At 67.8% G+C, this 56,996-nt stretch carries 46 protein-coding genes and 2 pseudogenes (1 of these 48 running past the window's edge); 20 read left to right on the forward strand and 28 right to left on the reverse strand.

Annotation, left to right across the window (positions count from 1 at the left end; all coding sequences use genetic code 11):
• Positions 1-59 precede the first annotated feature (59 nt).
• The 5 genes from FSV73_RS03950 to FSV73_RS03970 form a co-directional block, all read right to left on the reverse strand.
• Positions 60-896 carry an HlyC/CorC family transporter gene (locus FSV73_RS03950; RefSeq protein ID WP_145004238.1) on the reverse strand — a complete coding sequence of 279 codons (837 nt, stop codon included), beginning with the start codon at positions 894-896 and terminating at the stop codon, positions 60-62.
• Positions 897-903: 7 nt separating this feature from the next.
• On the reverse strand, positions 904-1,359 hold the full coding sequence (gene ybeY, locus FSV73_RS03955) for an rRNA maturation RNase YbeY (protein ID WP_145004241.1): 456 nt from the start codon (positions 1,357-1,359) through the stop codon (positions 904-906).
• The gene (locus FSV73_RS03960) at positions 1,349-2,362 is read right to left on the reverse strand and encodes a PhoH family protein (protein WP_145004244.1); all 1,014 of its coding nucleotides are present in this window, start codon (positions 2,360-2,362) and stop codon (positions 1,349-1,351) included. Before FSV73_RS03960 ends, ybeY begins: the two co-directional genes overlap by 11 nt.
• A 100-nt stretch (positions 2,363-2,462) precedes the next feature.
• Positions 2,463-3,836 (reverse strand): tRNA (N6-isopentenyl adenosine(37)-C2)-methylthiotransferase MiaB, encoded by a 1,374-nt coding sequence (gene miaB, locus FSV73_RS03965; RefSeq protein WP_145006162.1) that lies wholly within the window; start codon positions 3,834-3,836, stop codon positions 2,463-2,465.
• An 86-nt stretch (positions 3,837-3,922) separates the two neighbouring features.
• The gene (locus FSV73_RS03970) at positions 3,923-4,327 is read right to left on the reverse strand and encodes a RidA family protein (RefSeq protein WP_145004247.1); all 405 of its coding nucleotides are present in this window, start codon (positions 4,325-4,327) and stop codon (positions 3,923-3,925) included.
• 122 nt (positions 4,328-4,449) lie between these two features.
• Between FSV73_RS03970 and FSV73_RS03975 the strand changes: the two genes are divergently transcribed.
• Together FSV73_RS03975 and FSV73_RS03980 are read left to right on the forward strand one after the other, a co-directional pair.
• On the forward strand, positions 4,450-5,373 hold the full coding sequence (locus tag FSV73_RS03975) for a LysR family transcriptional regulator (protein ID WP_145004250.1): 924 nt from the start codon (positions 4,450-4,452) through the stop codon (positions 5,371-5,373).
• A gap of 63 nt (positions 5,374-5,436) precedes the next feature.
• Positions 5,437-5,772: a DUF1820 family protein gene (locus FSV73_RS03980; RefSeq protein ID WP_145004253.1), complete on the forward strand. Its 336-nt coding sequence runs from the start codon at positions 5,437-5,439 to the stop codon at positions 5,770-5,772.
• 52 nt (positions 5,773-5,824) lie between these two features.
• On the opposite strand, the gene FSV73_RS03985 is transcribed toward FSV73_RS03980, so the two are convergent.
• The 4 genes from FSV73_RS03985 to FSV73_RS04000 form a co-directional block, all read right to left on the reverse strand.
• A complete protein-coding gene (locus tag FSV73_RS03985) occupies positions 5,825-6,370 on the reverse strand; it encodes a tetratricopeptide repeat protein (protein ID WP_145004256.1) in 546 nt (181 codons plus the stop codon).
• 196 nt (positions 6,371-6,566) lie between these two features.
• Complete coding sequence (hemL, locus tag FSV73_RS03990; RefSeq protein WP_145004259.1) at positions 6,567-7,853, reverse strand: glutamate-1-semialdehyde 2,1-aminomutase; 1,287 nt, start codon at positions 7,851-7,853, stop codon at positions 6,567-6,569.
• Between the two features lie 20 nt (positions 7,854-7,873).
• A complete protein-coding gene (gene thiE, locus FSV73_RS03995; protein ID WP_145004262.1) occupies positions 7,874-8,503 on the reverse strand; it encodes a thiamine phosphate synthase in 630 nt (209 codons plus the stop codon).
• Positions 8,500-9,297: a hydroxymethylpyrimidine/phosphomethylpyrimidine kinase gene (locus FSV73_RS04000; protein WP_145004265.1), complete on the reverse strand. Its 798-nt coding sequence runs from the start codon at positions 9,295-9,297 to the stop codon at positions 8,500-8,502. The genes thiE and FSV73_RS04000 overlap by 4 nt, the downstream gene beginning before the upstream one ends.
• 178 nt (positions 9,298-9,475) lie before the next feature.
• On the opposite strand from FSV73_RS04000, the gene FSV73_RS04005 reads away from it, so the two are divergent.
• The 5 genes from FSV73_RS04005 (at position 9,476) to FSV73_RS04025 (ending at position 19,190) form a co-directional block, all read left to right on the forward strand.
• The gene (locus FSV73_RS04005; protein WP_145004268.1) at positions 9,476-11,209 is read left to right on the forward strand and encodes an ABC transporter ATP-binding protein; all 1,734 of its coding nucleotides are present in this window, start codon (positions 9,476-9,478) and stop codon (positions 11,207-11,209) included.
• Positions 11,206-12,960, forward strand: a complete 1,755-nt coding sequence (locus tag FSV73_RS04010) for an ABC transporter ATP-binding protein (protein ID WP_145004271.1) — start codon at positions 11,206-11,208, stop codon at positions 12,958-12,960. The genes FSV73_RS04005 and FSV73_RS04010 overlap by 4 nt, the downstream gene beginning before the upstream one ends.
• Before the next feature lie 63 nt (positions 12,961-13,023).
• Positions 13,024-14,496, forward strand: coding sequence for an AMP nucleosidase (gene amn / locus FSV73_RS04015; RefSeq protein WP_145004274.1), 1,473 nt, complete (start codon positions 13,024-13,026; stop codon positions 14,494-14,496).
• Positions 14,497-15,178: 682 nt separating this feature from the next.
• Positions 15,179-16,342: a type III PLP-dependent enzyme gene (locus tag FSV73_RS04020; RefSeq protein WP_145004277.1), complete on the forward strand. Its 1,164-nt coding sequence runs from the start codon at positions 15,179-15,181 to the stop codon at positions 16,340-16,342.
• Positions 16,343-16,700: 358 nt separating this feature from the next.
• The gene (locus tag FSV73_RS04025) at positions 16,701-19,190 is read left to right on the forward strand and encodes a sulfite reductase flavoprotein subunit alpha (protein WP_260856037.1); all 2,490 of its coding nucleotides are present in this window, start codon (positions 16,701-16,703) and stop codon (positions 19,188-19,190) included.
• Between the two features lies 1 nt (position 19,191).
• On the opposite strand, the gene FSV73_RS04030 is transcribed toward FSV73_RS04025, so the two are convergent.
• Positions 19,192-19,641 carry a DMT family transporter gene (locus tag FSV73_RS04030; protein ID WP_186309176.1) on the reverse strand — a complete coding sequence of 150 codons (450 nt, stop codon included), beginning with the start codon at positions 19,639-19,641 and terminating at the stop codon, positions 19,192-19,194.
• A 108-nt stretch (positions 19,642-19,749) separates the two neighbouring features.
• Here FSV73_RS04030 and FSV73_RS04035 point away from each other — a divergent pair, with 108 nt between their 5' ends.
• Both FSV73_RS04035 and FSV73_RS04040 read left to right on the forward strand, forming a co-directional pair.
• Complete coding sequence (locus tag FSV73_RS04035) at positions 19,750-20,241, forward strand: hypothetical protein (RefSeq protein WP_145004286.1); 492 nt, start codon at positions 19,750-19,752, stop codon at positions 20,239-20,241.
• A 9-nt stretch (positions 20,242-20,250) separates the two neighbouring features.
• On the forward strand, positions 20,251-20,703 hold the full coding sequence (locus FSV73_RS04040; RefSeq protein WP_145004288.1) for a DUF421 domain-containing protein: 453 nt from the start codon (positions 20,251-20,253) through the stop codon (positions 20,701-20,703).
• Between the two features lie 68 nt (positions 20,704-20,771).
• Here the strand turns inward: FSV73_RS04040 and FSV73_RS25735 are convergent, their stop codons facing one another.
• From FSV73_RS25735 to FSV73_RS04055, 3 genes and pseudogenes are all read right to left on the reverse strand, one after another.
• Positions 20,772-21,056 carry a general stress protein gene (locus tag FSV73_RS25735; protein ID WP_145004291.1) on the reverse strand — a complete coding sequence of 95 codons (285 nt, stop codon included), beginning with the start codon at positions 21,054-21,056 and terminating at the stop codon, positions 20,772-20,774.
• A gap of 75 nt (positions 21,057-21,131) precedes the next feature.
• Positions 21,132-21,263 (reverse strand): annotated as a pseudogene (locus tag FSV73_RS25740) (general stress protein); the annotation flags it as partial.
• A 302-nt stretch (positions 21,264-21,565) separates the two neighbouring features.
• Positions 21,566-22,429 (reverse strand): MBL fold metallo-hydrolase, encoded by an 864-nt coding sequence (locus tag FSV73_RS04055; RefSeq protein ID WP_145004297.1) that lies wholly within the window; start codon positions 22,427-22,429, stop codon positions 21,566-21,568.
• Positions 22,430-22,629: 200 nt separating this feature from the next.
• Here FSV73_RS04055 and FSV73_RS04060 point away from each other — a divergent pair, with 200 nt between their 5' ends.
• Together FSV73_RS04060 and FSV73_RS04065 are read left to right on the forward strand one after the other, a co-directional pair.
• Positions 22,630-23,010: a GtrA family protein gene (locus FSV73_RS04060; protein ID WP_186309155.1), complete on the forward strand. Its 381-nt coding sequence runs from the start codon at positions 22,630-22,632 to the stop codon at positions 23,008-23,010.
• An 8-nt stretch (positions 23,011-23,018) separates the two neighbouring features.
• Entirely contained in the window at positions 23,019-23,951 is a 933-nt protein-coding gene (locus tag FSV73_RS04065) for a glycosyltransferase family 2 protein (RefSeq protein ID WP_145006165.1), read from the forward strand.
• Here FSV73_RS04065 and zapE read toward each other — a convergent pair.
• Positions 23,945-25,045 carry a cell division protein ZapE gene (zapE, locus tag FSV73_RS04070; protein ID WP_145004303.1) on the reverse strand — a complete coding sequence of 367 codons (1,101 nt, stop codon included), beginning with the start codon at positions 25,043-25,045 and terminating at the stop codon, positions 23,945-23,947. The genes FSV73_RS04065 and zapE overlap by 7 nt on opposite strands.
• A gap of 169 nt (positions 25,046-25,214) precedes the next feature.
• Entirely contained in the window at positions 25,215-25,937 is a 723-nt protein-coding gene (locus FSV73_RS04075) for a GntR family transcriptional regulator (protein ID WP_145004306.1), read from the reverse strand.
• Between the two features lie 111 nt (positions 25,938-26,048).
• Between FSV73_RS04075 and pcaB the strand changes: the two genes are divergently transcribed.
• The 3 genes from pcaB (at position 26,049) to FSV73_RS04090 (ending at position 30,162) form a co-directional block, all read left to right on the forward strand.
• A complete protein-coding gene (pcaB, locus tag FSV73_RS04080) occupies positions 26,049-27,404 on the forward strand; it encodes a 3-carboxy-cis,cis-muconate cycloisomerase (protein ID WP_145004309.1) in 1,356 nt (451 codons plus the stop codon).
• A 72-nt stretch (positions 27,405-27,476) separates the two neighbouring features.
• Positions 27,477-28,802, forward strand: a complete 1,326-nt coding sequence (locus FSV73_RS04085; protein WP_145004312.1) for a cation:dicarboxylate symporter family transporter — start codon at positions 27,477-27,479, stop codon at positions 28,800-28,802.
• A gap of 139 nt (positions 28,803-28,941) precedes the next feature.
• Positions 28,942-30,162: a pyridoxal phosphate-dependent aminotransferase gene (locus tag FSV73_RS04090; protein ID WP_145004315.1), complete on the forward strand. Its 1,221-nt coding sequence runs from the start codon at positions 28,942-28,944 to the stop codon at positions 30,160-30,162.
• Here the strand turns inward: FSV73_RS04090 and FSV73_RS04095 are convergent, their stop codons facing one another.
• The 6 genes from FSV73_RS04095 to FSV73_RS04120 all read right to left on the reverse strand — a co-directional run bounded on the left by FSV73_RS04095 (position 30,163) and on the right by FSV73_RS04120 (position 37,595).
• Positions 30,163-30,945: a hypothetical protein gene (locus FSV73_RS04095; RefSeq protein ID WP_145004320.1), complete on the reverse strand. Its 783-nt coding sequence runs from the start codon at positions 30,943-30,945 to the stop codon at positions 30,163-30,165. It abuts the gene before it with no gap.
• A gap of 153 nt (positions 30,946-31,098) precedes the next feature.
• Positions 31,099-32,436: a sigma-54-dependent transcriptional regulator gene (locus FSV73_RS04100; RefSeq protein ID WP_145004323.1), complete on the reverse strand. Its 1,338-nt coding sequence runs from the start codon at positions 32,434-32,436 to the stop codon at positions 31,099-31,101.
• On the reverse strand, positions 32,421-33,866 hold the full coding sequence (locus tag FSV73_RS04105; RefSeq protein ID WP_145004326.1) for a sensor histidine kinase: 1,446 nt from the start codon (positions 33,864-33,866) through the stop codon (positions 32,421-32,423). The genes FSV73_RS04100 and FSV73_RS04105 overlap by 16 nt, the downstream gene beginning before the upstream one ends.
• A 73-nt stretch (positions 33,867-33,939) precedes the next feature.
• Entirely contained in the window at positions 33,940-35,091 is a 1,152-nt protein-coding gene (locus FSV73_RS04110; protein ID WP_145004329.1) for an L-talarate/galactarate dehydratase, read from the reverse strand.
• 23 nt (positions 35,092-35,114) lie between these two features.
• Positions 35,115-36,473 (reverse strand): MFS transporter, encoded by a 1,359-nt coding sequence (locus tag FSV73_RS04115; protein WP_145004332.1) that lies wholly within the window; start codon positions 36,471-36,473, stop codon positions 35,115-35,117.
• An 87-nt stretch (positions 36,474-36,560) separates the two neighbouring features.
• On the reverse strand, positions 36,561-37,595 hold the full coding sequence (locus FSV73_RS04120; RefSeq protein WP_145004335.1) for a LacI family DNA-binding transcriptional regulator: 1,035 nt from the start codon (positions 37,593-37,595) through the stop codon (positions 36,561-36,563).
• A 144-nt stretch (positions 37,596-37,739) separates the two neighbouring features.
• Between FSV73_RS04120 and FSV73_RS04125 the strand changes: the two genes are divergently transcribed.
• From FSV73_RS04125 to FSV73_RS04135, 3 genes are all read left to right on the forward strand, one after another.
• Positions 37,740-38,342, forward strand: coding sequence for a LysE family translocator (locus FSV73_RS04125; protein ID WP_145004338.1), 603 nt, complete (start codon positions 37,740-37,742; stop codon positions 38,340-38,342).
• 17 nt (positions 38,343-38,359) lie between these two features.
• Complete coding sequence (locus FSV73_RS04130; protein WP_145004341.1) at positions 38,360-39,217, forward strand: AraC family transcriptional regulator; 858 nt, start codon at positions 38,360-38,362, stop codon at positions 39,215-39,217.
• A gap of 119 nt (positions 39,218-39,336) precedes the next feature.
• Positions 39,337-41,310 carry a BCCT family transporter gene (locus FSV73_RS04135; protein WP_145004343.1) on the forward strand — a complete coding sequence of 658 codons (1,974 nt, stop codon included), beginning with the start codon at positions 39,337-39,339 and terminating at the stop codon, positions 41,308-41,310.
• Between the two features lie 39 nt (positions 41,311-41,349).
• Here FSV73_RS04135 and FSV73_RS26035 read toward each other — a convergent pair whose 3' ends face one another.
• From FSV73_RS26035 to FSV73_RS04155, 5 genes and pseudogenes are all read right to left on the reverse strand, one after another.
• Complete coding sequence (locus tag FSV73_RS26035; RefSeq protein WP_437179264.1) at positions 41,350-42,057, reverse strand: methyl-accepting chemotaxis protein; 708 nt, start codon at positions 42,055-42,057, stop codon at positions 41,350-41,352.
• A 153-nt stretch (positions 42,058-42,210) separates the two neighbouring features.
• Positions 42,211-43,350 (reverse strand): annotated as a pseudogene (locus FSV73_RS26040) (cache domain-containing protein); the annotation flags it as partial.
• Positions 43,351-43,546: 196 nt separating this feature from the next.
• On the reverse strand, positions 43,547-44,296 hold the full coding sequence (locus FSV73_RS04145) for a carbon-nitrogen hydrolase family protein (protein WP_145004349.1): 750 nt from the start codon (positions 44,294-44,296) through the stop codon (positions 43,547-43,549).
• 916 nt (positions 44,297-45,212) lie between these two features.
• Positions 45,213-47,498, reverse strand: coding sequence for a beta-glucosidase BglX (gene bglX, locus FSV73_RS04150; RefSeq protein WP_145004352.1), 2,286 nt, complete (start codon positions 47,496-47,498; stop codon positions 45,213-45,215).
• Positions 47,499-47,646: 148 nt separating this feature from the next.
• Positions 47,647-48,924, reverse strand: coding sequence for a glucarate dehydratase family protein (locus tag FSV73_RS04155; protein ID WP_145004355.1), 1,278 nt, complete (start codon positions 48,922-48,924; stop codon positions 47,647-47,649).
• Between the two features lie 180 nt (positions 48,925-49,104).
• Between FSV73_RS04155 and FSV73_RS04160 the strand changes: the two genes are divergently transcribed.
• Positions 49,105-50,766 carry a VRR-NUC domain-containing protein gene (locus tag FSV73_RS04160; protein WP_145004359.1) on the forward strand — a complete coding sequence of 554 codons (1,662 nt, stop codon included), beginning with the start codon at positions 49,105-49,107 and terminating at the stop codon, positions 50,764-50,766.
• The gene (locus FSV73_RS04165) at positions 50,763-53,036 is read left to right on the forward strand and encodes an ATP-dependent DNA helicase (RefSeq protein ID WP_145004362.1); all 2,274 of its coding nucleotides are present in this window, start codon (positions 50,763-50,765) and stop codon (positions 53,034-53,036) included. Before FSV73_RS04160 ends, FSV73_RS04165 begins: the two co-directional genes overlap by 4 nt.
• Positions 53,037-53,417: 381 nt before the next feature.
• Here FSV73_RS04165 and FSV73_RS04170 read toward each other — a convergent pair whose 3' ends face one another.
• On the reverse strand, positions 53,418-53,801 hold the full coding sequence (locus FSV73_RS04170) for a glyoxalase superfamily protein (protein ID WP_145004365.1): 384 nt from the start codon (positions 53,799-53,801) through the stop codon (positions 53,418-53,420).
• A gap of 241 nt (positions 53,802-54,042) precedes the next feature.
• Here FSV73_RS04170 and FSV73_RS04175 point away from each other — a divergent pair, with 241 nt between their 5' ends.
• On the forward strand, positions 54,043-55,677 hold the full coding sequence (locus FSV73_RS04175) for a glucan biosynthesis protein D (protein ID WP_145004368.1): 1,635 nt from the start codon (positions 54,043-54,045) through the stop codon (positions 55,675-55,677).
• 363 nt (positions 55,678-56,040) lie between these two features.
• Here the strand turns inward: FSV73_RS04175 and FSV73_RS04180 are convergent, their stop codons facing one another.
• Positions 56,041-56,996 carry the final stretch of a polysaccharide biosynthesis tyrosine autokinase gene (locus tag FSV73_RS04180; protein ID WP_260856020.1) on the reverse strand. It continues 1,225 nt past the right edge of the window, so only the last 956 of its 2,181 coding nucleotides appear in the window; the start codon falls outside the window, past its right edge; it ends in the stop codon at positions 56,041-56,043.

The following is a 56,996-nucleotide window of genomic DNA, read 5'->3' on the forward strand; positions in this document are numbered from 1 at the left end:
TACAAACCGCCCATCAGTCGGGCTCCGTTGCCACTGAACAACGTACTGGGTTTACACAGCTAGCGGTTGACCGGGGTCACCCGCAGCAGGTGGATGCGGCGGCCGTCGGCGTTGAGCACGCGGAAGCGGAAGTCGTCGATCACCGTTTCCTCGTTGCGCTTGGGCAGGTGGCCCAGGCGGTTCATCACCAGGCCGCCGGCGGTGTCGGCCTCGGGATCGGCGAAGCGGGTTTCCAGGGTTTCGTTGAGGGTCTCGATGGGGGTGAGCGCCTTGACCACGAAGTCGCCGTTGGGCAGCGACTTGATGAAGCTCTCTTCCTCCACGTCGTGCTCGTCCTCGATCTCGCCGACGATCTGTTCCAGCACGTCCTCGATGGTCACCAGGCCGGCGACGCCGCCGTATTCGTCCACCACGATGGCCATGTGGCTGTGGGTGGAACGGAATTCGCGCAGCAGCACGTTGAGGCGCTTGGACTCGGGGACGAAGGTGGCCGGGCGCAGCACCGCCTTGAGGTCGAAGCTGCGCTCCTGCTCCAGCAGCAGCGGCAGCAGGTCCTTGGCCAGCAGCAGGCCGAGCACGTCGTCGGGGCCGTCGCCGATCACCGGGTAGCGGGAGTGGGCGGCCTCGATCACCGCCGGCAGGAATTCCGCCGGGGTCTGGTGGGCGCGGATGCTGATGATCTGGGAGCGCGGCACCATGATGTCGCGCACCTGGAGGTCGGCCACCGAGATGGCGCCCTCGACGATGGACAGTGCCTCGCTGTCGAGCACCTTGTTCTCGTGCGCCTCGCGCAGCAGTTCCAGCAGTTCCTGGCGGCTCTTGGGTTCATGGGCAAAGGCCTGGACGATACGTTCCAGCCAGGAACGATGCCCATTGCCTGATCGATCTTCGTTCATGTGTGTGTCATTCACCGTAGGGATCGGGGTAGCCCAGTTCTGCGAGCAATTGGCGTTCCAGGTCTTCCATCTCCTCGGCTTCGTCATCCTCCAGATGATCGTAGCCGAGCAGGTGCAGGCAGCCGTGGATGACCAGGTGCGCCCAGTGCGCCATGGCGGGCTTGCCTTGCTCGGCGGCCTCGCGGGCCACCACGGGGGCGCAGATCACCAGGTCGCCGAGCAGCGGGATATCGAGGAATTCGTCCGGCACGTCGGCCGGAAAGGACAGCACGTTGGTGGCGTAGTCCTTGTGCCGCCATGTGCGATTCAGCTTGCGGCCTTCGGCTTCGTCCACCAGGCGGATGGTGAGTTCCGAGTCGCCCTGGCGCGCGCGCAGGGCCAGTTCGCACCAGCGGCGTAAGTCCGGCTCCTCGGGGAGGTCGGCCGCCTCGCTGGCGACCTGGACGTCCAGTTCAATCGCCATGGCGATCGTCCCCGTTGGCCCGCGACCTGTCCTGCAGCGCCTCGAAGCGGTCATAGGCTTCGACGATGCGCTGCACCAGCGGATGGCGCACCACGTCCTTGGATTCGAAGTGGGTGAAGCCGATGCCGGGCACGTCGCGCAGGACCTCGATGACGTGCTTGAGGCCCGACTTGGTGCCGCGCGGCAGGTCGACCTGGGTGACGTCACCGGTGATCACCGCGGTGGAGCCGAAACCGATCCGGGTCAGGAACATCTTCATCTGCTCGAGGGTGGTGTTCTGACTTTCGTCGAGAATGATGAAGCTATTGTTGAGGGTCCGCCCGCGCATGTAGGCCAGGGGGGCGACCTCGATGACCTGGCGCTCGATGAGCTTGGCCACCTGCTCGAACCCGAGCATCTCGTAGAGGGCGTCGTACAGCGGGCGCAGGTAGGGGTCGATCTTCTGCGCCAGGTCGCCGGGCAGGAAGCCGAGCTTCTCGCCGGCTTCCACCGCCGGGCGCACCAGCAGGATGCGGCGGATCTGCTCGCGCTCCAGGGCGTCCACGGCGCAGGCCACGGCCAGGTAGGTCTTGCCGGTACCGGCCGGGCCTATGCCGAAGTTGATGTCGTGGTCGAGGATCGACTTGACGTAACGCTGCTGGTTGGCGCCGCGCGGACGGATCATGCCCTTCTTGGTGCGCAGGGCCACGCTGGTGTCGCCACCACGGTGTTCCTGCTGCAGGGCTTCCAGGCCGGACTCCTGCAGATAGAGATGCACCAGTTCCGGCGCCACCGGCGTGCCGCTGGCGGTCTCGCGATAGAGGCGCTGCAGGAGATTCTGGGCGGCGCGGGTGCGCTCGGGATCGCCGACCAGTTCGAACTGGTTGCCGCGGTTGCGGATCTCGATGCCGAGACGGCTTTCGATCTGGCGCAGATTTTCATCGAGCTGGCCGCAGAGGTTGGCGAAGCGGTCGGCGTCGAAGGGTTCGAGGGTGAAGTGCTGGAGCGTCTGGGGGGTATTCAAGGTGTGCAGAGAGACCCTTTGGATTGGCTTTACGAAAACTTGACGTAGCTTGAGAGTAACCTGGGTCGCGCCCTTGGCAAAGGGCGCGTATGACCATCCATCAGGCCAGCGCGACGGCGACGGACGGCCGCGCACCGCTGGCGACGGGGCTCAGCAGGGTGCCGCGCAGGGAGTGGGGCAGGGCCTCGTCGATGTGCACCTGGACGAATTGGCCGATCAGGCTGGCATCGCTGCAGCGGAAGTTGACGATGCGGTTGTTCTCGGTGCGGCCCTGCAGCATGCCGGGGTCGCGCTTGGAGAAATCGCTGACCAGGATGGTCTGGACGCTGCCCGCCATGCGCCGGCTGATCTCGAAGCCCTGCTGGTGGATGCGCGTCTGCAGAATCTGCAGGCGCTGCTTCTTGACCTCGTCCGAGGTGTCGTCGACCAGGTCCGCGGCCGGGGTGCCGGGGCGGGCGCTGTAGACGAAGGAGAAGGAGAAGTCGAAGCCGACGTCCTCGATCAGCTTCATGGTCTGCTCGAAGTCCTTCTCGGTCTCGCCGGGGAAGCCGACGATGAAGTCCGAGCTGATGCAGATGTCGGGCACCGCCGCCTTGAGCTTGCGGATGCGCGACTTGTATTCCAGCGCCGTGTGGTTGCGCTTCATGGCGGCCAGGATGCGATCCGAACCGGCCTGCACCGGCAGGTGGACGAACTTCACCAGCTCCGGGATCTCGGCGTGGGCCTGGATCAGGGCGTCGGAGAATTCTAGGGGATGCGAGGTGGTGTAGCGGATGCGGTCGATGCCATCCACCGCCGCCGCCACGTAGAGCAGCTCGGCGAAGTCGGCGATGCGGCCGTCGCCGGTGGCGCCGCGATAGCCGTTGACGTTCTGGCCCAGCAGGGTCACCTCGCGCACGCCGTGCTCGGCGAGGTGGATGATCTCGGCCAGGACATCGTCCAGCGGCCGGCTGACTTCCTCGCCACGGGTGTAGGGCACCACGCAGAAGGTGCAGTACTTGCTGCAGCCTTCCATGATGGAGACGAAGGCGCTGGGGCCGTCGATGCGCGGTTCGGGCAGGCGGTCGAACTTCTCGATCTCGGGGAAGGAGATGTCCACCTGGGGCGCCCGGGTGGTGCGCGCGGCGTCGATCATCTCCGGCAGGCGATGCAGGGTCTGGGGGCCGAAGACCACGTCGACATAGGGCGCGCGGTCACGGATGGCGGCGCCTTCCTGGCTGGCCACGCAGCCGCCGACGCCGATCACTAGGTCGGGATTCTCCAGCTTGAGTTCGCGCCAGCGACCGAGCTGGGAAAACACCTTCTCCTGCGCCTTCTCGCGGATCGAGCAGGTGTTGAGCAGGATGACATCGGCCTCGGCCGGATTCTGGGTGACTTCCAGGGGCTCACGCTCGCCGAGCAGGTCGACCATGCGCGACGAATCGTATTCGTTCATCTGGCAGCCATGGGTTTCGATATAGAGCTTCTTGGACATGCGCGGCAGGGAGTCGGTGGCGAGTGGACCGCGCATTATAATGATGGCCTTCCAGGCGGGGAAGAGCCGCCCGGAAGACACGCGGCCTAGGCCCCAACGCGGCCTTCCGGCAGCCGGGCGATGACCTTGATCTCGAAGCGGAAGCCAGCCAGCCAGGTGACGCCGACCGCGGTCACGGTGGGGTAGGGCGCCGTGCCCCAGTGCTCCAGCAGCACCGGCCAGATCCGTTCGAAGCTGGCCTCGGCATCGACCATGAACAGGGTGACGTCCACCACGTCGGCGAAGGTGGTGCCCGCCGCGACGAGGATGGTCTCGAGATTGGCGAAGGCCAGGCGGACCTGATCTTCCAGCGCCGCTTCCGGCGAGCCGTCGAGGCGGCTGCCGACCTGGCCGGAGACGAACAGAAAGCCATTGGAACGGACGGCCGGCGAATAGCGGTGCTGCGCGTAGAGGGCATGGCGGTTGGCGGGAAAGACGGCGTCGCGGGTCATGGCGGGGCTCCGGGAGGGGGATCGAGGAGGCCACCTTAGGCGTCGTCCACCGGTGGATAAACCCGGCGCCGCGGTCAGCATTGTTTGTACAATCCAAACAATCCTCTTTCCGGGAGCCGGGCATGGATCTGTTCGCCGCGATGCAGACCTTCGTACGGGTCGTGGAGGCCGGTAGCTTCACCCGCGCGGCCGAGACCTCGGGTAGCAGCCGGACGCGGGTCACCCAGCAGCTGCAGCAACTGGAAGCCCGGTTGCAGGTTCGGTTGCTCAATCGCACCACCCGGCGAGTACAGGTCACCGCCGACGGCGCGGCCTACTACCAGCGTTGCCTGGTGGTACTGGCGGCGCTGGACGACGCCGAGACGGGGCTGTCCGTGGCCACCCGTACCCCGCGCGGCCGGCTGCGGGTGGACGTGCCCAGCCCGCTGGCGCGGCTGATCCTGATCCCGGCCCTGCCGGACTTCTTCCAGCGCTATCCGGATATCCAGCTCGAGCTGGGCGTCAGCGATCGCCAGGTGGACCTGATCGGCGACAACGTCGATTGCGTGATCCGCGGCGGGCGCATCCGCGAGCAGTACCTGGTGGCCCGGCCGCTGGGGACGCTGCAACTGGGGTGCTATGCCGCGCCGGCCTATCTCGAGGCCCAGGGCACTCCGGTCCATCCCGCGGCGCTGGCCGAGGCGCCACACCGGGTGGTGCGCTTTCTCTGGGGAAGCGGCCCCGGTTTTCCCTATGCCCTGCGGCGGGGTGCCGAGCGGGTCGAGTTGCAGGGTCGGTACAGCCTGGAGGTGGATGATGGCAATGCCTGCCTGGCGGCGGGTCAGGCCGGTCTCGGGGTGGTCTGCCTGCCGCACTACCTGGCGGCGGAGGCGGTCTCCCGTGGCGAGCTGGCGACCTTGTTCGAGGATTGGCGACTGGCGTCCATGCCGCTCCATCTGGCCTTCGCCCCCAACCGTCATGTCAGCGCCAAGTTGCGGGTCTTCATCGACTGGGTGAGCGCCGTGGTGGCTCAACGGGCGTGCCAGGAGGCCGCGGCGGACGGCTGACTGGGGCCCGGCCCGGCGTGCTATGCTCGCCGCCCTTTTCGTCAGTGAATCCTGCGCCCGTCCATGAGCTCATCCCCCAGCAAGCCGGCCATCTACAAGGTGATCTTCGTCAACCAGGGTCAGGTCTTCGAGATCTACGCCAAGCATATCTTCCAGAGCGATCTCTGGGGCTTCCTGGAAATCGAGGAGCTGGTGTTCGGCGAGCGCACCCAGGTGGTAGTGGACCCGAGCGAGGAGAAGCTCAAGGCGCAATTCGAGGGCGTGGTGCGCAGCTTCGTGCCGATGCACTCGATCATCCGCATCGACGAGGTGGAGCGTCTGGGTCAGGCCAAGATCAGCGAGGCCAAGGGTGGCACCAACGTCATGCCGTTCCCCATGCCGATGCCCGACAAGAGCTAGGAACTGACAAGGTGCTCTATGCCGGGGGCGTCGCCCGCCCGGCGCCGGCAGGCTAGTTCTGCGGCGGCTGGAAGGGATTGGGATTGCCCGCGGTCTGCATGTCCTGCAGGTAGTCGCGGAAGATCTGGCCCAGTACCTGGGTGGCCATCTCCAGCTCGTCACGGCGCATCTGGGCGCTGACCAGGTCGGCGGTGTCCATGGCTTCGTCATTGCCATTGATGGCAGCCATCTTCAGCACGATGTAGGCCTGGATGTTGTTGGGCGGTACGCCTTCGCCACGGAAGAACATGTTGCCGAGTCGATTCTGGGCATCGGCATTGCCCTTGAGCGAGGCCTGTTCGAACCACTGGCGCGCCTGGTTGAGATCCTTGGGCGTCTGCTTGCCTTCGTAGTAGAAGTCACCGAGTTCGTACTGCGCCTGGGCATCGCCGTCGTGGGCGATCTGCTGGCAGCGGGCGATGGCCTGCGCCAGGGCTTCGTTGGCCAGATTCAGGTTGCAACGGCTGGTGCTGGGGACGAGCAGCGAATTACCACCGGCCAGGGCGGCCAGGGGCATCAGGAGTAGGGCTGCGCACAGGATGTGACCAGCGCGGTGCATGAAGCGCCTCCACGAGCGAGGCAGGTTCGGAGAACCCGGTCGGCGAAACGCGCCGACATCTCATTATGGGTCAAGCCGGCGCACGCTTTCAAAACCTTTACGCACAATGGCGGAACTTTTTTACCGGTGACGCCGGCCCCTCATATAGGTGTGAGGCCGGCGGGGCAGAGAGGTTCCTGAAGCGAGACGGACGGTATTAGTCCTCGAAGGTCGCGAAGGCGCGCTCGGCGGCATCCAGGGTGATGCGCAACTCGTCGTCGCCATGGGCGATGGAGGTGAAGCCGGCCTCGAAGGCGCTCGGTGCCAGGTACACGCCGCCGTCCAGCATCAGGTGGAAGAAGCGCTTGAACCTCTCGCTGTCGCTGCCCATGACATCGCTGAAGGTGACGATGTCCTCGGCACCGCTGAAGTAGAGGCCGAACATGCCGCCCGCCTGGGTGGTGACGAAGGGCACGCCGGCCGCATCGGCGCGATCCTGCAGACCCTGCAGCATGCGGGTGGTGTAGTCGGTCAGCTCGGCATGGAAGCCGGGGCGGCGGATCAGCTGCAGGGTGGTCAGGCCGGCGGCCATGGCCAGCGGATTGCCTGACAGGGTGCCGGCCTGGTAGACCGGGCCGAGCGGGGCGATCTTTTCCATGATCTCGCGCTTGCCGCCGAAGCAGCCCACCGGCATGCCGCCACCGACGATCTTGCCGAAGGTGGAGAGGTCCGGACGGATGCCGTAGTACTCCTGGGCACCGCCCAGGGCGACGCGGAAGCCGGTCATGACCTCGTCGAAGATCAGCACCACGCCATAGCGATCGCAGAGGCTGCGCAGGCCTTCGAGGAAGCCGGGTGCGGGCGGTACGCAGTTCATGTTGCCGGCCACCGGCTCGACGATGATGCAGGCGATCTGGTCGCCGACCCTGGCCAGGGTTTCTTCCACCTCGGCCAGGTCGTTGTAGGCCAGGGTCAGGGTGTGCTGGGCGAAGGCCGCCGGCACGCCGGGGGAGCTGGGCACGCCCAGGGTCAGGGCGCCGGAACCGGCCTTGACCAGCAGGCTGTCGGAGTGGCCGTGGTAGCAGCCCTCGAACTTGATGATGGTGTCGCGCCCGGTATAGCCGCGCGCCAGGCGGATGGCGCTCATGGTGGCTTCGGTACCGGAGCTGACCATGCGCACCATTTCCATGGACGGCACGATCTCGCAGATGAGCTCGGCCATGGTGGTTTCCAGGGCGGTCGGGGCGCCATAGGAAAGGCCGTGTTCCAGCTGGCGGCGTACCGCGTCGAGCACGTCCGGATGGCTGTGGCCGAGGATCATCGGACCCCAGGAACCGACGTAGTCGACATAGCGCTTGTCATCCTCGTCGACGATGTAGGCGCCCTGGGCGTGCTTGAAGAAAAGCGGCGTGCCGCCGACGCTCTTGAAGGCGCGGACCGGCGAGTTGACGCCACCGGGGATGTGGCGTTGGGCTTGGTCGAAGAGTTTCGCGGAACGGGACATTGGGGTCTCCTCAAACGGGATCAGGCCGCGAACAGCCGGGCGAAGGCGCGCGCGCGGCGCTCCACCTCGCCCGCGCTGGCGGCGGAAAACAGGGTATGGACGACGGCGAGCAGGTCGACGCCGCGTTCGAGCAGACGCGGTGCGTTGTCCAGGGTGACACCGCCAATGGCGCAGACCGGCAGGGCGAAGCGGCTGCGGGCCTGGTCGAGCAATTCCAGGGGCGCCGGTGGGGCATCCGGCTTGGTGCTGGAGGCGAAGAAGCGGCCGAAGGCCAGGTAGCTGACGCCGGCCTGGGCCGCGGCCTCGGCCAACTCCAGGCTGGCGTGGCAGGTACCGCCAAGAATAGCGTCCGCGCCCAGCTCGGCGCGGGCCGCCGCCAGGGACCCGTCTTCCTGGCCCAGGTGCAGGCCGACGCCCAGGGCGCGGGCCAGGGCGAGGTCGTCATTGATGAGCAGCTGGGCACCGTGCTGGCGGCAGAGCTCGGCCAGGGCGGCGGCTTCGTCGTGGCGGCGCTCGGCAGCCCCTGACTTGTCGCGGTATTGCACCAGCCGGGCGCCGCCTTGCAGCGCGGCTTCCACATAGGGCAGCAGGCGACCCTCGGCCAGCAGGGCGCTGTCGGTGATGGCGTAGAGACCGCGCAGGGGGGTCATGAGCAGAAATCCAGCGGCAGGCGGCGCGGCACGTACTGGCCACGACCGGGACGTTCGGCGTCCCTCAGGGTGCGCCAGGTGTAGTCCAGGGCGCTGCGCACCGCGCTGGGCAGGGCTTCGCCCAGCGCCAGGCGCCCGGCCAGGGTGCTCGCCAGGGTGCAGCCGGAGCCATGATAGCTGCCGGGCAGGCGTTGGCAGACGTGGGTCTCGCAGCGGCCCTCGCGGTCATAGAGGCGGTTGTGCACCTCGTGCTCCTCGCCATGGCCGCCGGTGATCAGCAGGTGGGCGCAGAAGGGCAGCAGGCGCTCGGCGCACTGTTCCGGGGTGCCCTCGGGCAACTCGGCGAGGATGCGCGCCTCGGGCAGGTTGGGGGTGGCGATGGTGGCGCGCGGCAAGAGGCGTTCGCGGATGGCGTAGCCGACCTCGTCCTTGCCCAGGGCGCCGCCACCGCCGGCACGTAGCACCGGATCGCAGACCAGGGGTACGCCGGGCAGGGCTGCCATGATCTCCAGCACTGTCTCGACCATCTCCACCGAGCCGAGCATGCCCAGCTTGACCGCCGCCACCGGCAGGTCAGCGATGATGGCGCGGGCCTGGGCCAGTACCCACGCGCGATCCAGCACCCGGAAGTCCTGGACGTCGACGGTGTCCTGCACGGTCAGGGCAGTGACCGCGGGTGCGGCGTGGCAACCCTGGGCGAGCAGCGCTTCGATATCGGCCTGCAGCCCGGCGCCGCCACTCGGATCGTGGCCGGACAGGCAGAGGACGACGGGACGTTGGGGTTCGAGGGTCATGGACGTCAGCCTAGCAAAGAGAAGGGGGCGCAGCGGCCGGGCGCCGCCGGGAGTGGCACCCTACAACGACCTCGCGCCCCGCGCCACCCGTTGACATGGGACCCGGATCGGGACGATGGAACTCCGTTACCTCTGAGGGAGCCGATATACTGCACCTTTGGTTGCCTAAGGCGGGTTTATGGCGTTGTGGCGGTTGTTGCGTGATTTCTTCTTCCGCCAACGGCGTGCCTATGGGACGGCCATCCTCTGCCTGCTGGGCGTCGGATTGCTCAACCTGACCCTGCCCTGGTGGATCGGCAAGGCCATCGATGCCCTGCGCGCGGGCGAGCTGGATCAGGCCGGACTGCTCTGGCGCGTGGCCCTGATACTCGTCGTCGGATTCGGCCTCTATGTACTCAGGTACCAATGGCGGGTCCGGCTGTTCGGCACCTCCTACCAGGTCGGCGTGGAGCTGCGCGATGCCTTCTTCGCCAAGCTGGCGCGCCTCGATCCCGGCTTCTTCCAGTCCAGCCGTACCGGCGACCTGCTGGCCCGCGCCACCCAGGACATCGACGCCGTGGAAACCGCCGCCGGCGAAGGGGTGCTGGCCAGTTTCGACGGCATGCTGACCCTGCTGCTGGTCCTCCTGGCCATGTTCATCGGCATCGACGCACCCCTGGCGGCTCTCGCCCTGTTGCCCTTTCCCTTCATGGCCTGGGGCTTCTACCGCGTGGCGCGGCGGGTGCAGCAGAGATTCGGCCTGGCGCTGGCAGGCTTTTCCGCCCTCAACGACCGTACCCAGGAAGCCCTGAGCGGCCTGCGCATGTTGCGCCAGCACGCCCTGATCGAAGCCGAGCTGGACGACTTCGACGAGCGCGCCCGCCGCGTGGCCAAGGCCGATTACCAGGTGCAGCGCACCGAGGCGCGCTACGAGCCGATCATCTTCGTCGCCCTGAGCTGCGCCACCCTGCTGACCCTGGTGATGGGCAGCTGGCGCTACCTCGACGGCCATATCACCCTCGGCCAGCTGACCAGCTTCAGTCTCTACCTGGTGCAACTGATCTGGCCGATGTTCGCCATCGGCTGGTGCTTCAACCTGCTGCAGCGCGGCGAAGCCGGCGCGCGCCGCCTGGAAGAGGTGTTCGTGGTGACCGAACGCATCCGCGACGAGGGCACCCAGACGCCACCGGACCAGGCCGACCTGTCGGTCTACATCCCGGCCTTCACCTATCCCCAGGCGCGTCAGCCGGCGTTGCAGGACGTGGTCATCGACCTGCCCGCCGGCGATACCCTGGGCATCGTCGGCGCCACCGGCAGTGGCAAGAGCACCCTGTTGCGCCTGCTGCTGCGCCAATTCCCGTTGGAGCAGGGCTGCATCCACCTGGGCGGAGTGCCGCTGGAGGACTACCGGCTGGCCGACCTGCGCGCCCAGTTCGCCTATGTGCCCCAGGACCCCTTCCTGTTCGCCCGGACCCTGGGCGAGAACGTCGCCCTCAGCCGGCCGGATGCCACCGCCGGAGAGATCCGCGAAGCCCTGGACGCCGCCGCCTTCGGCACCGACCTGGCGGCCCTGCCACAAGGCCTGGATACCCCGGTGGGCGAGCGCGGCCTGACCCTCTCGGGCGGCCAGCGCCAGCGGGTGGCCCTGGCCCGGGCGCTGCTCTCGCCGGCGCCCATCCTGTTGCTGGACGACACCCTCTCGGCGGTGGATACCGCCACCGAGGCCCGGCTGTTGCGCACCTTGGCGGGACTGCAGGGACGCACCACCCTGATCGTCAGCCATCGTCTCTCGGCGGTGCAGCAGGCCGACGAGATCATCGTCCTCGACCAGGGCAGCCTGGTGGAGCGCGGTCGCCATGCCGAATTGCTCGCCGCGGGCGGGCTCTATGCCCGGCTCTGGGCCCTGCAGCAGGCAGAGGAGACCCGCCAATGACCAGGACGCGCGTCCTCTCGCTGCTGCTCAAGCCGGTGCTGGCCAAGCCGCGCAAGCTGGCCGGAACCCTGGCCATCCTGGTGCTGGCGACGCTGTTCGATGTCCTCGGCCCCTGGCTGACCAAGCACTACCTCGACAACTACCTGGTGCCCCACGACCTGCGGCTCTGGCCGCTGGTGGGCCTGGTGGCGGCCTATGTGGTTTCCCAGGGGCTGGCTGCCTATGGTCGCTACCTGCAATCGCTGAGATTCGCCGAGATCGCCATGGACGTGGTGCTCCTGCAGCGGCGGCGGCTGTTCCGCCACGTGCTAAGCCTGCCGCAGAGCTTCCACGACCGCACCGCCACCGGCGAGCTGGTGGCGCGGGTGACCAACGACACCGATGCCCTGCGCGAACTCTACGTGGCCTTCCTCGGCAACATGGTCGGCAACATCGTGCTGCTGATCGGCATCCTGGTGGCCATGGCCCTGCTCGACGTGCGGCTGATGGCCATCGCCGTGCTGCTGATCCCGGCGGCCGGGCTGATCGTCTGGGCCTATCAGAGATACAGCGGCGCGGCGGCCATGGAGGTGCGGATGCTGCGCGCCGAGCAGAGCGCCCGGCTGGGCGAGGCCATCGGCGGCATGGGGCTGCTACAGGCCTTCAACCAGACCGAGCGCTTCCGCCAGGATTTCCAGCGGCTCAACCAGGCGCAGTACGGCGCGCGCATGCGCACCATCCGCGTCTCCGGGCTGCTGCTGCGTTCGGCACTGGACCTGGTCAGCGTGGCGGTGCTGGCGGTGCTGCTGCTGGTCTACGGGATGGGCCATCTGCAGGGCGGCGCCGAGATCGGCGTGCTCTATGCCTTCGTCACCTACCTGGGCCGGGTGACCGAGCCGCTGATGGACATCACCCAGAGATTCAACCTGTTCCAGCAGGCCTCGGTGGCCGGCACCCGCCTGCTGCACCTGCTGGAAGAGAAGCCGGCGCTGAGCGGCGAGGACGACCGCCCCATCGCGACCGCGCACTTCCACCTCGACGCCGTACGCTTCCGCCACGCCGGTGCGGGGCACGACACCCTGCACGGCATCGATCTGGACATCCCGCCGGGCACCTTCCTCGGCATCGTCGGGCCGACGGGCAGCGGCAAGTCGACGCTGCTCGACTTGCTCGCCGGCCTGCAGCCCATCAGCGGTGGCAGTCTCCGCCTGGATGACCGCGAACTGGGCAGCCTGACCCCGGAGGTGCTGGGCGCCGCCCTGGCCAGCGTGCCCCAGGAGCCCTTCATCCGCTCCAGCAGCCTCAGGGATAACCTGCTGCTGGGCAGCCAGGTGCCGGATGCGCGGCTGCGCCAGGCCCTGGCCGCCGCCCACCTGGACGACCTGGTGGCGCGGTTGCCGGAAGGCCTGGATACCCTGCTCGGCGAGCGGGGTTTCACCCTGTCCACGGGCGAGCGCCAGCTACTGGCGCTCGCCCGGGCACTGCTGCGCGAACCCAAGGTGCTGCTGCTCGACGAAGCCACCGCCAGCATCGACAGCGCCACCGAGGCACGGCTGCAGGGAGCGCTGGACGAGTTGCGCGGCCAGGTCACCCTGATCGTGGTGGCGCACCGGCTCTCTACCATCCGCCATGCCGACCGCATCTTGGTGCTGCGCGATGGCCGCAAGGTGGAGGAGGGCAGTCACGAGGCCTTGCTGCAGCGTCCCGAGGGTCATTACCGGCGGCTGTGGGAGCAGCATGCCCAGGGTGAAAAAAGCGCGGGGCCGAGGTAAGTCGTTGTCATCCGGGGGTGTTAGGGTGTCAGCTATAGCCAGTGCCCCAACAAGGAAACCCGCATGACCTCCGTACACGAGGATTTCACCTCCGTTGCCACGGCCAGCGAGGCGGTCGACCGTCTCGCCGCGCTGCACCAGGAAGCCACCCAGGCCCTGGACGCGGCGCTCAAGCGCTACCTCAAGGATCGCGTCGAGCCGAGCGCGGCCGAGCGCGAGCTGTTCCGCTATCCCGAGATCCGCATCCGCTATCGCGCCCCGGGCGTGCCGCCGGCCACCACCCGCGCCTACGCCAAGATCCAGTTGCCCGGCACCTACGTCGCCACCGTCACCCATCCGGCGGCCTTCCGCGGCTACCTGCTGGAACAGCTCGAACCTCTGATGCGCGACTACGATGTCCAGGTCGAGGTGGGGCGCAGTCGCCAGGACATTCCCTATCCCTATGTGGTGGAGCAGGGCGACGAACTGGCCGGCAGTGGCGTGACCGCCGCCGAACTGGCGCGGGTCTTCCCCAGTACCGATCTCTCCGCCGCCCACGACGACATCGCCGATGGCCACTACGACTGGGAGCGCATCGATCCGCTGCCGCTGGCGCTGTTCGATGCCGCCCGCACCGACTTCTCGCTGCGTCGCATCGTCCACTACACCGGCAGCGACTGGCGTCACGTGCAGCCCTGGATCCTGCTGACCAACTACCACCGCTACGTCGACCAGTTCATTCAGCACGGCCTGGAGCAGCTGCGCAGCGATCCGCGCTTCGAGCGCCTGGTGCTGCCGGGGAACGTCATCATCGAACGCGACCTGGACCCGACCGAGGCCCAGGCGGTCATCGCCGCCATCGCCTGGCACCGTTTCCAGATGCCGGCCTACCACCTGATCGCCAGCGATGGCCATGGCGTCACCCTGGTCAACATCGGCGTGGGGCCGTCCAATGCCAAGAACATCACCGACCACCTGGCGGTGCTGCGCCCGCACTGCTGGCTGATGATCGGCCACTGTGGCGGCCTGCGGCAGTCGCAGACCATCGGCGACTACGTGCTGGCCCACGCCTACATGAGACGCGACGGCATCCTCGACCGCGTGGTACCGCCGCACATCCCGATCCCGGCGCTGGCCGAGGTGCAGGTGGCGCTGCAGGACGCCGCCGCCAGCGTCACCGGCGAACGCGGCGAAGCGCTGAAGCGCCGCCTGCGCACCGGCACCGTGCTGACCTACGACGACCGCAACTGGGAACTGCGCTGGGCCCAGGAACGCCCGCTGATCAACCTGGCGCGCGCCGTGGCGGTGGACATGGAGAGCGGCACCATCGCCGCCCAGGGCTATCGCCTGCGGGTGCCCTACGGCACCCTGCTGTGCGTCTCCGACAAGCCACTGCACAGCGAGATCAAGCTGCCGGGCTCGGCCAACGCCTTCTACGCCCGCGCGGTGAGCCAGCACCTGGCCATCGGCATCGCCGCCCTGGACCAGTTGCGCACCCAGCTCGACTCCCTGCACTCGCGCAAGCTGCGCAGCTTCGACGAGCCGCCGTTCCGGTAAGGCGTTGGGGTTGGGCGTGTTGGGCTTCGCTGCGCTCAACCCAACCTACGGACGGCGATGCGCCCAGGTCCATTGGCTCCAGAGCCGCTCGGATGACCCCCTCTCCCGCGGGGAGAGGGCTGGGGTGAGGGCGCGCTTAGGCACCGAAAGCCTCAGTGGAAAAGGCTGAGCCGTTTTCCACGCTACGGTGCCAAGGGACTAATCGCGGCCATTGCGGCCCGCCGATGCGGCCGCTCCTACGGTTGCTTCCGTGACTGTAGGAGCGGCCCATGGCAGCGATAACCCAGATCCAACGTCAGGGCCCTGCGATGGCGCTATCCGGCCTCCTGATTCCCCGCTCGGACACCTCCTGTCATCGCCCCTCCGGAACATCTCGTCGCTCGCTCCGGTCGGTTGCAGGAGAGGGGTGGGTCTGCGCGCGTCACCGTTCGGTAAAGATCACGGATTTAACATTGATCTCTGGGACGTCTGGCCCTAGAGTTCGCGCCCGAACGTCCATGCTGGAAACGATCCATCCGGCTCAAGTACCGACGACGAGACAGCGAGGTCAACGCCAGTACGCGTTGACCTTTTTGCTTTCGGCGATGTGCCTTGGGAAGTAGGCGAACCAAAGTGGGGAAACGGATTAGGCGTTCAGAACACCCCCTCCTTCAATTTGTTCTGCCCATCGGGAGTCCGACGCATGTCCATCAAGGTCGAAGATTACTATTCTCGCGAAACCTTCCAGAAGATGAAGGCCTTCGCCGACCAGCAGGAAACCCCCTTCGTCGTCATCGACACCGCCACCATCGCGCGGGCCTATGACGATCTCGTTGGCAACTTCCCCTTCGCCAAGATCTATTACGCGGTCAAGGCCAACCCGGCCATCGAGATCACCGAGTTGCTGCGCGACAAAGGCTCGAACTTCGACATCGCCTCGATCTACGAGCTGGACAAGGTGCTGTCCACCGGTGTCGAGCCGGAGCGCATCAGCTACGGCAACACCATCAAGAAGTCCAAGGACATCCGCTACTTCTACGAGAAGGGCGTGCGCATGTTCGCCACCGACTCCGAGGCCGACCTGCGCAACATCGCCAAGGCCGCCCCGGGCTCGCGCATCTATGTGCGGATCCTTACCGAAGGCTCCAACTCGGCCGACTGGCCGCTGTCGCGCAAGTTCGGCTGCCAGCCCGACATGGCCCTGGACCTGCTGATCCTGGCTCGCCAGCTGGGCCTGGAGCCCTATGGCATCTCCTTCCACGTCGGTAGCCAACAGCGCGACATCGACGTCTGGGACGCCGCCATCGCCAAGGTCAAGGTGATCTTCGAGCGCCTCAAGGAAGAAGACGGCATCACCCTGAAGATGATCAACATGGGCGGTGGCTTCCCGGCCAACTACATCCAGCGCACCAACAGCCTGGAGACCTACGCCGACGAGATCATCCGCTTCCTCAAGGAAGACTTCGGCGACGAGCTGCCGGAAATCATCCTGGAGCCGGGCCGCTCGCTGATTTCCAACGCCGGCATCCTGGTCAGCGAAGTGGTGCTGGTGGCGCGCAAGTCGCGTACCGCCGTGGAGCGCTGGGTCTACACCGACGTGGGCAAGTTCTCCGGCCTGATCGAAACCATGGACGAGTCCATCAAGTTCCCGATCTGGACCGAGAAGAAGGGCGAGATGGAAGAGGTGGTGATCGCCGGTCCGACCTGCGATAGCGCCGACATCATGTACGAGCACTACAAGTACGGCCTGCCGCTGAACCTGGCCAGCGGTGACCGGCTGTACTGGCTGTCCACCGGGGCCTACACCACCAGCTACAGCGCGGTGGAATTCAACGGCTTCCCGCCGTTGAAGGCTTTCTACGTCTAAGGCGCTCTCGCGCTGACCGAGCCCGCGTCCCGCAAGGGACGCGGGCTTTTTCTTGGCTGCGGGAAAAGGTCCGGCCAGCTTGGTTCGAGGTCATCACAAACAAGCCTTCCGTTGTATACTTGATAATCGTTTGCAAATGGCATCGGGCCCCATTTGGGTAGGGTGCCTGGCATCCCGCTCGAGAATCTGGAGAGGGCGGTGGCGAAGCCGGTGACAGTAGAGAGAGGATTTCGAAGATGATCAGCGCTCCGGACAGGCTCACTTACGGTCGCTGCCCATGGCAGCGAATCGCGGCCGAGCATGGCCTGCCACTGACCGCCGCCTGTCCCGGTGTACAGCTGCGGTGGACTCCGTCCTGATCCGCGCCAGCCTCTTCCAGCTGCACAGCCTGCTCGGGCTGGCAGCGGGCCTGGTGCTGGTGGTGCTGGGCGTGACGGGTGCGCTCTACAGCTTTCAGCTGGAAGTCATGCAGTGGCTCAATCCGCCGCCCGTCACCGCCACCGCGGGGCAACCGCTGCTCACTCCCGCGCAGGTGCGTGAGCGGCTGGTACCCGCGGACCGGGAGTTGAGCTTCGTCTCCAGCATGGCGGGGGAGGGCTACGGTCTGCTCGGCCTGGCACCGGCGCATGGCCAGGGCCGTGGCGAGGTGAAGCTGTTCGATCGCTACACGGGGGAGGTGCTGACTTCGCCTCGTGGCCAGGCGTTCTTCCGCCTGGTCCTGGATCTGCACCGCGCCCTGGCCCTGGGGCCGGTAGGCAAGGCCCTGACTGGGGCGGCCACCCTGATCCTGCTGGTGCTCTGCCTGTCCGGCCTCTACCTGCGCTGGCCGCGCCAGGCAAGACGCTGGCGCGCCTGGCTGACCCTCGATTGGGCGCGTCGGGGACGCAGTTTCCACTGGGACCTGCACGCCGTGGCTGGCACCTGGTGCCTGCTGCTCTATCTGCTGGCGGCCCTGACCGGCCTGTACTGGTCCTATGACTGGTATCGCCAGGCCAGCGAACGGCTGCTGGGCGCGGCTCCGGAGCCGCGGACTGCGGGCGTGGTGGCGCGCCAGGACGTGGACCTGGACGCGCTCTGGCGGAGTTTTCGGCAGGAGACGGGTGGACGCGTCGAGGGGTATGGCCTGCTGCTGCCCAATCCGGCGCGCAAGGTCAGCCATCCGACCCTCTGGTACCTGCCCGACGACGCCGCGCATATCCGTGCCCTCAATCGCATCGTCTTCGACGCCCAGGGACGGGTGCTCGATCATCGCCGCTATCGCGAGCAGCCGCTGGGTGCGCGCTTGCTGCTCAGCGTCTACGCCCTGCACTCGGGCGAATACTTCGGCCTGGCAGGACGGTTGCTCATGCTGCTCGCCAGCCTCGCCATGCTGCTGTTCATGGTGACCGGGCTGTGGCTCTACCTGGATCGCCGCCGCAAACGCCGGCAGGCACGCCAGGCCCGCGCTGGCCTGGCGTCCCCTGCCGCTGGCGCTGCCGACTGGCTGATCGGCTACGCCAGCCAGAGCGGCCAGGGCGAGGCGCTGGCCTGGCAGGCGGCCGGCCAGTTGCAGGCCGCGGGGCTGGCCGCCGAGGTCGTCCCGCTCGGCCGCCTCGACGTCGAGCGACTGCAGCGGGCGGCGCGGGCGCTGTTCGTCGTCGCCACGCATGGCGATGGCGAGGCACCGGACGCCGCCCGCGGTTTCGAGCGGCGGATGCAGGCGCAGGGCCAAGCCCTGCCCGCCCTGAGCTACGCCGTACTGGCGCTGGGCGACCGGCGCTATCAGGGCTACTGCGCCTTCGCCCGCCGACTCGACACCTGGCTCGCTGCCCAGGGCGCACGGCCGCTGTTCACCACGGTGGAGGTGGACAATGGCGACCCGGGTGCCCTGACGCTCTGGCAACGCCAGCTGCAGACCCTGGGCGCCGGGCGCGCGGAGGTGCCGGTGGAGCGTCCGCTGCAGCCCTGGCGACTGGCGTCGAGGCACCTGCTCAATGCCGGCAGTCCCGGCTCGCCGGCCTGGGAGTTACGCCTGGAAGCGCCCCTGGGGAGTGACTGGGCTCCGGGCGACATCCTGGAAATCGCGCCGCGCCAGCGCGCCGAGACCGTCAGCGCCTGGCTGCAGCCCCTGGGATTGGCCGCGGCCAGCCAGGTTCAGGACGACGGCCGGCCGCAGCAGCTGGCCGATGCCCTGCAAGGCCGGTTGCTGCCGGACGATCGCGCTGCCCTGTGCGGGCTGACCGCCCAGGCGCTGCTCGATGCCCTGCCGCCCCTCGCCGTGCGCCAGTACTCCATCGCCTCGCTGCCTGGCGAGGGGCCGTTGCGGCTCCTGGTGCGCCAGGAGCGCAAGCGCGATGGGCGCCTGGGTATCGCCTCCGGCTGGCTGACCACGGCGCTGGCCCCGGGCGCTCTGCTGCAGGCGCGGCTGCGGGTCCACCCGGGCTTTCGTCCGCCGCTGGACCCGCGCCCGCTGATCCTGATCGCCGCCGGTACCGGCCTGGCCGGGGTGCGCCCGCTGCTGGCCGCCCGCATCGCTGGAGGGTACCGGCGCAACTGGCTGCTGTTCGGCGAACGCACCGCCGCGCACGACAGCTTCTACGGCGCGGAGCTGGACGACTGGCTGACGAAGGGCGAGCTGGCGCGGCTGGACCGGGTGTTCTCGCGGGACGGTGACGGCTATGTGCAGGAGCGGCTGCAGGCGCAGCGCGAGCAGCTGCACGACTGGCTGGCGGCGGACGCCGTCATCATGGTCTGCGGCAGTCTGCAAGGGCTGGGGCGCGGCGTGCACGCCACCCTGCAGGGGCTGCTCGGTGAAGCAGAAGTCCAGCGGCTGCTGGAGACCGGCCGTTATCGCCGCGACCTGTACTGACTCAGGCCCGGGCGATACACCAGACGCCGGCGCCGATCAGCACCACGCCGGCCAGCTTGCCGAGGGTCACCGGGTCCTGGCGAAAGCCGGCCCAGCCGAAGTGATCCAGGCTCAGCGACATGGCCAGCTGACCGGCGATGACCAGAGCCATGAACAGGGTGGCGCCGATGCGCGGTCCGGCGAAGGCGGCCATGGCGATGAAGAACATGCCGAGCAGACCGCCGCACCAGTGCCACCAGTGCAGTTCGCGCAGGGCGCCCAAGGTGGGGACGCCACGCTGCCAGAGCGTCAGCCCGAGCAGGGCGATCAGGCCGACCAGGAAGGAGATCGACGCCGCGGCGAAGACGCTGGACAGCTGGCGGGCGAGCTGCCCATTGATGCCGGCCTGCAACGGCAGGCAGGCCCCGGCGATGAAGGGCAGGACGAGTAGCCACCAGGCGGGCATTGGCAGGACTCCAGAGCGACAAGGGGGGCGCAGTATGCCCCAGGGTGGGGCGAAGCGGTCGAACCGGCGACTCCCGGTCAGGCTCCAAGCCCTATTGTCCTTGGAGCTATGGCGATGGCGACCCCCGTGGAAAAGCCCCGTCCGTTTCGTGAGGACCTGGGGTTGCAACGCTGGATCTGGCGCTGTGAACGCCTGGGCTGGGTGCTGCTGGGGCTGTTCGTGGCGCTGGCGCTGGCTGGGCTCTTCGCCAGTGGCGGTCCCTGGGTCATGGCGAGCCGCGTCAGCGACGACGGGCAGCTCAGGGTGGAGTACGAGCGCTTCCAGCGGCGCGGTGCGCCCGCGACCCTGACCCTGGAACTGGCGCCTGGCCTGTCGACGGTCGGGCTGGACGAACGCCTGGTGGCCGACTGGACGGTGGAGGCCCTCTATCCGCAACCGCTGCGCATGACCAGTGCCAACGGAGTGCTCTGGCTCGAACTGGCCACCGGCAGCGGCCCCAGCCGACTGCACCTGGCGCTGCGTCCGGATGCCCTAGGCAAGATCGACTGGCGCATCCTGCGACCCGGCCAGCCAGCGCTGGCCCTCTCCGCCTTCATCTATCCCTGAGGACCCGCCATGGAATCCGTGCTCCGCGCCGCGGCCATCTACGCCTTCCTGCTGGTGCTGTTCCGCCTGACCGGGCGCCGGGCGTTGTCGGAGATCACCACCTTCGATTTCGTCCTGCTGCTGGTGATCGGCGAGGCGACCCAGCAGGCCCTGCTGGGCGATGACTTCTCGGTGATCAACGCCTTCGTGGTGATCGCGACCCTGGTGCTGATCGACATCCTGCTGTCGCTGTTCAAGCAGCGCTCGCCGCAGGTGGGCCGCTTTCTCGATGGCGTGCCGCTGATCGTGGTGGAGTACGGCAAGCCCTTGACGCAGCGGCTGCGCAAGGCGCGGCTCACCGAGGAGGACATCCTCGAGGCGGCGCGGCAGAGCCAGGGGCTGGAGCGGATGGAGCAGATCCGTTTCGCGGTGCTGGAGAAGAATGGGCAGATCTCGGTGATTCCCGAGTCGGGGGATCGATAAGCGGGACGGGAAACGCAAGAAGGGCAGGATGATCCTGCCCTTCGGGTTACGCGGGGATAGCCTGATGGCTAGTGGCTGCCGCCCTTGCGGCCGGCCTCGGAGGCCTTCTCGCGATCATTGGCGAAGTTGCCGCCGCTGTTCTGGCCACCCTTGCGGCCGGCCTCGGCGGCGCGTTCGGGATCGTTGGCGAAGTTGCCACCGCTGTTCTCGCCGCCCTTGCGCCCGGCCTCGGCGGCGCGTTCGGGATCGTTGGCGAAATTGCCCCCGCTGTTCTCGCCGCCCTTGCGGCCAGCCTCGGAAGCCTTCTCACGGTCGTTGGCGAAGTTGCCGGGATTCGAATTGTCGGTACTCATGGTGATTTCCTCTTGCTCGTGGACTCGAGGAGCCAGGTCCACCCGGACGTGACTCCGCTACCAGGGGGGAAGCGTCTAGCGGCTACCGCCCTTGCGCCCGGCCTCGGAAGCCTTCTCGCGATCGTTGGCAAAATTGCCACCACTGTTCTGGCCGCCCTTGCGCCCGGCCTCGGCAGCCTTTTCGCGGTCGTTGGCGAAGTTGCCGGGATTGGAATTCGATTGCTTGGTGGTCATGGTCGCTCTACCTCTTGTGGGAATGTAGTGCAGAACTCATTGCCTGCCCTGGTATTGAGGGGCTGCCGCGGCAAGGTTTCCCGATGACGGGATGGGTGGTTGCTGGCCAGCGGCCACTAGCAGAGCTGTATCTAGGTTTGTCCGAAACGCTGTCCAACCTGGCCGCTGGGTTGGCCGGGGCGGGGCGCCTGGCCGCCGTGGAAAAGCCTGGACGCAGCGGCGCCGCTGCGTCCAATGGCTGTGGCCTTTGCCTTGTACGACGGGTGGCGGTGCCGCTAGAAGCCGTCGATGGGAATCTTCAGGTAGCGCCGGCCATTGGCCTCGGCCGGCGGCAGGGTGCCGGCGCGGATGTTCACCTGGATCGCCGGCAGGATCAGCGTGGGCATGGCCAGGGTGGCGTCACGGCGGGTGCGCAGGGCGACGAAGGCGTCCTCGTCCACGCCGTCGCGGACGTGGACGTTGAGGGCGCGCTCTTCGCCGACGGTGGTCTGGTGACGTGCCTCGCGGCCCGCGGGGGGATAGTCATGGCACAGGTAGAGTCGCGTCGCCTCCGGCAGCGCCAGCAGCCGGCGGATCGAGCGATAGAGGTCGCGGGCGCTGCCGCCGGGGAAATCGCAGCGGGCCGAGCCGACATCGGGCATGAACAGGGTGTCGCCGACGAAGACCTGCGCCTCTTCCACCTGGTAGGCCATGTCGGCCGGGGTATGGCCAGGCACGTGCAAAGCGCGGGCGGCGAGGTTGCCGATGTGGAAGACCTCGTCGGGCTGGAACAGATGATCGAACTGGGAGCCGTCGAGGCGGAATTCCGGCTCCAGGTTGAAGACGTCCTTGAAGGCACCCTGGACGCGGCGGATACCTTCGCCGATGGCGATGCGCCCGCCCAGTTGCCGACGCAGGTAGGGCGCGGCCGAGAGATGGTCGGCATGGGCATGGGTCTCCAGCAGCCACTCCACGCTCAGGCCCTGGTCGCGCACGAAGCGGGCGACGCGATCCGCCGAGAGGGTGGCGGTCCTGCCCGAGTGCGGGTCGTAGTCCAGCACCGAGTCGACGATGGCGCAGGGGCTGCCGGGCGCCTCGTAGATCACGTAGGTGAAGGTGGACGTGGTGGCGTCGAAGAAGGGTTCGATGCGCGGAGTCATGACCGGGCCTCGTGGACAGAAATGAGCGTTCACCTTACCACGGGGGCCGAATACCCACGGCGTAGCCGGTCGCCGCACCTGGCGCCAGGCGCTCCAGACCGTTCGTCGCCGAATGCCGGAATTGCAACGGATGCGACAGGATGTTTCGACACCTCCGAGGTAACGTGCGGCGGTCAATTGCCGCTGCGCCGAGGTCGAACGTGTCTGCATCCGGATCCCTGGCCAAGTCCGCCGCCAGGCCCCTGAGGTTCGCCCTGGTCGGGGTGGTCGCCACCTTGGTGCACATGGCGGTCGCCGCGCTGCTGCTCCAGCGCTGGGGCTGGCCGGCCCATGGCGCCAACCTGGGCGCCTTCCTGGTCGCCTTCGTGGTCTCCTACCTGGGGCATAGACACATCACCTTCGCCCGCGCCGGCTCGCCCTGGCGCTTCCTGCTGGTGGCGCTGGCCGGCTTCGGCCTCAACAACCTGCTGTTGACCGGTCTGCTCGCCTGCGGCGTGCCGGCCCTCTATGCGCTGCTCGTCGCCACTGCCCTGGTGCCGGTGTTCAGCTATCTGTTGTCGTCCGGATGGGTGTTCCGATGAGCGAGGCGGTGAAGCTGTCCCTGGTGGTGCCGGTATTCAACGAAGAACTGGCCATCGCGCTGTTCTACCAGGCGGTTTGCGCCCACCCGGAGCTGGCCATCCACGATCTGGAGCTGCTGTTCGTCGACGATGGCAGCCGGGACGGCAGCGCACGGGTGCTGGAGCGCCTGCGCCGGGAGGATCCGCGGGTGGCGGTCCTGCAGCTGTCGCGCAACTTCGGCAAGGAGGCGGCGCTGTTCGCCGGCATCGAGCACGCCAGTGGCGAGGTGGTGGTGCCGCTGGACGTCGACCTGCAGGACCCGCTGGACGTCATCCCGCGGCTGCTCGAACAGTGGCGGCAGGGCGCCGACGTGGTGCTGGCCAAGCGCGTCAATCGCAGCAGCGACAGTCCGCTCAAGCGGCTGACCGCCGAGGGCTTCTATCGCCTGCACAATCGCATCGCCCAGACGCCCATCGAGGAGAACGTCGGCGACTTCCGGCTGATGAGTCGCGAGGTGGTGGACGCCATCCGCGAGCTGCCGGAACGCAACCTGTTCATGAAGGGCATCCTCTCCTGGGTCGGCTTCGATACCCGGGTAGTGGAGTACGAGCGCGCTCCGCGCAGCGCCGGCAGCAGCAAGTTCAACGGCTGGAAGCTGTGGAACCTGGCGTTGGAAGGCTTCACCTCCTTCAGCACCGTGCCGCTGCGGCTCTGGACCTACCTGGGCGGCTTCGTCGCCCTGGTGTCCCTGGCCTATGCCGGCTACCTGATCTTCGAGAAGCTGGCCTTTGGCAACCGGGTACCGGGTTATCCCTCGCTGATGACCGCCATCCTGTTCTTCGGCGGGGTGCAACTGATAGGCATCGGGGTGCTGGGTGAGTACATCGGGCGCATCTACATCGAGACCAAGCGCCGGCCGCGCTATGTGCTCAAGCGCTCCGGGAAGCGTGACGCTCAGTAGCGCGCCTGTTGCATCTCCTGCAACCGACTCAGGGTGCGGCGGAAGGGGAATTCCAGAAAGCCAGAGGTGTACAGCCGCTCCAGCGGCACGGCGGCGTTCAGGTAGAGCGGGCGGCGGCGGTCGTAGGCCTCGTCGACCAGGGCAATGAAGCGGCGCACGGCGTCGTCCTGGGGCGCCAGGCGCGGCAATTCGCGGTCACCGGCGACCACGCGTTCGACGCCGTCTTCGGTGCCCCGGGCGATGCGACCGTCGCGCGGGTCGCCGGACAGGCAGGGCACGCCACCCAGCAGCAGGGCGGGGAAAGCGGTGCAGAGATCGATGTAGTCCGAGGTCGCCCAGGCGCCCTGGCAGAGGGTGGCGAAATCGAGCCAGATCGCACCGGGTGCCCGCCTGAGTACCGGCAAACGGCGACCGCCGAGCAGCAGCGGCGCTTCCGTCACGGCCTGCCCAGCGGTCAGGTGGGCGAAGGCCGCGGCGAGGGCGGCGGGGTCGTCCACCCAGTAGCGCGTCGTGGCTTCGCGGGCGTGCAGCCGATGATCCTGGCCACCATCCACCTCATAGACGTCCAGCCGCTCTTGCAGCGCGGCGATGGCCGGCAGCAGGCGCTCGCGGTTGAAGCCGCCGGCATAGAGCTGCTCCGGTGGCTGGTTGGAGGTGACCACCAGCACCAGGCCCTGGTCGAGCAGGGCGCGCAGCAGGCCGCCGACCAGGATGGCGTCACCGATGTCGCTGACGAAGAGTTCGTCGAAGCAGAGTACCCGCACCTCGGCCGCCAACTCGCGGGCCAGCACCTGCAGGGGATCGCGGGTGCCGCTGAGCTGGAACTGCCGCTGGTGCACCCAGCGCATGAAGTGATGGAAATGCTGTCGGCGCGCGGGCACCGGCAGGCTGGCGTGGAACAGGTCCAGCAACCAGGTCTTGCCGCGCCCGACCGGACCCCAGAGGTAGAGGCCACGGGCCGGGCGGCCGGCCAGGAGGTCGGCGTGGCAGGCTTCCAGCTGACGGACAGCGGCTTCCTGGGCGGCATCGGGTAGCCGCGTGCCCAGGGCCAGGGCCTGGCGATAGGCGGCGAGGGGAGCGTGGGCGTTCGGCATGGTCGCCGTTCCAGTATGGTGATCGAAGCTTAAAGGCACAGCGCGACGGCGCTTTGTCGACCGCGGCGGTAGACCATCCGAGCGGCGTCACGCTGCGCCTTGGTCCCGCTCTGACAGGTCCGGTCGAGGCGCCTAACCGTCCTCAGGCCGCGCGAACTGCGGAAGCATCCTAGGTTCGGCGTACCTTGAGGGTAAGGGTGAATCTATCGTCTGGATGCGTAGTCACCGAGGTCACCAGCAGCTCGCTACGGTGCCCCCGGTAGTGACGAAGGATGCGCAATGCCGGGCTACCAGTAGGCGCTTCCAGGCGCTCTCCCAGTTCAGGCGTCAATAGTACGGCCCGTACCTCCTGGTCCACTTCCTCTACCCGCTGGCCATAGTGGCGCTCTATAAGGGTGGCGATCAGCTGGCCCGGATTGGCCTCGGCCAAGGCGTGGATCCGGTCATAGCGCTCGTCGCAGTAGACATCGGTCCAGCAGAGCGGGGCGCCGCGCTGCTGGTTGTCGATGCGCACGCTGGAAATCCGCCAGTAGCGTCCTCCGGGCTCTAGCCCCAGGCGCCTGGCCAGGTCGCGATCAGCCACCAGCTGCTCGGTCTCCCGTATTTCCCGGATTTGGGTTTCCGCCAGATGGGCCAGGTCTTCCATGGACTGCAAGGCGTGGGTGTAGCCGCTGGCGGGAGGAGCCTCGACGCGAGTGCCGACCCTTTTGCGCCGTGAAACCAGACCCTGATGCTGCAGCTGGGTGATGGCGGCCCGCACCGTATGGCGGCTAACCGCGAACTGTTCGCACAGCTCCAATTCGGTTGGCAGCAGACTGCCCACGGGATAGCGCCCGGAGGCGATGCCCTCCAGCAGGTCGTTGGCAACAATGGTGTACAGCGCCTGGTTCATCGCGGCACATCTCAAAAACGGACGGGTTGACAGTCTAGCACTGTGCGTGTTTTAAATATGTACGTACATATTGAAATGTACGCCATATAAGACAATAACGAGGCTCGTAGCATGTCCACCACCGTTTTTGATTCCGTGCTCTTCCGCGACATGTTCGGCACTGCCGAGATGCGTAACGTTTTCTCCGATCAGGCGCTGATCGAGCGCTATATCGAGGTCGAGGTCGCTCTGGCTCGAGCCCAGGCTCGCTGCGGGGTCATTCCCGCTGCTGCTGCTGAAGAGATCGCTGCCAGGTCACGCTTCGAAGCGCTGGATCTGGCGCTCATGCAGCACGAAACGGAAATCGTCGGCTATCCGATTCTGCCGCTGGTGGAGCAGCTTTCGAAGATCTGCGGTGAAGCGGGGCGCTACGTACATTGGGGGGCCACCACTCAGGACATCATGGATACCGCTGTCGTACTCCAGGTCCGGGCGGCGTTGGCCTTGGTGGAGCGTGATGTTCAGGCTGTCCGGGGTCTGCTGGCCGGACTCGCCGAGCGCTACCGCGACACCCCCATGGCCGGTCGTACCCACCTGCAACACGCGCTGCCCATCACCTTTGGCTACAAGTGCGCGGTCTGGTTGAGCATGTTCGATCGCCACGCAGAGCGGCTCGTGGAAATGCGTAAGCGAGTTCTCGTAGGACAGTTCGCTGGTGCCGCCGGGACCCTGGCATCGCTGGGCGACAAGGGCCTGGAGGTCCAGGAAGCGCTGATGGAAGAACTGGACCTGCACGTGCCTCAGGCTACCTGGCACGTGGCTCGTGACGGTCTAGCCGAGGCGCTCAACGTGCTGGCACTGATCACTGGCTCGCTAGGCAAGGTTGCCTTGGACGTGATGATGATGATGACCAGCGAGCTGGGCGAAGCCTATGAGCCCTTCGTCAAGGGCCGTGGTGCCAGCAGCACCATGCCGCAGAAACGTAACCCCATCTCCTGCGAGCTGATGTATGCCGCTGCGAAGGGCGTGCGTCAGCAGGCTGGCCTGATGCTCGACGCCATGATCCAGGACTTCGAGCGTTCTACCGGCCCCTGGCAGGCAGAGTGGGTGGCCATTCCCGAAGCCTTTGCGCTTACCGGAGCCTCTCTGTACCAGGCCAAGTTCATGCTGGGCGGGTTGGATGTTCGTACTGAACGCATGCGCCAGAACCTGGACATGACCAGAGGCCTGATCGTCGCTGAAGCAGTGATGATGGGGCTGGCGCCCGAACTGGGTCGTCAGGTTGCCCATGATGTGGTTTACGAGGCCTGTCGAGTGGCGAACGACGAGAACGTCAGCCTCCTCGACGCGCTGCTGCGGCGCAGCGACGTCAGCGATCGCCTTGGTCGTGCCGAGCTGGAGCGCCTGACAGATCCCGCTAATTACCTGGGCCTGGCGCCCGAGATGGTTGACCGCGCTCTGGCTCGACCGGGTTCGGTACGGCGCTAAATCCCGCTCGCGCCGGAATAGCGCCGGCGCGTCTCGCTTCGATTCGATAATGACAACAACGAGATCGATACCATGTCAGCAGCTACCGACACGGCTCCTGCCGTTAGCAAAAAGCCCTTATACAAGGACCTGACCTTCCAGGTCGTCGCCGCGATGATGCTGGGCATCGTCTGCGGGCTGGTGTTCCCTGACTTCGCCGCTTCCCTGAAGATTCTGGGCGACATCTTCCTGAAATTGATCAAGACCGCCGTGGCGCCCTTGGTGTTCTTCACCGTGGTGCACGGTATTGCGTCCGCAGGAGACATCAAGCGCGTGGGCAAGGTGGGTTGGCGCGCACTGGTCTACTTCGAGGTGGTGTCTACCGTAGCGCTGGCGCTGGGCCTGATATGGGGAAATCTGCTCAGCATTGGCTCCAATATGTACGGCAGCCACCCCAGCAGCAGTACCGCTGCTGCTGCGAGTGCCGCCATCGCCAAGGGTGCCCAGGGACCCATGTCCACCAAGGACTTCATCTACGGCATCTTTCCCGACAACTTCGTCGGTGCCTTCGCCGGTGGCCAGCTGCTACAGGTGCTGGTCATAGCCGTGCTGTTTGGCTTCGCCCTGCTGGCGCTCAAGCAGGAGCGCCGCGAAGTAGTAGAAGACGGCCTGAACCGGGTGTCGGAGTGTTTCTTCGAGTTCATCAACCTGATCATGAAGTTCGCTCCCATCGGCGCCTTCGGGTCGGTGGCCTATGCCGTTGGCAGCAACGGCACCGCAGTGCTGTTGTCGCTGGCTAATCTGGTGCTGATGTTCTACGCGGCAGTGGCCTTGTTCATCTTCGTCATCCTGGGCGCCGTGTGTCGGCTGGCCGGCTTCAGCCTCTGGCGCTTCCTCAAGTACATCAAGGACGAGGTCTTCATCGTCATAGGGACAGCGTCCTCGGAAAGCGCCTTGCCGCGACTGCTGCAAAAGCTGGAGAAGTTCGGCTGCTCAAAGCAGAGCGTCGGCTTGGTACTTCCCACCGGTTACGCCTTCAACCTCGACGGCACCTCCATCTACATGTCCCTGGGTGTGCTGTTTATCGCCAACGCCTATGGCGTCCCGCTGACCTGGGAGCAGCAGCTGGGCATCGTCGCCCTGATGCTGGTGACGTCGAAGGGTGCAGCGGCGGTGTCGGGTGGCAGTTTCGTGGTGTTCGCCGCCACGGTGACGGCGATTGGTGTGCTACCGGTAGAGGGCCTGGCGCTACTGTTTGGCGTCTACCGCTTCATGTCCATGGCCATCGCGACCTGTAACACCATTGGCAATAGCGTCGCTACCGTAGTCGTGGCCAAGTGGTCCGGCGAATTCGTCGAAACTCAGGCGCGCCAGGAATACGTGCGAGTCTTAGGCCGCCAGCCGAGCCAGGCCCTGTGAGGCGAAGGCCTCACATGCCCCGGCGGAATGATGTGAGTCCTTTATAGCGTTTGAAGGCCAGCCGCCGGGGTTCGATAGTGCAGGACGACCCTGCCGGACGCCTCCGGCACCTTCCTTCGCTATCGCCTGGAGCCTTGTCATGGCCGCCGCTTCCACCCTGCATACCGCCCACTGCCTCGCCTCCGTGGGCGTCTCCGAGATCCTCAAGATCACCGAGCGCGCCAATGCGCTGCGCCGCGAGGGGGCCGATCTGCTGGTGCTGGGCGCGGGCGAGCCGGACTTCGATACGCCGGAGCCCATCAAGGAGGCGGCGATCCAGGCCATCCGTGACGGCCAGACCAAGTACACGGCGCTCGACGGCAGCCCGGCGCTCAAGGACGCCATTCGCCGCAAGTTCGCCCGGGAGAACCAGTTGGTCTTCGCCCAGGACGAGGTGACGGCCTCGGCCGGCGCCAAGCAGGTGATCTTCAACGCCATGATGGCGACCCTCGATCCGGGCGACGAGGTGATCATTCCCGCGCCCTTCTGGGTGACCTATGCCGACATCGTCGCCATCCTCGGCGGCACGCCGGTGGTGCTGCCGTGCCGTGAGGCAGACGGTTTTCGCCTCACCGCGCCAGCCCTCGAGGCGGCGATCACGCCGCGTACGCGGTGGGTGATGCTCAACTCGCCGTCCAATCCCTCGGGGGCGGCCTATGGCGAAGAACATTATCGACCGCTGCTGGAGGTGCTGCTGCGCCATCCGCAGGTGTGGCTGATGGTGGACGACATGTACGAGCACATCCTCTACGACGGCTTCCGCTTCGTCACCCCGGCGGCGCTGGAGCCGCGCCTGCGCGAGCGGACCCTGACCATCAACGGGGTTTCCAAGGCCTATGCCATGACCGGTTGGCGACTGGGCTATGCCGGTGGCCCGCGGGCGCTGATCCAGGCCATGGCCAGCGTGCAGAGCCAGGTGACCTCCTGCCCGTGCTCGGTGAGCCAGGCCGCGGCCATCGCGGCGCTGGACGGCCCGCAGGACATCGTGCGCGAGCGCTGCGAGCAATTTCGCGAGCGGCGGGATCTGGTGGTGGAGGCGCTGAATGCGGTTCCGGGCTTATCGGCGCGACGGCCCGAGGGGGCCTTCTATGTCTACGCCAACTGTGCGGGGGTGCTGGGCCGGCGAACGCCGGGCGGGGAATTGATCGACAGCGATACCGCCTTCGCCCGTTACCTGATGGACGAAGGCGGGGTGGCGGTGGTGCCAGGCTCGGCGTTCGGCCTGGCGCCGTATTTCCGGGTGTCCTACGCCACCTCCCGCGCGGTGCTGGAGGAAGCCTGCCACCGGATCGCCCAGGCGACCCGGCGGTTGCTGGCCTGATCAGCCGGCCGGCGGGGCGGGCGGGGCCGGCGGCTGCACGCCCGGAGCGACCGGCTGGACGCCGGGGGGCGGGGGCGGCGGCAGGCGACCGGGGCCGGGCGGGGGCGGCGGAACATCCAGGGTCTGCAGCGAATTGGCATCGGCGCCCAGGGCGCTGACCCGGAAGGCCCGACCCTGGGCATTGGCGATCAGCTCGCCGCGGGCGGCCACGCTGGCGCCGGGCTTGAGCAGGGCGTCCAGGCGCAGCGCCTCATGGGGCGGCAGGCGCAGGGCGGTACCGTCCTGCAGCAGGGCGCCGTTCACGTCGCCGCGCGGACCGTGCAGCAACTGGACGATCTGGCCTTGCAGGCTGTCGCCATTGCGTTCCGCGCCAGGGGGCGGCGGAGCCGGCGGACGCGGGCCGCCGACCCGGTCGGGGCCCTGGTCGACGACGGTCTTGCCGCTCTGGACGTTGGTCAGGGACACGGCCTGGACCAGCGGCAGGCTGGCGGCGCGCAGGCCGGCGACGTTGATGGTATCGCCCGGCTTGAAGGTGGCGGCCAGTTGCTCGGACAGGTGCGGCGGGGTGTTGACCTCGGTACCGTCGGCCAGGATCAGGCCGTCGATGTCGCCCCGGGGATTGATCAGGAACTGCTTGAGTTGGCCCTGCTGGGTGGGAATCTGGGCACTGGCGGCGGTGGTGGTAGCGGTGCTGCCGGCGGGTGCGGTTTGTGCCAGGACGAGGCCGCTGACGGACAGCAGGGCGAAGGTCCCGATCACGAGGGTTTGGGTCTTGGTAGGCATGGATGACTCCTGCGGTGGTTGACGATGAGGATATTGCAGGGGCTGTGCCAACTTTTTATTTACTTATAGATCAATGACTTAAACTAATTTTGGGCGATCGGCGCGGGCGACTGCGTCCGACTTGCGGACACCCCTGTCGGCAAAGCGGACAGCCTAGGCAGAGGTGTCGTCTTCGCCGACACCCAGCCCCAGCTTGCTCAACTTGGTGTAGAGCAGCTGGCGATGAATCCCCAGGCGACGTGCCGCCTCGGCGCGGTTGCCGCCGCTGCGTTGCAGGGCACGTTCGATCAGCAGGCGTTCCAGGCGCGCGGTGGCCTCGGCCAGGGTCTCCTCCGGCCAACTGGCATCGATGACCAGGGCTTCCGGGGCGTCGGCCTGCAGGAAGGCCAGGTCGGCGGCGACGATGCGTTCGCCCTGGGCCAGGGTAGCGGCGCGCTGCATGGCGTTGCGCAGCTCGCGCACGTTGCCCGGCCAGGCATGGCGTAGCAGTAGGGCGGCGGCGTCGTCGGCCAGCACCCGGCCGCTGGGGGCGAGGAAGTGCTCGGCCAGGGGCAGGATGTCGGCGCGTCTTTCGCGCAGGGCCGGCAGGTGGATGGGCACCACGTGCAGGCGATAGAAGAGGTCCTCGCGGAAGTCGCCACTGGCGACGCGCTGCGCCAGGTCGCGGTGGGTGGCGGCGACCAGGCGCACGTCCAGCCGCACCGGGGCGCCGCCCACCGGGGTCACCTCGCGCTCCTGCAGGGCGCGCAGGATCTTGGCCTGCATGGGCAGCGGCATGTCGCCGATCTCGTCGAGGAAGAGGGTGCCGCCCTGGGCCTCGCGGAAGGCGCCCAGGCGATTGGCGGTCGCCCCGCTGAAGGCGCCGCGCACGTGCCCGAAGAGTTCGCTTTCCAGCAGATCCGGCGGGATGGCCGCGCAGTTGACCGCGACGAAGGGCGCCCCGCGTCGCTTGCCGTGTTCGTGGATGGCGCGGGCCACCAGTTCCTTGCCGGTGCCGGTCTCGCCGGTGACCAGTACCGTGGCCTCGCTATCCACCAGCCGGCCGATGGTCTTCTGCACCTGGCGCAGGGCATCGCTGCCACCCACCAGGGTATGGCCCTCCGCTGTGGCCGGCGGTGCCATGGCGGGGCCGCGCTGGGCGGTCATGCCGGCCAGTACGCGGATCAGTTCCTCGCGGCCGATGGGTTTGGTGAGGTGGTCGAAGGCGCCCAGGCGCATGGCCTCGATGGTGTTGCCGGCGCTGGCGAAGGCGGTGAGCACGGTGACCGCCGGCGGCGCGGGGCGGGCACGGATACGCGCCAGTACCTCCAGCCCGTCGAGCCCCGGCATGCGCAGGTCGAGCAGCACGGCGTCCACCGCCTGTCGTTGCAGCAGCGCCAGCCCGGCCTCGCCCTGGTCGGCCTGGAGCACCTGATAGCCCTGGTCCGCCGCGGTTTCCGCCAGGGCGTCGCGCAGGCCGGCGTCGTCGTCGATGATCAGCAGGGTTGGCATGGCAGCAGGATCTCGAAGCGGGTAGGGGCGGGTTGTTCGGCCAGGCGCGCCTCGCCGCCGTGGGCGCGGGCGGTCTCGCGGACCAGGGCCAGGCCGAGGCCGGTGCCCTCGGGGCGGCCGGTGACGAAGGGTTCGAAGAGCTGACTGCGCAGGTCTGCCGGTGGACCCTGGCCCTCGTCTTCCACGGCGAGCACCAGCCAGTCGCCACGGCGCCTGGCCTCGAGGCGGATCTCGCTGTCGGCCGGCGCCGCCTGCAGGGCGTTGAGCAGCAGGTTGTCCAGGGCCCGGGCCAGGGCGTCACGGTCGAACAGGCCCTGGTCGACGGCGACCCGAGCGCTCAGGCGGATGCCGCGCTGCCCGGCCTGGTCTTCGTGGGCGGCCAATACCTCCTGGCAGAAGGCAGGGAGGGCGACGCGGGTCGGCTGCAGCTGGGGTGGCTGGGTGAGGTCGAGCAGGCGGCGCAGCAGGCTGTCCAGGCGGGTGATCTGCAGGAGGATGGCGTCCAGCGCCCGTTGCTGGCGCCCGGCATCGCCGGCCAGGGCGTTCTCCGCCTTGAGGCGCATGGCGGCGAGGGGATTGCGGATCTCGTGGGCGACCCCGGCGGCGACCCGGCCGAGCGCGGCCAGGCGTTCGCTGGCATGCACCTGGGTGGCCAGGCGCTGGGCTTCGCCGCGGGCCTGGGCCAGGCGCTGGCCGGCCTGGTTGAGCGCGGCCAGCACCCGGTCCAACTCCCGCTCGCCGGTGAGGGCGAGGGTCGGCAGGTCGTGACTGGCGGTCGCCCCGAGGTCGCGCTCGACCCGGGCGACATGGCGCGACCACTGCCAGGTGAGGCGGCCGAGCAACAGGGTGGTGGCGAGCATGGCCAGCAACAGCAGGCCCAGCCCCAGCTTGAGCTGGCGCTGGCCACTGCCGTCGGCGAAGGTGAGACGGGTCAGGGTCCAGGCGGCGAGATTGGTGATGGGGCCGGACAGCGGGCAGGCGGCGACCAGCACGGTGGTGCCGTCGACACTGAAGGATTCGCTCAGGCCACGCACCTCGGCCAGGCTGGCGGCGGCGAGCTGCGCCAGGTGCTGGCGCTCGGCGTCGGCGAGGGTGAAGGGGCTGGCGTCGGCCAGCAACCCGGCCTGTTCCTGCCACAACCCTCCGGCCATGCCGCGATAGCGCAGCAGGGCGACGCTGGCCACGCCGGTCAGGCCCTGGCGCAACGCCGGATCGGCCAGGCCGGCGCTGGGCCCGGACCAGCCGTTGCTGTAGAAGCGGTAGCTGCTGGCGATGGTCTGGCAGGCCTGCTCGGCTTCGACCCTGGCCTGGCCGAGCTGGGCGTTCTCCGATTGGCGCAGGAGCAGGATCATCAGCCAGCCGACCCCGATGGCCATGCCGCCGAGCAACAGCAACACGGCCAGCAGACGACTGCGCAGCGATCCGAACATGGGGCTCTCTCTTCCAGGCCTTGGCCTGGATAGAGTGCCACACCCCGGCGGAGTTCGCGGTCTGGAGCGGCGGTCAGCCGCGTTGGCCGAATTCCACCTCCTGCGCCGTCCAGCCGGCGACCCGCTCGCTCAGCGACAGCCCCAGCCCCGGACGGGTCGGCACCTGCATGCGGCCGTCACGGGTTTCCAGGCGTTCGTTGAACAGCGGCTCCAGCCATTCGAAATGTTCCACCCAGGGTTCGGTGGGGTAGGTGGCAGCCAGGTGCACGTGCAGTTCCATGGCGAAGTGCGGCGCCAGCATCACGCCGGCCTGCTCGGCCAGGGCGGCTACCTTGAGGAAGGGGGTGATGCCGCCGACCCGTGGCGCGTCGGGCATCAGGAAGTCGGCGCCGCGCAGGCGGATGAATTCCTGGTGCTCGGCGAGGCTGGTGAGCATCTCGCCGGTGGCGATGGGGGTGTCGAAGGCGGCGGCCAGGGCGGCGTGGCCCTCGGCGTCGTAGCAGTCCAGGGGCTCCTCGATCCAGATCAGGTTGAATTCCTCGAAGCGCCGGCACATGCGCTGGGCGGTGGGTCGGTCCCATTGCTGGTTGGCGTCGACCATCAGCGGGAAGCTGTCGCCCAGGTGCTGGCGCACGCGGGCGACGCGCGCAAGGTCAAGGGCGCAATCGGGCTGGCCGACCTTGAGCTTGATGCCGCCGATACCCTTCTCGCGGGAAAGATCGGTGTTCACCAGCAACTGCTCCAGCGGCGTGTGCAGGAAGCCGCCGGAAGTGTTGTAGCAGCGCACCGAGTCGCGCTGGGCGCCGAGCAGGCGGGCCAGGGAGAGGTTGGCACGGCGGGCCTTGAGGTCCCAGAGGGCCACGTCGAAGGCGCCGATGGCCTGGGTGGCCAGGCCGCTGCGCCCCACCGAGGCACCGGCCCAGCAGAGCTTGGTCCAGAGTTTCTGGATGTCGCTGGGGTTCTCGTCGAGCAGCGCCGGGGCGATTTCCCGGGCGTGGGCGAACTGGCCCGGGCCACCGGCGCGTTTGGAATAGCTGAAGCCCAGGCCGCGCTGGCCGTCGCGGGTCTCGATCTCGACGAAGAGGATGGCGATCTCGGTCATCGGCTTCTGCCGGCCAGTCAGTACCTTGGCGTCGCTGATGGGGGTGGCCAGCGGCAGGAACACGGAGGCCAGGCGGACCCAGGTGATGCGGTCCTGGTCGGCGCTGTAGGAGGTATCGGTCATGGCTAAGTCTCCAGGGTGAGGGATCAGGGACGGGTGGCGGTCAGGACGGCGTCGGCGGGGGCAGGGGGCTCGTCGTTGAGTTCGCCGAGGTCCAGGCGCTTGAGCGGGCCGACGATGACCAGGTAGGAGAAGGCGCCGAGCAGGCCCATGGCGGCGACGTAGGTGAGGGCCACGTCGAAGGAGCCGAGCTGGTTGATCATCAGGCCGATGGCCAGTGGGGTGACGATGCTGGCGATGTTGCCGCAGAAGTTGAAGATCGCCCCACTCACGCCCATGGCGCGCTTGGGCGAGACGTCGCCGACGATGCACCAGCCGAGGTTGCCCACGCCCTTGGCGAAGAAGGCGATGGACATCACCAGGGTCACCAGGGCGATGGACTGGGTGTAGTTGGCCACCACGATGCTGCTGGAGAGCAGCAGGCCGACGATGATCGGCGTCTTGCGCGCGGCGGTGAGGCTGTAGCCGCGGCGCAGCATGCCGTCGGACCAGAGTCCGCCGAGGACGCCGCCGAGGCAGCCGGCCACCGGCGGGATGGCGGCGATCAGGCCGACCTTGAGCATCGTCAGGCCCTTGGCCTCGACCAGGTAGGTGGGAAACCAGGTGAGGAAGAACCAGGTGATGGTGGTCAGGCAGAACTGCCCCAGGTAGATGCCGAGCATCATGCGATTGCCGCTGATGGCCTTGAGGGTACGCCAGCTGAAGGGCGCCCGGGTGTCGCCCAGGTCGGGCAGGCCGCCGCCGGCCTCGATATGGTCCAGTTCGCTCTGGCTGACCCTTTTGTCGTGCCGCGGCTCCTGCACGGTGGCGAACCACAGCAGGCCGATGAGGATGCCAGCGCCGCCGGTCCAGAAGAACACGTGCTCCCAGCCGAACTGGTTGAGCAGGATCACCATCAGCGGGGTGAACACCGCCAGGGCGAAGTACTGCGCCGACTGGAAGATGGCGGTGGCCAGGCCGCGCTCCTGGCGCGGGAACCACATCACGGTGAGGCGGTTATTGGCGGGAAAGGCCGGGGATTCGGCCACGCCCATCAGGAAACGCAATACGAACAGCGCCAGCAGGGCCGAGGAGAAGAGGCCGACGTAGCCTTGCAGGAAGGTCAGCGCCGACCAGAGGATGAGGCTGGCGCCCAGCACCAGCCGCGAGCCGAAGCGGTCGAGCACGATGCCGCCGGGAATCTGCATGGCGGTGTAGGCCCAGCCGAAGGCGGAGAAGGCCAGGCCCATGGCCACGGCGTCGAAGCCGAGGTCGTGGCGCATGGCCGGTGCGGCGATGGAGAGGGTGGCGCGGTCGACGTAGTTGAACACCGTGACCAGGAAGATCATCGCCAGGACCAGATAGCGGACGTGGGTACGCCGCGACGGAGCGGTGGGGGTGCGCATTGTTATTGTCCTTTTCAGCGGGCAAGACCGGCGGCGAGGCCGGCACCTGCTGAGGGACGCTAGGCTGATTACGCAATCATTCAAGCGTCAGCGCGTGCTCTCGCGCATGACCAGTTCGAAGCCGGTATCCCGTTGCCGTGGCGCCTCAGCGCCAGCCAGACGAGCGAGCAGCGCCGCGGCGGCATGGGTGCCCATCTCGGCACCCCGTACATCGACGGTGCTCAGCGCCGGGATCAGATGGGCGGCGCTGGCCAGGTTGCCGAAGCCCATCACCGCCAGCTCCTGCGGTACCCGCAGGCCGCGCGCATGGGCTTCGGCCAGCACGCCGTGGGCGAGGGTGTCGGAGCTGCAGACCACCACCTCGGGCCGGGCGCCGGCCTCGAGCAGCCGGGTCAGGCCCTGGCGACCCAGTGCCGGGGTGGCCGGTGGCGGCAGGCTGACATCGGCGGGTGCGGCCAGTCCGTGGGTGGCCAGTTCGCCACGCCAGGCATCGCGGCGCAGCCGGCCGCGGGGATCGTCCAGGGTCAGGCTGGCGAACTGGCGATAGCCGCGCGCCAGCAGCTCCCGGGCGACAGCCTGGCCTACCGCGACATGGGAAAAGCCCACCAGCATGTCCAGCGGGCGCTCGCCCTGGTCCCAGCACTCCACCAGCGGAATGCCGGCCTGGGACAGGCGCAGCCGGCTGGCGGCCGTGTGCAGGGTACCGGTCAGCACCATGGCGTCGGGGCGGCGGCGCAGCAGGGCTTCCAGCAGGCGTTCCTCGCGCTCGGCCGAATAGTCGGTCAGGCCCAGCAGGGTCTGGTGGCCGGCCTCGGTCAGGGTCTGCATGAGCGCCTGCACGGTATCGGCGAAGATGGAATTGACGATGGTGGGCACCAGGATGGCGATCAGCCGACTCTCCTGGGGCGCGCTGCCAGTGGTGAGCATGGCCGGCTGGTAGCCGCTCTCGCGTACCGCGCGAAAGACCCTTTCACGCAAGGCCGGGCGGACGATCTCCGGCTGGTTGAGGGTGCGCGAGACGGTGATCGGCGAGACCCCGGCCAGGCGCGCCACATCCTTCAGCGTCGGCGGCTTGCCATCGGGACGGCCACGCCAGGGCGGGGTGTTGCGATCACTGGACAAGCGCGACTCCGCGACAGGCGAGGGAATCCTTGATTCTGCCGAGTCATACGATGACTCTCAAGGCTGACGAGCCACAGACGTACAAGCCGGGACGCGAGGGGACTGGCTAGCCTGGGCTCCTTCTCGAAGCCTGACAGGTGCCCCTTGGAAATCGTTCTCTATGCTTTCAGCGTCATGTACAGCCCCGGTCCGGTCAACGCCCTGGGTCTCGACGCCGGCCTGCGTGGCCAGGCCCGCCGGGCGCTGGGGTTCTATGCCGGGGTGGGTTGCGCCATGCTGGTGCTGTTCCTGGCGCTGGGCTATGCCGGGGCGGTCCTGGTCTCGGGGGCGCTGCTGCCGTGGCTGGCGCTGCTGGGCGGTGGCTATTGCCTGTACCTCGGCTATCGCATCGCCTGGGCCGCACCACCGGCGGCGGCCGGCGAGGAGGAGCCGCAGGCACGGCTGACCTTCTCCCAGGGCCTGCTGATCCAGGGCCTCAATCCCAAGGGCTGGCTGGCAGTGCTGCCCATCGCCACGGTGATGTTCCCGGCGGCCCAGGTGACGGGAGGCAAGATCGTCCTCTGGTCGCTGCCCCTGGCGCTGTCGGCGTGCGGCGCCCCGGCGAGCTACGCCTTGCTCGGGGCACTGCTCGGGCGCTACCTGGTGCGGGGACGTGGCTTGCGCTGGGTGAATCGGCTGCTGGGGCTGAGTCTGGTCGGTTGCGCCCTGCTGTTGTTCCACGACGCCTGGCGCGGTCTGCTAGGCTGAGCGCCGGAGGAGTCGCCATGAGCACCCAGATCGAATTGCCCGGCGCCACGGATTGGGTAAGGCACGCCCCGGCCCATGTCGAGCTGGAGTCCATCGAAGCCTTCTTCGGTGGTCATGCCTTCGACCCCCATCGCCACGCCACCTATGCCATCGGCCGTACGCTGGCCGGGGTGCAGAGCTTTTCCTATCGCGGCGCCAAGACCCACAGCCTGCCCGGCGAGACCATGATCCTGCATCCGGACGAGGTCCATGACGGCCGCGCCGGGGCCGCCTGCGGCTTTCGCTATCGCATGCTCTATCTGCCGCCCACGCTGGTGCAGGACATCCTGGGTGGACGGCCCTTGCCCTTCCATCGCGACAGCGTTTCCCAGGATCCGCGCCTGGCGCGCGCCACCGACGGGGTGTTCGCCGCCCTCGACGAACGCCCCGATGCCCTGGGGCGCGACGATGCCCTCTATGGCCTGGTCGCCACCCTAGCCGAGGTCTGCCAGGCCTGGCCCAGTCGCGGTCGGGTGGACTTCGCCGCCGCCCTGCGTGCGCGGGAATACCTGGAAGATCGGCTCGACCAGGCCGTGACCCTCGACGACCTGGCGCGCTGTGCCGGCCGCGACCGCTGGAGTCTGAGCCGCGACTTCCGCGCCTACTTCGGCACCAGTCCCCATCGCTACCTGACCCTGCGGCGGCTGGATCGGGTACGGCTGCAGGTGCGCCTGGGGATGGGCCTGGCCCAGGCGGCGGTGGAGGCGGGCTTCTTCGACCAGAGTCATATGTCCCGGCATTTTCGCCAGGCCTTCGGCATAGCGCCGGCGCGCTGGTTCCGCGGACTGGCCGGAGCCCCTGGGGTCGCTGGGCAGGACGCGGCGCCCCGGGGCTAGCCCGGCGGCGCTCCACGGGCGCGCCGGGCCGCAGAGGCCCCGGCAGCCGCGTCACCAGCGAAACGATCAGGGGCGAGGGCAGTCAACCTGTGCGCACTTCATACACAGGAGCCCTCTTCATGACCGGCCAGGGAGAATCCGCCGCTCGTCCCACCTTCAGTCCACCGGTCTTCTGGACCTCGACCCTGCTGCTGCTGGCGCTGGTGCTCTACGCCAGCCTGTTTCAGGCCAATGCCCAATGGCTGTTCGCCGCCATCCAGGGCTGGATCATCACCAACCTCAGCTGGTTCTACATTCTCGCCGTGGCGATCATCCTCGGCACCGTGGTGTTTCTCGGCATGAGTCGCTATGGCGACATCAAGCTCGGCCCGGACCACAGCGAGCCGGACTACGCCAACACCACCTGGTTCGCCATGCTGTTCTCTGCCGGCATGGGCATCGGCTTGATGTTCTTCGGCGTCGCCGAACCAGTGATGCACTTCCTCAATCCGCCCTATGCCGATGGCCAGACGGTGGACGCCGCGCGCCAGGCCATGCGCATCACCTTCTTCCACTGGGGCCTGCACGCCTGGTCGATCTATGCCATCGTCGCCCTGATCCTGGCCTACTTCAGCTATCGCCACGGGCTGCCGCTGACCCTGAGATCGGCGCTCTATCCACTGATCGGCGAGCGCATTTATGGCCCCATCGGCCATGCCGTGGACATCTTCGCCATCATCGGCACGGTGCTGGGCGTCGCCACCTCCCTGGGCTTCGGCGTGTCGCAGATCAACACCGGGCTCAACGTGCTATTCGGCGTGCCGGTGTCCACCCCGGTGCAGATTGGCCTGATCGTCATCACCACGGCGCTGGCCACCCTCTCGGTGGTCTCGGGACTGGACAGGGGCGTGCGGCGGCTGTCGGAGCTCAACCTGGGCCTGGCGGTGCTGCTGATGCTCACCGTGGTCATCCTCGGCCCGACGGTACTGATCCTGCAGACCTTCGTCGAAAACACCGGCGGCTACCTCAGCGAGATCGTCAGCCGTACCCTCAACCTCAACGCCTACCGACCCACCGACTGGATCGGCGGCTGGACGCTGTTCTACTGGGGCTGGTGGCTGGCCTGGTCGCCCTTCGTCGGACTGTTCATCGCGCGGATTTCCCGCGGCCGCACCATCCGCGAATTCGTCTCCGGGGTGCTGCTGGTGCCGGCCGGCTTCACCCTGCTGTGGATGACGGTGTTCGGCAACACGGCCATCCACATGATCCTCACCAAGGGCCTCACCGACCTGGCCGACGCCGTGTCCCAGGACAGCTCCCTGGCGCTGTTCGCGTTTCTCGAACACTTCCCCTTCGCCAGCGTGATCTCGCTGGTGGCCATCGTCATGGTGGTGGTGTTCTTCGTCACCTCGGCCGACTCTGGCGCCATGGTGGTGGACATGCTGGCCTCCGGCGGCCAGGACCAGACGCCGGTCTGGCAGCGGGTGTTCTGGGGCGCCAGCATGGGGCTGGTGGCCATCGCCCTGCTCCTGGCCGATGGTCTCAAGGCCTTGCAGACCGCCACCATCGCCAGTGCCTTGCCCTTCACCCTGGCGCTGCTCTTGAGCATGCGCGGCCTGCTCAAGGCGCTGAAGCTGGACGCCACCAAGCGCGGTCTGCGCCATCAGGCGCTGAGCCTGACGCCGCCGACTACCCGCACGCCGGGCGGCTGGCAGCGCCGGCTGCGCGGCCTGGCGATGTTTCCGCGGCGGGCGCACGTGGTGCGTTTTATCGGCGAGGTGGCCAAGCCGGCCTGCCTGGCGGTGGCCGAGGAATGGCGCAAGCAGGGTTATGTCTGCGGCGTGGAAGACCGTGACGATGGCGGGGTGCGGCTGTATGTCGGTCCGGCCGAGCAGCCGGAGTTCGTTTACCAGGTCAGACCCCATGCCTACGCCATGCCCAGTTTCGTCATGGGCAGCGAGCCCGGCGAGGAGCGCAAGTACTTCCGCGCCCAGGTCTACCTACGCGAAGGCGGCCAGGACCATGACGTCATGGGCTGGTCGCGCGAAGATGTCATCGGCGACATCCTCGACCAGTACGAAAGGCACATGCATTTCCTGCACCTGGTCGGTTGAGCCACCTTGGCCGGGCATCGCGCCCGGCCAAGGCCGCCGTCACTTCACCCGGAAGCGCCGGATCACGGCGACCAGCTGCTCGTTGGACGACTGCACCGCGGCGGTACTCTCGGCGGTGCGCTGGCCACTGGTGACCAGGTCGTCGACGATGTGGCGCACGGCGACCATGTTCTGGTTGATCTCGCCGGACACCACGCTCTGTTCCTCGGCGGCCGCGGCGATCTGGGTCGACAGGTCGCTGATGCGCACCACCGAGCCACTCATCTCGTCCAGGCCGGCGGTGACCTCGCGGGTCTTCTCGGCGGTGCTCTGGCAACTGGCCTTGGTGACTTCCATGGCTGCCACCGCGGAGCTCACCCCCTGCTGCAGCCGGCTGAGCATCTCGTTGATCTCGGCGGTACTCTGCTGGGTGCGACCGGCCAGGGCGCGGACCTCGTCGGCGACCACCGCGAAACCACGACCCTGCTCGCCGGCACGGGCCGCCTCGATGGCCGCGTTGAGCGCCAGCAGGTTGGTCTGGCCGGCGATCTCGCCGATGACGCCGAGCACGTCGTTGATGCGCTGGGCGTCGCCCTGCATGGCCTGCACCTTGAGGGTGGCGTCTTCCACCCGGTCGACCAGCGCCAGGACGCTGGTGGACGCCTGCTGCACCACCGCGCGGGAGCGCTCGGCCTGGCCATTGGCGGCCTGGGTGAGGGCGGCGGTGTCGCTGGCGCTGCGCGCCACGGAATCGGAGGTGGCGCTCATCTCGGTGATGGCGGTCACCGCCTGGTCGGTCTCGCTGGCGTGCCGGGCGAGGATGGCGCCGTTCTGCTGGGCCTGGCCGTGCAGTTGCCTTAGGCCGGCGTCGATGCGGTCGGTGGCGTCGCCCACCTCGCCGATCAGCCGCTGCAGGTAGGCGATGAAGCCGTTGACGGCGCCGGCCACGGCGTCCACTTCGTCCTTGCCGCGCACCGGGATCCGCCGGGTCAGGTCGGCGTCGCCGGCGGAGAGCGATTCGATATTGCGCTGCAGCATGCCCAGGCGACCCATCAACTTGCCGAGCGCCAGCATCATCACCGCTACCAGCAGCAGCACCAGCGGCAGCTGGATCGCCGCCAGGGTCTTGAGGATGCCGGTGTTGGTGGCCTGCAGCAGCGCGGTGGGCAGCGCGGTGGCCAGCAGCCAGGGCGTGCCGGCCAGCGGTCGCAGGAAGAAGGTATGCGGGGTGCCGTGCTCGTCGACATAGGTGTCCCGTACCAGGGCATCGCCCTGCCGCTTGCCGAGACTCTGCTGGATGGCGGCGACGAAGGGCGAGCGCTCGGTGTAGGCGGAGAGGTTGGTGAGGATCTGCGAATCGCCCAGCTCGCTAAGATTGCTGAGGATCTTGCCATCGGCTTCGACGATCATCATGTCGGTGTCGTCGAGCTCCTTGCGCAGCGCCTCGACCAGCGGATTGAAGAAGCCCAGGGTGAGGTCGATGGTGGAGACGCCGAAGGCCTTGCCGTCGCGTTGGATGGCCATGGCGCAGTTGGTGCGTGGCTCGGCGCTGGCGGCGTCCTTGTAGGCGGCGGCCCAGACGCACTGGCCAGCCGGGGCCTTGAGGCCGGCCTGGAACCACGGCTGCTCCCAGTAGTTGAGCGACTCGGGGGAGTTCCAGTGGGTATTGACGATCAATTTGCCGCCGGCATCGCGGTGGTAGAAGGTGCTGAATTTGTCGCGGCCTGGCTCGCGCTGGTTGGGCAGCGGCCAGATGCCGCCGCCGAACACCTTGGCGTCGCCGTACTGGTCCACCAGGCCGGGCAGTACCCGGTCGATGGCGGCACTGTCGAGCAGCGGCACGGTCTGGGTGATGGAGCGCTGCTGCGCCTGGATCTGATTGAGTTCGCGGTAGATGCGGGTGCCGACCTCGTTGACCCGGGTGAGGACGGCGGATTCGCCGGCGGCGACCAGGTCGGGGGTGACCCAGAGACGTATCCCGATGACGGTGGCGGCGAGCGTCGCGCCGATGAAACCGAGGAAGATCAGGGTATAGCGGGTCCGAACGGTGTTCAGGGCCATGGTGTCGCTCCTGCGGGTACAGCGTCTTCCACGCTGCGAGAGGCATCCTTACCGTCTTGTTGGAATGAGGATGTTAGTGCCTTATCGGCGTCTGACGTGTGACCTTTAGTCGCAGGTCCGGTGGGATACCAAGGTCTGGCTCGGGTCATGGAATGACCGGCTGTCCCGCGTACCACCGGCACCCTGGCGGCGTCGATCAGCTCCGCACCGGCAGGCACTCGCCGTGCCAGTCTCCTTCCTCCAGGCGAGCCACCACCAGCCAGTGGCCGTCTCCGGGGGCGGCGACCAGGCACTGGCCATCCGCCCGCCAGCAGGCGCTGCGACCGACGCAGGCATAGCCGCCGGTCGGCCCGCCATGGTTGGCCATCAGCACCGGCATGGCCAGCCGCCGTGCATGCCCTGCCAACTGGGCGCTGTCGGCGGGATAACCCGTCGCGCCGATCACCGCCGAGACCAGGTAGAGGTCGGCACCCCGGGCACGGGCGGCGTCGGCGTGGGCCGGGTGATTGCTGTCGGCGCAGATGGCCAGGGCGCCGCGCAGGCCACCGAGCTCCAGCAGGTCACCGCCGCTACCCGGTACGAAGGGCGGGGATTCACCCGGGTGCAGGTATTCCTTGGTGTGAATCCGGCAGCTGCCGTCGGCGGTGATGATCAGGGCGCCGATCTGCAGACCCGCCGTGCCTTGGACCGGCGCCCCGACCACGGCGGTGAGCCCGGCCGCGCGACAGGCCTCGCGCAGCGCCAGCACTCGGACGTCGCCGGGCTCCAGGGTGAGCTCCGCGGCCAGGGTCGGCTCATAGCCGGTCAGCGAGAGCTCGGGAAACAGCAGCAGCTCCACCTTGGCGGCGGCTGCCGCGGCGATGAAGTCGAGATGGGTACGCAGGTTGGTGGCGAGATCGCCGGGTACCGAGGTGGACTGGGCGGCGGCGAGGGTGAGGCTGGGCATGGTGTTTTCCCGGGTCAGGCTTCCTGATCCGACCCTCCCTCAGGACGACCGCAGGCGTCAAGGCATGCCTGGTGCCGGTACGTTCCACGGCGATGCCTGAGGAGCGAGGGAAAAGCGGTGAAGGCGAGGCGGGCTGCCGGTAGGTACGTATCCCTCACCCCAGCCCTCTCCCGGAGGGAGAGGGGGTAAAAGCAGGAGTCCTGATACCTGCTGCCGTCGGTAGCGTGGAAAACCGCGCAGCGTTTTCCACTGCAGTCCTGGAGCGGCGAGGGAGGAGAGGTGAAGGCGAGGGGCCGATAGTAGGTACGCATCCCTTACCCCAACCCTCTCCCGGAGGGAGAGGGGGTAAAGGCAGGACGCGTGACTTTAGCTGCCATCGGTAGCGTGGAAAACCGCGCAGCGTTTTCCACTGCAGTCCTGAAGCGGCGAGGGAAGAGAAGTGAAGGCGAGGGGCCGATGGTAGATACCATCCCTCACCCCAGCCCTCGCCCGGAGGGAGAGGGGGTAAAGGCAGGAGGCCTGATACCCGCTGCCGCCCGTAGCGTGGAAAACCGCGCAGCGTTTTCTACTGTAGTCCTGGAGCGGCGAGGGAGGAGAGATGAAGGCGAGGGACTACCGACAGGTACGTATCCCTCACCCCAGCCCTCTCCCGGAGGGAGAGGGGGTAAAGGCAGGAGGCCTGACACCAACTGCCGCCAGTAGCGTGGAAAACCGCGCAGCGTTTTCCACTGCAGTCCTGGAGCGGCGGAGGAGGAGAGGTGAAGGCGAGGGGCCGACGGTAGATACCATCCCTCACCCCAGCGCTCTCCCGGAGGGAGAGGGGGAATCGGAGGTGCGAAGAGAGAGGAGGGAGCATCAAGGTCCGCGCCTTTACCCCCTCTCCCCCTGGGAGAGGGTTGGGGTGAGGGCAGACCTGCTACAGCAGCGTGAAACTGCCTTCCCGCACCCGCTCCGAGTCCAGGCCGACCATCACCTTGAACTCACCCGGCTCCGAGACCAGCTTGAGGTCGTTGTTGTAGAAGCGCAGGTCCGTCTCAGTGATGGGGAATTCCAGCTCGCGGCTCTCGCCGGGTTGCAACATCACCTTCTGGAAGCCCTTGAGCTCCTTGACCGGGCGCGCCAGGGAGGCGGTCACGTCGTGCAGGTAGAGCTGCACCACGGTGGCGCCGGCGCGGCTGCCGGTGTTCTTGACCGTGACCCTGGCGGTGAGGGTATCGCCCTTCTTCAAGGTGGCGCTGGACAGCTGTGGCGCCGAGACGTCGAAGGTGGTGTAGCTCAGGCCGTAGCCGAAGGGGTAGAGCGGGCCGTTGACGATGTCGAAGTAGCGCGAGGTGTACTTGTTCGGCTTTGCCGCGTCGAACGGCCGGCCGCTGCTCAGGTGGTTGTAGTACAGCGGCACCTGACCGACTTCGCGGGGAAAGGTCATGGTCAGCTTGCCGGAGGGATTGTGGTCGCCGAACAGCACATCGGCCACGGCGTTGCCGCCTTCGGTGCCAGGGAACCAGGCTTCCAGCAGGGCGTTGGCCTGCTCCTGTTCCCATTCCAGGGCCAGCGGCCGGCCGTTCATCAAGACCAGCACCAGCGGCTTGCCGGTGGCCTTGAGCGCCTTGATCAGGTCGCGCTGGGTATCGGGCACGCTGATGCGGGCGCGGCTGGAGGCCTCGTGGGCCATGCCCTGGGATTCGCCGACCACGGCTACCACCACGTCGGCCTGGCGCGCGGCGGCCACGGCCTCGGCGATCAGCTCGGCCGGGCGCCGCTCGTCCACGGCCACCGAGGGTTCGTAGGAGTTGAGATAGGCCAGCACATCACGGTCGGCCAGCAGGTTGGCGCCCTTGGCGTAGAGCACCTTGCCCTGGCCGGCCACGGCGTTTTCCAGCCCGCGGCGGATGGAGACGGCCTGGGCGGCCACGCCGGCGGCCGACCAGTTGCCCATGACGTCGCGCGGGCTGTCGGCCAGCGGGCCGACCACCGCCAGGGTGGCGCCCTTGCGCAGCGGCAGCACGGCCTTCTCGTTCTTCAGCAGCACCAGGCTCTCGCGCGCCACCTGGCGCGCCTCGGCGCGGTGCAGACGGGATTCGGCGTTGGTGTCGACCGGGTCCTGGCCCTGCAGGCGACGATAGGGATCGTCGAACAGGCCCAGGCGGTACTTGGTCAGCAGCATGTCGCGCACGGCCTGGTCGATCTCGGCCTGGGTGACCTTGCCGGCGGCCAGCAGGGCGGGCAGCTGCTTGCCGTAGACGTCGTCGTGCATGTTCAGCTCGACGCCGGCCTTGAGCGCCTGCTCGGCGGCGTCGCGGGTGTCCTTGGCCACGCCGTGCAGCACCAGCTCGTTGATGGCGCCGTGGTCACTGATCAGCAGGCCTTTGTAATTCCAGTCCTTGCGCAGCAGATCCTGCAGCAGCCAGCGATTGGCCGTGGCCGGGACGCCGTTGATGCTGTTCAGCGCCACCATCACCGCGCCGGCACCGGCCTCGGCGGCGGCGCGATAGGGCGGCAGGTAGTCCTGCATCAGCCGTTGCGGACTCATGTCGACGTTGCTGTAGTCGCGCCCGGCTTCCACGGCGCCGTAGCCACCGAAGTGCTTGATGCTGGCCATGAGGCTGTCGGGCGCGCGCAGGTCGTCGCCCTGATAGGCGCGCACCAGGGTGGCGCCGATGCGCGAGGTCAGCCAGGTGTCCTCGCCGAAGGTTTCCGAGGCACGGCCCCAGCGTGGTTCGCGGGTGACGTCGACGGTGGGCGAAAAGGTCAGGTCGAGACCATCGGCCGCCGCTTCCAGGGCGGAGATGCGCCCGCTGGTGGCGATGGCGTCGAGATTCCAGGTGCTGGCCAGGCCCAGGTTGATCGGGAAGATGGTGCGCATGCCGTGGATGACGTCATAGGCGTAGAACAGCGGGATCTTCAGCCGGCTATGGGCGACCTGGTCCTGCATCTGGCGGATGTCGGGACGGGTCACGGTGTTGAACATGGCGCCCACCTTGCCGGCGCGGATGTCCGCCATGATGGCTTCCTTGGGATTGTCCGGCCCCACGCTCACCAGGTTGAGCTGGCCGATCTTTTCTTCCAGGGTCATCTTCGCCAGCAGGGCGTCGACATAGGCGCGCGCTTCCGGCGCGTCGAACGGCTGGGCGGCGGCGAGGCTGGCGCTGACGGCCAGTCCCAGGCCGAGCATGAGTGCGGTGAGGCGTGGTGCGTTCGACATCTTCCCCGATTCCCTGTGCGGACTTTCTCGTTGTTCTTGGGCACGGCTGTGCCGCGCCGATTGTACAACCGGGACGCGGGGAAACGGAGCCGTTGACGGCCGGCGGCAAGGCCGGTCGTCAGGGGCGCGAAGCGGGTGGGGATCTTCGCTAGAAACGCGGCTTGCGGGTCTGCCAGTCCGGCTGGTACTTGCGCATCTGGCGCACGTCGTCGCGGCTGCGGATGTCGATGGCGAGGAATTGCTGGTGCAGCTTGGCGAGTTGGTCCTGGTCCAGCTCCACGCCCAGGCCGGGCGCATCGGTGATCGCCACGCAGCCATTGCGGATCGGCAGCTTGCCGCCTTGGATGACCTCTTCGTCCGCTTCCTGCCACGGATAGTGGGTGTCGCAGGCATAGGCCAGGTTGGGTACCGCGGCAGCCACATGGGTCATGGCCATGAGGCTGATGCCCAGGTGCGAGTTGGAGTGCATGGACACGCCCAGGCCGAAGGTATCGCACAGCCGCGCCAGGATCTGGGTGTCCCGGAGGCCGCCCCAGTAGTGGTGGTCGGCCAGCACGATCTGCACGCTGTTCTGCGCTACGCTGCGGCGGAATTCGTCGAAATCGGTGACCACCATGTTGGTGGCCAGGGGTATGCCGGTGCGCCGGTGCAGTTCGGCCATGCCGTCCAGGCCCGGGGTCGGATCCTCGTAGTACTGCAGATCGTCCTTCAGCACCTCGGCGATGCGCAGGGACGTCTCCAGCGACCAGTTGCCGTTGGGATCGATACGCAGCGGCGCTTCCGGGAAGGCCTGGCGCAGGGCCTTGATGCAGGCCGCCTCGAGATCCGGGCCGAGCAGGGTGCCGGCCTTGAGCTTGATGCTCTGGAAGCCGTTCTCCTCGATCATCCGCGCCGCCTGGGCCACCAGCTGTTCGGGGCTGATGGCCTCGCCCCAGCGATCGGGCTTGTAGGGCGCATCGATATGCTCGGCGTACTTGAGGAACAGGTAGGCGCTGAAGGGCACCTCGCGGCGCACCGCCCCGCCGAGCAGTTTGACCAGGGGAATCCCCAGGGAGCGCGCCTGCAGATCGAGGAAGGCCACCTCGAAGGCGGAATAGGCATTGGCCACCTGCTTGCTCGGATGGGAGCCGGGCGCCAGCTCGGCACCGGCCACCACCCCGTCGGCGAGGCTGGCGACGGTCGCCACCACCCGGGCGCGCAGGCCGTTGAGGTCCCAGGCGGACAGACCGACCAGGCTGCTTTCCATGGCCTTCAACACGGCCAGCACCGGGGCGTCGCCGTAGCTTTCGCCCAGACCGACGTGGCCGTTGTCGCCCTCCACCTCGATGATGGATCTCAGCGCATAGGGTTCGTGGATGCCACTGGCGTTGAGCAGCGGGGCATCGCGAAAGGCGATGGGGGTGACGGTAATGCGTTTGATCTTCACGCTCAGACTCCTGGACTTGTAGTTGTGCTGGTCTTTGTCAGTCATCGTATGACTAGTGGCCGGGATCTTCAACCGAAGAAGTGCCATGGCCCCGGCGGCATGACCACATATCGCATCGGGGTTGCCCGCTCCGGTCGGGGCTGGATAAATAGCCAGCCGCCATCCTATTCGCACCTTCGCATGAAAGCTCCGCTCGAAGATCCCCTCTACTATCTGCACAACTTCCAGCGGGTACTGGACTGGGTCGCCCTGCGCTATTCCGATCTGCTCGACGACCGCGAGCAAGGCTTCATCGCCGCCTTCGCCGAGCTGCCGCAATCCTCGCGGGCTCTGCTGGTGCGCCTGGTGATGCGCAAGGGCGAGGTGTTCCGCGCCAGCAAGCTGGTCTATGCCGAGATCGGCTGCCCCCGCGCCGCAGCGAGCCCGCTGGTGGAGCAGGGCTGGCTGCTGGACGATCCCGAATTGCACCTGATCGAACTCTTCGCCCTGTTGCGCAAGGAAGAGCTGCTCGGCTGTTTCGGCGCCCGGCTGCCCAAGGCCGGGCGTAAGGAAGACTGGCTGGCGCGGCTGGAGGCCGAGCAGGCCACGCCCCTGGCCTTCAGCGGCTGGACCGGTACGGTGCCCGAGTTGGTGGCGGAGGGCGTCTGGCGGCTGACGCTGATGGACCTCTGCGACCGCCTGCGCCTGCTGTTCTTCGGCAACCTGCACCAGGACTGGACCGACTTCGTGTTGGCCGACCTGGGCATCTTCCAGTACGAGACGGTGGCCTTCAGCGCCGAATCCCGCGCCTTTGGCCAGCGGCACGAGGTGGATGCCTACATTCACATCCAGCGCTGCCGGCAGGCCCTGCGCGATGGCCTGCCGGCCGCCGAGTTGCTGCCGTTGCTGCCCGCCGAGCGCTTCGCCAACACCTGGCTGGAATTGCGCCGCGGCAAGCTGCTGCATGAGCTGGCGCAGCACCACGAGCGCCTGGGCGAACTGGCCCAGGCGCAAGCCCTCTACGCCGCCTCGGCGCACCCGGAGTCGCGTATCCGCGCCCTGCGCATGCTCGAACGGCTGGAGGATTGGCCCGCCGCCCAGGCGCTGGCGGAAGCCATCGTCGCCGCCCCGGCCCATGACGCCGAGCGCCAGCAGGTGGCGCGCATCCTACCGCGGCTGGTGCGCAAGCAGGGCGGCCCGCCCAACAAGCGCCGCCCGGCCAGCCCGGTGGAGCGCCTCGATTTCGAACTGGTCAACGACGGTCTGCGCCGGGTCGAGTGGCTGGTGCGCGAGCACCTGGGCCGCGACGAGGCGCCGGTGCACTACGTGGAAAACACCCTGCTCACCAGCCTGTTCGGCCTGCTGTGCTGGGACGCCATCTTCCTCGCCATCCCCGGCGCCTTCTTCCACCCCTATCAGCGCGAACCAGCCGACCTGCGCCTGCCGGGCTTTCGCGAGCGCCGCGCCGCGGCCTTCGCCGCCTGCCTGGCGCGACTCGACGATGGCTCCTACCCCGCGGTGATCCGCGAGCGCTTCGCCGCCAAGCGCGGCCTGGCCTCGCCCTTCGTCGCCTGGGGCATCCTCGGCAGCGACCTGCTCGACCAGGCCCTGGCCTGCCTGCCGGCGCAGCACCTGCGGCTGTGCTTCGAACGGCTGCTGGAAGACCCGGACAACAACCGCACCGGCCTGCCCGACCTGATCCAGTTCTGGCCGGCGGAAGGGCGCTACCGGATGATCGAGGTCAAGGGACCGGGGGATCGCCTGCAGGACAACCAGCGCCGCTGGCTGGACTTCTTCGCCGCCCATGCCATCCCGGTCAGTGTCTGCCACGTGCAGTGGCAGGTGGCCGCGACCTCCGCATGAGCTATCGCATCGCCGTTCGCGCCCTCTGCGAATTCACTGCCAAGGCCGGCGACCTGGACCTCAGGTTCACCCCGTCGCCCACCGCCCTGGAAGGCATCGAGGGCCACCAGCGGGTGGCGGCGCGGCGTGGTCCCGACTACGAGCGCGAGGTCAGCCTGCAGGGCGACTTCGAGGACCTGCAGGTGCGCGGTCGCGCCGATGGCTTCGACGCCGCGGCCCGGCGCCTGGAAGAGGTCAAGACCCACAGGGGCAGTCTGGAACGCCAGCCGGGCAATCACCGCCACCTGCACTGGGCGCAGGCCAAGGTCTATGGGCACCTGCTGTGCCAGAGCCGTGGGCTGTCGGAGCTGACCCTGGCGCTGGTCTATTTCGATATCGGCACGGGCGCCGAGACCGTCTTCGCCGAAGAGTGGACGGCGGCGGACCTGGCCACGCATTTCGAACTCCAGTGCTCGCGCTTTCTCGCCTGGGCACGCCAGGAGCTGGCCCATCGCGCCGCGCGGGATGGGGCGTTGGCAACCCTGGCCTTTCCGCATCCCGACTTCCGTCACGGCCAGCGGCCCCTGGCGGAAGCCGTCTACAAGGCTGCCAGCGTCGGTTGCTGCCTCTTGGCCCAGGCGCCCACCGGCATCGGCAAGACCGTGGGAACCCTGTTCCCCTTGCTCAAGGCCATGCCGCGGCAGCAGCTGGACCGGCTGTTCTTCCTGGCCGCCAAGACCCCCGGTCGCGCCCTGGCGCTGCATGGCCTGGAAACCCTGGCCGCGCCGGTGCGGGTGCTGGAACTGGTGGCGCGGGATAAGGCCTGCGAGCACCCGGAGTTGGCCTGCCATGGCGAATCCTGTCCGCTGGCGCGCGGCTTCTATGATCGCCTGCCGGCGGCCCGCGCCGCCGCCCTGGCCGAGCCTGCCCAGTTGACCCGGGCGCGGGTGCGGGAGACGGCCCTGGCCCATGAGGTCTGCCCCTACTACCTGGCCCAGGAATTGGCGCGCTGGAGCGACGTGGTGGTGGGTGACTACAACTACTATTTCGATGGCAGCGCCATGCTCCACGCCCTGGCCCAGACCCAGGAATGGCGAGTCGGGGTGCTGGTGGACGAGGCCCACAACCTGCTCGACCGCGCCCGTGGCATGTATAGCGCCAGTCTCGACCAGCGTCGTCTGGCGGCGGGCAAGGCCGTGGCGCCGCCGGCCATCGCCAAGGCTTTGCAAGCGCTCAATCGCGAGTGGAATCGCCTGCACAAGGAGCAACAGGTCGACTACCAGGTGCAGCCGGAATTGCCCGCGGCTTTCCTCACCGCCCTGCAACGGGTGGTGGGGCTGCTCACCGAGCACTTCGGCGAACCCGGTAAGCCACCGGCCCCCGAGTTGCAGACGCTGTTCTTCGACCTGCTGCAGTTCATGCGCCTGGGTGAGACCTTTGGCGATCACTCGCTGTTCGACGTCACCCTGCTCAAGGGTCGCGGCAAGGCGCAGTCGCAACTCAATCTGCGCAACCTGGTGCCGGCGCCCTTCGTCGGTCCGCGGCTGGCGGCGGCGCATAGTTGCACCCTGTTCTCGGCCACCCTGATTCCCCAGCATTTCCACCGCGATCTGCTCGGGGTGCCGGCCGGGAGCGCCTGGGTCGACGTCGCCTCGCCCTTCGCCGCCGAGCAGCTGGAGGTGCGCCTGGTGCGGCTCTCCACCCGCTACGCCGACCGCGCCGCCTCGCGCGCGCCCATCGCCGCCCTGATCGCCAGTCGCTATCGCCAGCGACCGGGCAACTACCTGGCCTTCTTCAGCAGCTTCGACTACCTCGACCAGGTGGCCGAGGCGCTGGCCGAGCTGGCGCCCGAGGTGCCCCAGTGGCGCCAATCCCGCGGCATGGACGAAGCCGCCCGCCAGGCCTTTCTCGAGTGCTTCCAGGCCGACGGCCGCGGCATCGGCTTCGCCGTGCTCGGCGGGAGCTTTGGCGAAGGCATCGACCTGCCGGGCGATCGCCTGATCGGCGCCTTCGTCGCCACCCTGGGCCTGCCCCAGCTCAATCCGGTCAATGAGCAGTTGCGCCAGCGCCTGCAGCGGCGCTTTGGCGACGGCTATCGCTACGCCTATTTCTATCCAGGCCTGCAGAAGGTCATCCAGGCCGCCGGCCGAGTGATCCGCACCGTGCAGGACCGCGGCTGCCTCTACCTCATCGACGACAGATTCACCCAACCCGAGGTCAGGGCATTGTTGCCAACCTGGTGGCAGGTGGAGGAGGGTGCGGTGCCCCTGTTGGAGCCGTTGCCGGCCTGAAGCTGTTGGGCTTCGCTGCGCTCAACCCAACCTACGAAGGAGACGGTGACCTTGTGCGGTCCCTTCCCCTCACCCCAACCCTCTCCCCGAGGGAGAGGGGGCAGAGCGGCTGGGGGAGTGACGCCCAGCGTCGGGTGGAAAACCGCGCAGCGTTTTCCACGGAGTGTGCCTGCCCCGATAGACAAGTCCATCCAGGGTATCCCGTAGGTTGGGCTGAGACAGCTCCACCGTCGAAGCCCAACAACGCGGCATCGAGCGGTCCCTTCCCCTCACCCCAACCCTCTCCCCAAGGGAGAGGGGCGGAGTGGCAGGGGCTTTGTTTCGTAGGTTGGGCTGAGACGGCTCCACCGTCGAAGCCCAACGAAGCGGGTCCGCGCCGTACTAACCCGCCACCTTTTCCTCACAGAACCTCAGCCGATTGCCAAAGGGATCGGCGATCTCCATCACCAGGCCCCAGGGCAGTTCCTGGATACCTGGCCGGGCGAAGCCGTAGTTCCTGGCCAGGAGTTCGGCCTGGAAGGCGCGGATACCAGTCATCCGTACGAAGACCGTCGAGCCCGGGCAGGCGTCGCCGTGGTGGCCGGAGAGGTGCAGGCGCAGGCCGGCGCGCTCGACTTCGGCGTAGAGCGGCAGCCCCGGCGCGAAGCGATGCTCCCAGACCAGGCGGAAACCCAGGAAGCCGCAATAGAATTCGCGCGCCTTTTCGTCATCGAAGATGCGCAGGATGGGGCTGGGTGGCCCGAAGGCGATGGCGGTGTCGGACATGGACGGCGTTCCAGGGCGCAAGCGGTATGGTCGGCAAGGGATCATGATGCGCCTTTGGCGCTGTCCGGTAACCCGAACTGTGAACCGGAAAGCTTTGGTAACCCCTCTGGCAGGCCAGAGCGTGCGCTGGGCTGCAGTTCACCGGTGCGATGGCGAACCTATCCGGGTATCGTGCATTCTTTTTCCTCTCTGGCGGTTCGGCTGGGCCGAATCTTTCATCCTTAGTGACCAAGGTTGATCCATGCAGCGTAGACACCTGCTCAAAGCGTCCCTGGCCCTGGCGGCCTACACCGGCATTCCCTCCACCGGGCTGTTCGCCCTCCAGGCCTTCGCCAATCCGGCCAACGGCGACGGCCAGGCCTTCGATTTCGACTGGCTCAAGCAGCATGCCAAGGAGCTGGCCGGCCAGGCCTACCAGCCCACCGCCCAGAAACTGCCCGACACCCTGGCGAACATGACGCCGCAGCAGTTCAACGCCATCGGCTACGATGCCCAGCATTCGCTCTGGCACGATCTCAAGGGCCAGCTGGACGTGCAGTTCTTCCACGTCGGCATGGGCTTCAAGACGCCGGTGCGCATGTATTCGGTGGACCCCAAGACCAACGAGGCCAAGGAAGTCCACTTCCGCCCCGAGCTGTTCAACTACAACGACAGCGGCGTCGACAAGAGCCAGCTGAAGGGCGACCTGGGCTTCGCCGGCTTCAAGCTGTTCAAGGCGCCGCACCTGGCCCAGTACGACATCGTCTCCTTCCTCGGCGCCAGCTACTTCCGCGCGGTGGACAAGACCCGCCAGTACGGCCTCTCGGCCCGCGGCCTGGCCATCGACACCTATGCCGAGCGGCCCGAGGAATTCCCCGACTTCACCAAGTTCTGGTTCGTCACCCCGAACAAGAACAGCACCCGCTTCGTGGTCTATGCGCTGCTGGATTCGCCCAGCGCCACCGGCGCCTATCGCTTCGACATCGACTGCCTGAACGACCGGGTGGTGATGGACGTGGACGCCAACGTCAATGCCCGTCGCGACATCAAGCAACTGGGCATCGCGCCCATGACCAGCATGTTCGGTTGTGGTACCCACGAGCGCCAGACCTGCAACACCTACCACCCGCAGATCCACGACTCGGATCGCCTGGCCATGTGGAAGGGCAACGGCGAGTGGATCTGCCGGCCGCTGAACAATCCGCCCAAGCTGCAGTTCAACGCCTTCAAGGACGACAGCCCCAAGGGCTTCGGCCTGGTGCAGACCGACCACGAGTTCGAGAGCTACCAGGACGTCATGGTCCGCTACGACCGCCGGCCGAGCCTCTGGGTCGAGCCCACCTCCGCCTGGGGCGAGGGTGCCATCCAGTTGCTGGAGATCCCCACCACCGGCGAGACCCTGGACAACATCGTGGCCTTCTGGGCACCGGCCGAGACCATCACCGCCGGCAAGTCGCTGCACTATGGCTACAAGCTGCACTGGAGCGCGCTGCCGCCGGTGAGCACGCCGCTGGCACGGGTCTATGCCACCCGCTCTGGCATCGGCGGCTTCCCCGAAGGCTGGGCGCCCGGTGAACACTGGCCCAAGGTCTGGGCGCGGCGTTTCGCCATCGACTTCAATGGTGGCGGCCTGTCGTTCCTGCCCGAGGGCACCGGCATCGAGCCGGTGGTCACCGTCACCGACGGCAAGGTGCAGGATTTCCACGTGCTCAAGATCGACGAGATCGGCGGCTACCGGGTGATCTTCGACTGGTACCCCACCAGCGACAAGGCCGATCCGGTGCAGATGCGCGCCTTCATCCGCACCCAGGACCGCGCCCTGAGCGAGACCTGGCTGTACCAGTACTTCCCGCCGGCGGCCGACCAGCGCCGCTATCCGGACTGGAAACAGTCCTAACGGCGGCACGCGAAAGCCGCTGCGCCTCGCCGGGTGCAGCGGCTTTTTCATGCCTGGCGTGGGCCGGCCGCCGCCAGCACCACCTGGTTGCGGCTACCCCGCTAGGGGGCCAAGCGGGGTGGCCGTGGGCGAGGGCGAAGTCGGTACCCGGCGCATTGAGGCTGAGACGAAAGCTGACGGTACCCGGCGCCGGGCCCGTGGCGTCGGTGGCGATGCGCTGGCGCAGCCGCTCCTGCTCGCTCACCGCCCGACGGGTGATCTCGCCGCTCGTTGAACAGGACCATGACCTGGGCATTGGTGTGCTCGGCCTCGACGGCGAGCCAAGCGGTGCAGAGATCGAGGGCGCCTGGCTGGCCGGGCGGATCAGCCCGCCAGCACCCCCAGGCTGCCCCGGGCGAAGGGGGGCGGCGGCACGGCATTGAGCACCGCCCCGTGCAGCGCCAGGCCGCTATGGGCGAACTGGCGCTGGGTGGCCTCGATCTCCTTGGCGGTGTTGCAACCATGGCGCGAGACCAGCAGGCAGGTGCCGGCCTGGGCGGCGAGTTCCACGGCATCGGTCACCGCCAGCACCGGCGGCGTATCGAGGATGACCAGGTCGTAGTCATGCTGCAGCTGGCGCAGCAGCTCGGTGCAGCGCGGACTCATCAGCAGTTCGGCCGGGTTGGGCGGGCGGATCCCGCCCACCAGGCAGTCCAGGCCAGGCAGGCCGCTGGCCTGGATCGCCTGCTCGGGCGTCGCCAGGCCCCCCAGCACCTCGGCGAGACCCGGACGGCGGGCCACCTGCAGGCGCCGGTGCAGGCGGCCGCGGCGCAGGTCGGCATCTATCAGCAGCACCCGCGTCCCGCCTTCGGCCAGGACCCGCGCCAGTTGCACGGCGACCGACGACTTGCCGGCGGCGGGGCTGGCGCTGGTGATCAGCAGCAGGTCGTTGCGCGCCTCGGTCCGGGCGAAAGCCAGGCTGGTGCGCAGGGTGCGCAGGGCTTCGGCGTAGCCGCTGTCGAGGGGCGCCTGCAGCGAACCGTTGAGCTGGCGTCCGGCCGCCAGCGGCAACTGGGCCAGCACCGGCAGGCCGAGGTGCTCCAGGCCCTCGGCGTCCTCGATGCCTCGTTCCAGGCTGGCGCGCAGGTATACCCAGGCGCCGCCGGCCAGGCAGCCGAACAGTAGGGCACTGAGCATCAGCAGGGGCTTCTTCGGATAGACCGGCGCCACCTGGGCGTAGGCATTGTCGATGATGCGCACATCGCTCACCGTGCCGGCGCGCACCACCGACAGCTCCTGGATGCGCTTGCTCATCAGCGCATAGAGCTTGTCCGCGGCCT

This window comes from Pseudomonas oryzihabitans (assembly GCF_007665395.1).
Classification (GTDB): Bacteria; Pseudomonadota; Gammaproteobacteria; order Pseudomonadales; family Pseudomonadaceae; genus Chryseomonas; species Chryseomonas psychrotolerans_C.

What these genes read in the sequence shown, in the direction of transcription:
- FSV73_RS04160 (WP_145004359.1), top strand. Translation starts at nt 49,105, where the DNA reads ATGAAAGCTCCGCTCGAAGATCCCCTCTACTATCTGCACAACTTCCAG.
- FSV73_RS04020 (WP_145004277.1), top strand. Translation starts at nt 15,179, where the DNA reads ATGTCCATCAAGGTCGAAGATTACTATTCTCGCGAAACCTTCCAGAAG.
- FSV73_RS04145 (WP_145004349.1), bottom strand. Translation starts at nt 44,296, where the DNA reads ATGCCCAGCCTCACCCTCGCCGCCGCCCAGTCCACCTCGGTACCCGGC.
- FSV73_RS04000 (WP_145004265.1), bottom strand. Translation starts at nt 9,297, where the DNA reads ATGACCCTCGAACCCCAACGTCCCGTCGTCCTCTGCCTGTCCGGCCAC.
- FSV73_RS04010 (WP_145004271.1), top strand. Translation starts at nt 11,206, where the DNA reads ATGACCAGGACGCGCGTCCTCTCGCTGCTGCTCAAGCCGGTGCTGGCC.
- zapE (WP_145004303.1), bottom strand. Translation starts at nt 25,045, where the DNA reads ATGCCGAACGCCCACGCTCCCCTCGCCGCCTATCGCCAGGCCCTGGCC.
- FSV73_RS04040 (WP_145004288.1), top strand. Translation starts at nt 20,251, where the DNA reads ATGGAATCCGTGCTCCGCGCCGCGGCCATCTACGCCTTCCTGCTGGTG.
- FSV73_RS04035 (WP_145004286.1), top strand. Translation starts at nt 19,750, where the DNA reads ATGGCGACCCCCGTGGAAAAGCCCCGTCCGTTTCGTGAGGACCTGGGG.
- ybeY (WP_145004241.1), bottom strand. Translation starts at nt 1,359, where the DNA reads ATGGCGATTGAACTGGACGTCCAGGTCGCCAGCGAGGCGGCCGACCTC.
- FSV73_RS04135 (WP_145004343.1), top strand. Translation starts at nt 39,337, where the DNA reads ATGACCGGCCAGGGAGAATCCGCCGCTCGTCCCACCTTCAGTCCACCG.
- FSV73_RS03950 (WP_145004238.1), bottom strand. Translation starts at nt 896, where the DNA reads ATGAACGAAGATCGATCAGGCAATGGGCATCGTTCCTGGCTGGAACGT.
- FSV73_RS03975 (WP_145004250.1), top strand. Translation starts at nt 4,450, where the DNA reads ATGGATCTGTTCGCCGCGATGCAGACCTTCGTACGGGTCGTGGAGGCC.
- pcaB (WP_145004309.1), top strand. Translation starts at nt 26,049, where the DNA reads ATGTCCACCACCGTTTTTGATTCCGTGCTCTTCCGCGACATGTTCGGC.
- FSV73_RS04100 (WP_145004323.1), bottom strand. Translation starts at nt 32,436, where the DNA reads ATGCCAACCCTGCTGATCATCGACGACGACGCCGGCCTGCGCGACGCC.
- FSV73_RS03980 (WP_145004253.1), top strand. Translation starts at nt 5,437, where the DNA reads ATGAGCTCATCCCCCAGCAAGCCGGCCATCTACAAGGTGATCTTCGTC.
- FSV73_RS04170 (WP_145004365.1), bottom strand. Translation starts at nt 53,801, where the DNA reads ATGTCCGACACCGCCATCGCCTTCGGGCCACCCAGCCCCATCCTGCGC.
- FSV73_RS04090 (WP_145004315.1), top strand. Translation starts at nt 28,942, where the DNA reads ATGGCCGCCGCTTCCACCCTGCATACCGCCCACTGCCTCGCCTCCGTG.
- FSV73_RS25735 (WP_145004291.1), bottom strand. Translation starts at nt 21,056, where the DNA reads ATGAGTACCGACAATTCGAATCCCGGCAACTTCGCCAACGACCGTGAG.
- hemL (WP_145004259.1), bottom strand. Translation starts at nt 7,853, where the DNA reads ATGTCCCGTTCCGCGAAACTCTTCGACCAAGCCCAACGCCACATCCCC.
- FSV73_RS04005 (WP_145004268.1), top strand. Translation starts at nt 9,476, where the DNA reads ATGGCGTTGTGGCGGTTGTTGCGTGATTTCTTCTTCCGCCAACGGCGT.
- FSV73_RS04055 (WP_145004297.1), bottom strand. Translation starts at nt 22,429, where the DNA reads ATGACTCCGCGCATCGAACCCTTCTTCGACGCCACCACGTCCACCTTC.
- thiE (WP_145004262.1), bottom strand. Translation starts at nt 8,503, where the DNA reads ATGACCCCCCTGCGCGGTCTCTACGCCATCACCGACAGCGCCCTGCTG.
- FSV73_RS04095 (WP_145004320.1), bottom strand. Translation starts at nt 30,945, where the DNA reads ATGCCTACCAAGACCCAAACCCTCGTGATCGGGACCTTCGCCCTGCTG.
- FSV73_RS26035 (WP_437179264.1), bottom strand. Translation starts at nt 42,057, where the DNA reads ATGAGCGCCACCTCCGATTCCGTGGCGCGCAGCGCCAGCGACACCGCC.
- FSV73_RS04075 (WP_145004306.1), bottom strand. Translation starts at nt 25,937, where the DNA reads ATGAACCAGGCGCTGTACACCATTGTTGCCAACGACCTGCTGGAGGGC.
- FSV73_RS04105 (WP_145004326.1), bottom strand. Translation starts at nt 33,866, where the DNA reads ATGTTCGGATCGCTGCGCAGTCGTCTGCTGGCCGTGTTGCTGTTGCTC.
- FSV73_RS04175 (WP_145004368.1), top strand. Translation starts at nt 54,043, where the DNA reads ATGCAGCGTAGACACCTGCTCAAAGCGTCCCTGGCCCTGGCGGCCTAC.
- miaB (WP_145006162.1), bottom strand. Translation starts at nt 3,836, where the DNA reads ATGTCCAAGAAGCTCTATATCGAAACCCATGGCTGCCAGATGAACGAA.
- FSV73_RS04115 (WP_145004332.1), bottom strand. Translation starts at nt 36,473, where the DNA reads ATGCGCACCCCCACCGCTCCGTCGCGGCGTACCCACGTCCGCTATCTG.
- FSV73_RS04165 (WP_145004362.1), top strand. Translation starts at nt 50,763, where the DNA reads ATGAGCTATCGCATCGCCGTTCGCGCCCTCTGCGAATTCACTGCCAAG.
- amn (WP_145004274.1), top strand. Translation starts at nt 13,024, where the DNA reads ATGACCTCCGTACACGAGGATTTCACCTCCGTTGCCACGGCCAGCGAG.
- bglX (WP_145004352.1), bottom strand. Translation starts at nt 47,498, where the DNA reads ATGTCGAACGCACCACGCCTCACCGCACTCATGCTCGGCCTGGGACTG.
- FSV73_RS03970 (WP_145004247.1), bottom strand. Translation starts at nt 4,327, where the DNA reads ATGACCCGCGACGCCGTCTTTCCCGCCAACCGCCATGCCCTCTACGCG.
- FSV73_RS04130 (WP_145004341.1), top strand. Translation starts at nt 38,360, where the DNA reads ATGAGCACCCAGATCGAATTGCCCGGCGCCACGGATTGGGTAAGGCAC.
- FSV73_RS04110 (WP_145004329.1), bottom strand. Translation starts at nt 35,091, where the DNA reads ATGACCGATACCTCCTACAGCGCCGACCAGGACCGCATCACCTGGGTC.
- FSV73_RS03985 (WP_145004256.1), bottom strand. Translation starts at nt 6,370, where the DNA reads ATGCACCGCGCTGGTCACATCCTGTGCGCAGCCCTACTCCTGATGCCC.
- FSV73_RS04085 (WP_145004312.1), top strand. Translation starts at nt 27,477, where the DNA reads ATGTCAGCAGCTACCGACACGGCTCCTGCCGTTAGCAAAAAGCCCTTA.